Annotated in this window: 53 protein-coding genes and 1 pseudogene (2 of these 54 running past the window's edge); 9 read left to right on the top strand and 45 right to left on the bottom strand. The window is 35.4% G+C overall.

The window, feature by feature from the left end; all coding sequences use genetic code 11:
* Together H3U49_RS05535 and H3U49_RS05530 are read left to right on the top strand one after the other, a co-directional pair.
* Positions 1 to 238: the 3' portion of a hypothetical protein gene (locus H3U49_RS05535; RefSeq protein ID WP_198180307.1), read on the top strand. It extends 164 nt beyond the left edge of the window; only the last 238 of its 402 coding nucleotides appear in the window; the start codon falls outside the window, past its left edge; its stop codon occupies positions 236 to 238.
* A gap of 15 nt (positions 239 to 253) precedes the next feature.
* On the top strand, positions 254 to 478 hold the full coding sequence (locus tag H3U49_RS05530) for a hypothetical protein (RefSeq protein ID WP_223896702.1): 225 nt from the start codon (positions 254 to 256) through the stop codon (positions 476 to 478).
* A gap of 481 nt (positions 479 to 959) precedes the next feature.
* On the opposite strand, the gene H3U49_RS05525 is transcribed toward H3U49_RS05530, so the two are convergent.
* From H3U49_RS05525 to coaA, 5 genes are all read right to left on the bottom strand, one after another.
* Positions 960 to 2993 carry an FAD-binding protein gene (locus H3U49_RS05525; RefSeq protein WP_198180305.1) on the bottom strand — a complete coding sequence of 678 codons (2034 nt, stop codon included), beginning with the start codon at positions 2991 to 2993 and terminating at the stop codon, positions 960 to 962.
* A gap of 101 nt (positions 2994 to 3094) precedes the next feature.
* Positions 3095 to 3631, bottom strand: a complete 537-nt coding sequence (locus tag H3U49_RS05520; RefSeq protein ID WP_198180303.1) for a TetR/AcrR family transcriptional regulator — start codon at positions 3629 to 3631, stop codon at positions 3095 to 3097.
* A gap of 307 nt (positions 3632 to 3938) precedes the next feature.
* Positions 3939 to 4511, bottom strand: coding sequence for an elongation factor P (gene efp / locus H3U49_RS05515; RefSeq protein ID WP_198180302.1), 573 nt, complete (start codon positions 4509 to 4511; stop codon positions 3939 to 3941).
* Positions 4512 to 4709: 198 nt separating this feature from the next.
* On the bottom strand, positions 4710 to 5699 hold the full coding sequence (locus H3U49_RS05510; protein ID WP_198180301.1) for an ornithine cyclodeaminase family protein: 990 nt from the start codon (positions 5697 to 5699) through the stop codon (positions 4710 to 4712).
* 73 nt (positions 5700 to 5772) lie between these two features.
* On the bottom strand, positions 5773 to 6687 hold the full coding sequence (coaA, locus tag H3U49_RS05505; protein ID WP_198180300.1) for a type I pantothenate kinase: 915 nt from the start codon (positions 6685 to 6687) through the stop codon (positions 5773 to 5775).
* Positions 6688 to 6781: 94 nt separating this feature from the next.
* Between coaA and H3U49_RS05500 the strand changes: the two genes are divergently transcribed.
* On the top strand, positions 6782 to 7354 hold the full coding sequence (locus H3U49_RS05500) for an SGNH/GDSL hydrolase family protein (protein WP_198180299.1): 573 nt from the start codon (positions 6782 to 6784) through the stop codon (positions 7352 to 7354).
* 15 nt (positions 7355 to 7369) lie between these two features.
* Here H3U49_RS05500 and H3U49_RS05495 read toward each other — a convergent pair whose 3' ends face one another.
* Entirely contained in the window at positions 7370 to 7819 is a 450-nt protein-coding gene (locus H3U49_RS05495; RefSeq protein ID WP_198180298.1) for a GNAT family N-acetyltransferase, read from the bottom strand.
* A gap of 9 nt (positions 7820 to 7828) precedes the next feature.
* Complete coding sequence (gene helD, locus H3U49_RS05490; protein ID WP_198180297.1) at positions 7829 to 10123, bottom strand: RNA polymerase recycling motor HelD; 2295 nt, start codon at positions 10121 to 10123, stop codon at positions 7829 to 7831.
* A gap of 202 nt (positions 10124 to 10325) precedes the next feature.
* Here helD and H3U49_RS05485 point away from each other — a divergent pair, with 202 nt between their 5' ends.
* Together H3U49_RS05485 and H3U49_RS05480 are read left to right on the top strand one after the other, a co-directional pair.
* Positions 10326 to 10994: a M57 family metalloprotease gene (locus tag H3U49_RS05485; protein WP_198180296.1), complete on the top strand. Its 669-nt coding sequence runs from the start codon at positions 10326 to 10328 to the stop codon at positions 10992 to 10994.
* Between the two features lie 24 nt (positions 10995 to 11018).
* Positions 11019 to 11663: a histidine phosphatase family protein gene (locus H3U49_RS05480; RefSeq protein WP_198180294.1), complete on the top strand. Its 645-nt coding sequence runs from the start codon at positions 11019 to 11021 to the stop codon at positions 11661 to 11663.
* A gap of 94 nt (positions 11664 to 11757) precedes the next feature.
* Here the strand turns inward: H3U49_RS05480 and H3U49_RS05475 are convergent, their stop codons facing one another.
* The 14 genes from H3U49_RS05475 to H3U49_RS05410 form a co-directional block, all read right to left on the bottom strand.
* Entirely contained in the window at positions 11758 to 12960 is a 1203-nt protein-coding gene (locus H3U49_RS05475; protein WP_370466835.1) for an ABC transporter substrate-binding protein, read from the bottom strand.
* 358 nt (positions 12961 to 13318) lie between these two features.
* Complete coding sequence (locus H3U49_RS05470) at positions 13319 to 14029, bottom strand: ABC transporter ATP-binding protein (protein ID WP_034979002.1); 711 nt, start codon at positions 14027 to 14029, stop codon at positions 13319 to 13321.
* The gene (locus tag H3U49_RS05465) at positions 14030 to 14812 is read right to left on the bottom strand and encodes an ABC transporter ATP-binding protein (RefSeq protein ID WP_046331508.1); all 783 of its coding nucleotides are present in this window, start codon (positions 14810 to 14812) and stop codon (positions 14030 to 14032) included. It abuts the gene before it with no gap.
* 3 nt (positions 14813 to 14815) lie between these two features.
* Positions 14816 to 15772, bottom strand: coding sequence for a branched-chain amino acid ABC transporter permease (locus H3U49_RS05460; RefSeq protein ID WP_034979007.1), 957 nt, complete (start codon positions 15770 to 15772; stop codon positions 14816 to 14818).
* 8 nt (positions 15773 to 15780) lie between these two features.
* The gene (locus H3U49_RS05455; protein WP_034979008.1) at positions 15781 to 16659 is read right to left on the bottom strand and encodes a branched-chain amino acid ABC transporter permease; all 879 of its coding nucleotides are present in this window, start codon (positions 16657 to 16659) and stop codon (positions 15781 to 15783) included.
* 27 nt (positions 16660 to 16686) lie between these two features.
* Positions 16687 to 17892, bottom strand: a complete 1206-nt coding sequence (locus H3U49_RS05450) for an ABC transporter substrate-binding protein (protein ID WP_370520796.1) — start codon at positions 17890 to 17892, stop codon at positions 16687 to 16689.
* Positions 17893 to 18304: 412 nt separating this feature from the next.
* A complete protein-coding gene (locus H3U49_RS05445; protein WP_198180290.1) occupies positions 18305 to 19792 on the bottom strand; it encodes a hypothetical protein in 1488 nt (495 codons plus the stop codon).
* 507 nt (positions 19793 to 20299) lie between these two features.
* Positions 20300 to 21148 (bottom strand): helix-turn-helix domain-containing protein, encoded by an 849-nt coding sequence (locus H3U49_RS05440; RefSeq protein WP_198180288.1) that lies wholly within the window; start codon positions 21146 to 21148, stop codon positions 20300 to 20302.
* A gap of 139 nt (positions 21149 to 21287) precedes the next feature.
* Positions 21288 to 22880, bottom strand: a complete 1593-nt coding sequence (locus H3U49_RS05435) for an ABC transporter ATP-binding protein (protein ID WP_046331504.1) — start codon at positions 22878 to 22880, stop codon at positions 21288 to 21290.
* Positions 22881 to 23257: 377 nt separating this feature from the next.
* A complete protein-coding gene (locus tag H3U49_RS05430; protein ID WP_198180286.1) occupies positions 23258 to 24190 on the bottom strand; it encodes an SLAP domain-containing protein in 933 nt (310 codons plus the stop codon).
* A 1341-nt stretch (positions 24191 to 25531) separates the two neighbouring features.
* Positions 25532 to 26260, bottom strand: coding sequence for a hypothetical protein (locus H3U49_RS05425; RefSeq protein ID WP_198180284.1), 729 nt, complete (start codon positions 26258 to 26260; stop codon positions 25532 to 25534).
* Positions 26261 to 26918: 658 nt separating this feature from the next.
* Entirely contained in the window at positions 26919 to 27560 is a 642-nt protein-coding gene (locus H3U49_RS05420; protein WP_198180282.1) for a hypothetical protein, read from the bottom strand.
* 311 nt (positions 27561 to 27871) lie between these two features.
* A complete protein-coding gene (locus H3U49_RS05415; protein WP_198180280.1) occupies positions 27872 to 28879 on the bottom strand; it encodes an SLAP domain-containing protein in 1008 nt (335 codons plus the stop codon).
* A 227-nt stretch (positions 28880 to 29106) separates the two neighbouring features.
* Entirely contained in the window at positions 29107 to 29955 is an 849-nt protein-coding gene (locus tag H3U49_RS05410; protein WP_198180279.1) for a helix-turn-helix domain-containing protein, read from the bottom strand.
* A gap of 100 nt (positions 29956 to 30055) precedes the next feature.
* On the opposite strand from H3U49_RS05410, the pseudogene H3U49_RS05405 reads away from it, so the two are divergent.
* Positions 30056 to 31306 (top strand): annotated as a pseudogene (locus tag H3U49_RS05405) (MFS transporter).
* A gap of 321 nt (positions 31307 to 31627) precedes the next feature.
* Here the strand turns inward: H3U49_RS05405 and H3U49_RS05400 are convergent.
* The 5 genes from H3U49_RS05400 to H3U49_RS05380 form a co-directional block, all read right to left on the bottom strand.
* Complete coding sequence (locus H3U49_RS05400) at positions 31628 to 33442, bottom strand: FtsX-like permease family protein (protein WP_198180278.1); 1815 nt, start codon at positions 33440 to 33442, stop codon at positions 31628 to 31630.
* Between the two features lie 51 nt (positions 33443 to 33493).
* Positions 33494 to 35299, bottom strand: coding sequence for an FtsX-like permease family protein (locus tag H3U49_RS05395; RefSeq protein ID WP_198180277.1), 1806 nt, complete (start codon positions 35297 to 35299; stop codon positions 33494 to 33496).
* A gap of 11 nt (positions 35300 to 35310) precedes the next feature.
* Complete coding sequence (locus tag H3U49_RS05390) at positions 35311 to 36060, bottom strand: ABC transporter ATP-binding protein (RefSeq protein WP_198180276.1); 750 nt, start codon at positions 36058 to 36060, stop codon at positions 35311 to 35313.
* 180 nt (positions 36061 to 36240) lie between these two features.
* Complete coding sequence (locus tag H3U49_RS05385) at positions 36241 to 36855, bottom strand: ECF transporter S component (protein WP_198180275.1); 615 nt, start codon at positions 36853 to 36855, stop codon at positions 36241 to 36243.
* Positions 36856 to 36963: 108 nt separating this feature from the next.
* Positions 36964 to 37773, bottom strand: a complete 810-nt coding sequence (locus tag H3U49_RS05380) for a DUF4931 domain-containing protein (RefSeq protein ID WP_198180274.1) — start codon at positions 37771 to 37773, stop codon at positions 36964 to 36966.
* A 112-nt stretch (positions 37774 to 37885) separates the two neighbouring features.
* Between H3U49_RS05380 and H3U49_RS05375 the strand changes: the two genes are divergently transcribed.
* Positions 37886 to 39097: a L,D-transpeptidase family protein gene (locus H3U49_RS05375; protein WP_198180272.1), complete on the top strand. Its 1212-nt coding sequence runs from the start codon at positions 37886 to 37888 to the stop codon at positions 39095 to 39097.
* A gap of 141 nt (positions 39098 to 39238) precedes the next feature.
* Here H3U49_RS05375 and H3U49_RS05370 read toward each other — a convergent pair whose 3' ends face one another.
* Positions 39239 to 41770, bottom strand: a complete 2532-nt coding sequence (locus H3U49_RS05370; RefSeq protein WP_198180271.1) for a M1 family metallopeptidase — start codon at positions 41768 to 41770, stop codon at positions 39239 to 39241.
* Between the two features lie 231 nt (positions 41771 to 42001).
* On the opposite strand from H3U49_RS05370, the gene H3U49_RS05365 reads away from it, so the two are divergent.
* A complete protein-coding gene (locus tag H3U49_RS05365; RefSeq protein ID WP_034980791.1) occupies positions 42002 to 42367 on the top strand; it encodes a hypothetical protein in 366 nt (121 codons plus the stop codon).
* A gap of 97 nt (positions 42368 to 42464) precedes the next feature.
* On the opposite strand, the gene H3U49_RS05360 is transcribed toward H3U49_RS05365, so the two are convergent.
* From H3U49_RS05360 to H3U49_RS05310, 11 genes are all read right to left on the bottom strand, one after another.
* A complete protein-coding gene (locus H3U49_RS05360) occupies positions 42465 to 43349 on the bottom strand; it encodes an SDR family NAD(P)-dependent oxidoreductase (protein WP_198180270.1) in 885 nt (294 codons plus the stop codon).
* A gap of 138 nt (positions 43350 to 43487) precedes the next feature.
* Complete coding sequence (locus H3U49_RS05355) at positions 43488 to 44075, bottom strand: TetR-like C-terminal domain-containing protein (RefSeq protein ID WP_198180269.1); 588 nt, start codon at positions 44073 to 44075, stop codon at positions 43488 to 43490.
* Positions 44076 to 44118: 43 nt separating this feature from the next.
* A complete protein-coding gene (locus tag H3U49_RS05350; RefSeq protein ID WP_198180268.1) occupies positions 44119 to 44649 on the bottom strand; it encodes a hypothetical protein in 531 nt (176 codons plus the stop codon).
* Positions 44650 to 44968: 319 nt separating this feature from the next.
* Complete coding sequence (locus tag H3U49_RS05345; RefSeq protein WP_198180267.1) at positions 44969 to 45853, bottom strand: aldose 1-epimerase family protein; 885 nt, start codon at positions 45851 to 45853, stop codon at positions 44969 to 44971.
* 17 nt (positions 45854 to 45870) lie between these two features.
* A complete protein-coding gene (locus tag H3U49_RS05340; protein ID WP_198180266.1) occupies positions 45871 to 46338 on the bottom strand; it encodes a PTS sugar transporter subunit IIA in 468 nt (155 codons plus the stop codon).
* 22 nt (positions 46339 to 46360) lie between these two features.
* Positions 46361 to 46957 carry a class II aldolase/adducin family protein gene (locus tag H3U49_RS05335; protein ID WP_198180265.1) on the bottom strand — a complete coding sequence of 199 codons (597 nt, stop codon included), beginning with the start codon at positions 46955 to 46957 and terminating at the stop codon, positions 46361 to 46363.
* Between the two features lie 21 nt (positions 46958 to 46978).
* Positions 46979 to 48013, bottom strand: coding sequence for a galactitol-1-phosphate 5-dehydrogenase (locus H3U49_RS05330; protein ID WP_198180263.1), 1035 nt, complete (start codon positions 48011 to 48013; stop codon positions 46979 to 46981).
* Positions 48014 to 48028: 15 nt separating this feature from the next.
* Positions 48029 to 48970: a 1-phosphofructokinase family hexose kinase gene (locus H3U49_RS05325; RefSeq protein ID WP_198180254.1), complete on the bottom strand. Its 942-nt coding sequence runs from the start codon at positions 48968 to 48970 to the stop codon at positions 48029 to 48031.
* Between the two features lie 19 nt (positions 48971 to 48989).
* Positions 48990 to 50261: a PTS galactitol transporter subunit IIC gene (locus H3U49_RS05320; RefSeq protein WP_198180253.1), complete on the bottom strand. Its 1272-nt coding sequence runs from the start codon at positions 50259 to 50261 to the stop codon at positions 48990 to 48992.
* Positions 50262 to 50277: 16 nt separating this feature from the next.
* Positions 50278 to 50571 carry a PTS galactitol transporter subunit IIB gene (locus H3U49_RS05315; protein ID WP_198180252.1) on the bottom strand — a complete coding sequence of 98 codons (294 nt, stop codon included), beginning with the start codon at positions 50569 to 50571 and terminating at the stop codon, positions 50278 to 50280.
* 41 nt (positions 50572 to 50612) lie between these two features.
* Positions 50613 to 51011 carry a hypothetical protein gene (locus tag H3U49_RS05310; protein ID WP_198180250.1) on the bottom strand — a complete coding sequence of 133 codons (399 nt, stop codon included), beginning with the start codon at positions 51009 to 51011 and terminating at the stop codon, positions 50613 to 50615.
* A gap of 193 nt (positions 51012 to 51204) precedes the next feature.
* On the opposite strand from H3U49_RS05310, the gene H3U49_RS05305 reads away from it, so the two are divergent.
* Positions 51205 to 51960: a DeoR/GlpR family DNA-binding transcription regulator gene (locus H3U49_RS05305; RefSeq protein WP_198180248.1), complete on the top strand. Its 756-nt coding sequence runs from the start codon at positions 51205 to 51207 to the stop codon at positions 51958 to 51960.
* A 126-nt stretch (positions 51961 to 52086) separates the two neighbouring features.
* Here H3U49_RS05305 and H3U49_RS05300 read toward each other — a convergent pair whose 3' ends face one another.
* The 7 genes from H3U49_RS05300 to H3U49_RS05270 form a co-directional block, all read right to left on the bottom strand.
* Positions 52087 to 52335: a hypothetical protein gene (locus H3U49_RS05300; protein ID WP_052726843.1), complete on the bottom strand. Its 249-nt coding sequence runs from the start codon at positions 52333 to 52335 to the stop codon at positions 52087 to 52089.
* A gap of 191 nt (positions 52336 to 52526) precedes the next feature.
* The gene (locus H3U49_RS05295; protein WP_198180246.1) at positions 52527 to 53345 is read right to left on the bottom strand and encodes an alpha/beta hydrolase; all 819 of its coding nucleotides are present in this window, start codon (positions 53343 to 53345) and stop codon (positions 52527 to 52529) included.
* Positions 53332 to 54102 carry a YibE/F family protein gene (locus H3U49_RS05290; protein ID WP_198180244.1) on the bottom strand — a complete coding sequence of 257 codons (771 nt, stop codon included), beginning with the start codon at positions 54100 to 54102 and terminating at the stop codon, positions 53332 to 53334. Before H3U49_RS05290 ends, H3U49_RS05295 begins: the two co-directional genes overlap by 14 nt.
* Positions 54099 to 55214 carry a YibE/F family protein gene (locus H3U49_RS05285; RefSeq protein ID WP_198180242.1) on the bottom strand — a complete coding sequence of 372 codons (1116 nt, stop codon included), beginning with the start codon at positions 55212 to 55214 and terminating at the stop codon, positions 54099 to 54101. The genes H3U49_RS05290 and H3U49_RS05285 overlap by 4 nt, the downstream gene beginning before the upstream one ends.
* Before the next feature lie 133 nt (positions 55215 to 55347).
* Positions 55348 to 56127 (bottom strand): MerR family transcriptional regulator, encoded by a 780-nt coding sequence (locus tag H3U49_RS05280; RefSeq protein ID WP_198180240.1) that lies wholly within the window; start codon positions 56125 to 56127, stop codon positions 55348 to 55350.
* Between the two features lie 26 nt (positions 56128 to 56153).
* Entirely contained in the window at positions 56154 to 57239 is a 1086-nt protein-coding gene (locus H3U49_RS05275; RefSeq protein ID WP_198180238.1) for a D-alanine--D-alanine ligase family protein, read from the bottom strand.
* Between the two features lie 153 nt (positions 57240 to 57392).
* Positions 57393 to 57671, bottom strand: partial view of a helveticin J family class III bacteriocin gene (locus tag H3U49_RS05270; RefSeq protein ID WP_198180236.1) — the end only. 759 nt of this gene lie beyond the right edge of the window; the window shows 279 of its 1038 coding nt (coding positions 760–1038); the start codon falls outside the window, past its right edge; it ends in the stop codon at positions 57393 to 57395.

The raw sequence follows: 57671 nt of genomic DNA, 5'->3' as shown, positions 1-57671 counted from the left end.
AGTTACTGAAAAAGTAACTGTTAAAAGAAGAAAAGTTACTCGCAAAAGAAAGCAAAAAAGACGCAAAGGTATCGCCAAACGTAATGTACGTAAAGTCTATATAGCTCCTAATTCGGGGAGAAGATACCATTTTAATCCGAATTGCCGTGGTCTGCGAAGAGCACACAGAAACATAACCAAAATGTCGTTAAAAAGGGCTATTAGCCAGGGTTACACCTTATGTAAATGGGAAGATTAAGGAGAAGAATAAATAATGATTAAAATCGGTTTTAGAAAGCCTAGTTTAAGAAGGTCTATTTCTGCCAGAACAAAGGGAAGAGCAACAAGGGCTATAAAAAGAGCCATTATTCCCAACTATGGTAAGCGTGGTATGGGTTGGGCTCATCCAAAAAGAAAGTTATATAATACAATTTACCATAAGACTACCTTTGATACTCGTAAATTATTTATTCATGACAGTTCTAGAAAAAACAAATAAACATTAAAAGAGCCAATTAATTCCAAAAAAGTTAACAATAGTTTCTCTGAAATGAACAAAAAAGCATAGTAAAATACTTCTAACGCATTAGCTAAGATTGCTATACACAAAAAGACTGATAAATCAGCGTTTCACAAACGAAATTTGTCAGTCTTTTTTATTATATTAAAGTTTCCAAATCCACTATTACCACAATCATTGCATTATGTTTACCATTGCTTTTTAGTATAAGATGTTGTTTCTTCTATTGAAGTGAATAATCATGAAATAGTGACATCAAAGTTAACGTGAGAATTGTAAGTTAATTAGTTAGCTTTAACTATGAATGCAGACCATAATATTTGAGCATTTGAATAATTTCCTGGTCAACCTGAGTCGTGGTTTCTTTCACTGGTTTACGCGCTGGACCCACATTTGCAATATTGGCTAATTCTACTGATCGCTTTAAAACTGCCGGTACTGTCCTTTAAAAAATATAATCTTACTTCTGCGCTAATTGATAACCGAGTACCCAACCTAAGGTCATGGCCATGCCAAGGGTCAACCCTTGCATTGGAGTAGAATATTCGATTGCGAATCTTTCACCGGCATTGTTACCACAAGCGTATAAATTGTCGATTGGATTCCAGTTAGAGTCAACTACTCGTTGCTCAGAATCTGTGTTAACTCCGTTTAAGGTAACTATTCCAGTCATTGGCTTATCTTCAACAAAGTACATGCCAAAGAATGGACCTTTATTAATCGGCAATAGGAGTTTTGGATCCCTACCGAAGTCTGTATCCTCACCTTGTTCACAGAAATGATTATATTTAGTAATTTCTGCTTTAATATTTTCTTTTTGTTTTTCATTCAAATGCATATATGTAAGCAAAGTGTCCAAATCTTGAGCACCCCAACATGAAACTGTTTCGCCAGGGTTGGTCTTTGCACCTTTAGCGCCCCGATCGAGCCACGATTGGAATTCTTGATACAAATCAACTTCTTCATCACCGCCTGTTGGTACAGAAAAGTGCTCTGGAATTGATCTGCGCATTAATTCTGGCCACTGACTATCCCAAATTGCAAAATATCTACCCGGTTTCGACCTTTCGACACGCTCTCTCATTCCAAATACACCGAGAACAGTTTCATCAGTAAATCTCTTACCATTGCTATCAAAGTAAACAAATGGTGACCCCCAAGGATTAAACCGTGATGCGCCTATTTCAGGTGCAGGCTGTCCTGAAAAGCTTGAGCCCCAGCGTAAAACATTGGTTGCATATTTATCAGAATTTAAAATAACCTGAGGATCAACCGCACAACGCGGACCCGGATCCATTGTGGCTCCAGCCCATAAAGCCATTTTTATGCCACTGCCATCTCTGCCAAAACTTGGACAGTGTAATTCTTCTGTGTCCAAGCCATGAGCTTCATATACATTTCTTTTCTCGTCTTGTAAAGCTTCATACATTTGAGGATTACCACCATAATCCCCGCCAGTTAGAACAACCGCATCATTAGCCAAAAACTCTATAAATTGACCATTTTTATCTTTTGCAATAACTCCCGTAACTTTTTGATGAGGCACTTTTTTACTAAAGAAACTCACTTCACCATTTTCAGAAGTTTTTTCATCTTGCTCTTCAACTGAATATGATTCATGAATTAGTTTAACCCCCTTAGTTTCCCAATACCATTTTGCTCCTTGCTTTTCAGCATCAGCTATTAATTTGGGGGCAGCAGCATTATAGTTAATTTGCACAGCACCAGTCCAACTGGTAAACTTATTTATTTCCCTGCCTTGAGGTAAATAATCATGTTTAGAAGTAACATTTAACAAACATGCTTTGTTAACAACTTCAGGAGCAGCATGATCCATTAGCCAATCTATCATAGCACCACTATTATCTACAAACTGCTTGACTAGCATAGGATCAGTCCGATTATGAGTTCTTCGTTGATACTCAGCAATAAATTCGCTCTTTTTAATCTTAGGCGCACCATTTTCTAGTTGAAAATTAGAATTAACAGCTGCAATATCATGCATACCGTAATAATAGACATTATCTTCCGCTTGGGCTTCAATTACAGCAACTTTTTTGTGCTTTTCACTGGCAGCAAAGGCGCACATTGTTCCAGCATTGCCACCACCAACTATTACAATATCAGCATGAATAACCTTCTTTATTTCTTCAGAATCAATTTGAGGCTCATTTCCGAGCCAGTCAGGAGCCTTTTTTATGCTTTTACTTTGAGCTGGCTTTCCACTGGCTTCATTTATGATTTCCTGAATATCTTTCTTAATTGCATTTGAAGTGACACTCGCACCACTAATTACATCAACGTCTGCACTTTGTGCTGCTAAAATTTTAGCCTGCATTTTGGGTGCTGCTAACTGTCCAATATTTTTAGTCTCTTTACTAGCGTCAATCAGTAATTCAACGATTTTATTATTTTTGATTTTTGCATCTACTTTTACCAAATCATGCATTCCTTGATTTTCTGCATGATAATTGCCATCTTTATAACTTGCCATTTTAATTCCTCCAATCTAGCATGTTACTGTCTTCACATACTAGATTAGATTATTTAGCCAATCTATCAATTTACAGATTCGTGATTTTGTTAACATAAGAGTTAATTTTGAGGAATAAAATCTGGCAGAGCATAAATTAAAGCTTTAGTTACTTCTTTAGGATCATCTTGCATTTTATCCCTTATCCATTTAGAAGTAGCCGAGGCTTGCATATAAATGCAGTACTTTAGAATTACTTTTTCTTTTTCCGTTAAATATATGCCTTTTTGATAAAATTTCTGTTTAATAATTTTTAATACATTTTCATAACCTTGTTCTGGAAATGGTGTGATCCCCTTCTCACTGTTTTGAAATAATTCCTTATGCTTTAACATCACAGAAAAGAATTTTAACAGGCCATCATACCATCCATATTGAACATAAATATTATTCATGCAGTCCGCCAAATAATATTTCCATAACCATTGGTGAATGTCGTATATGTCCTGAAAATATTTATAAAAAGTAGTACGAGAGACATTACTTTTTTGACAAAGTTCAACTACAGAAACTCGTTCAATGTCCTTTTCTTTTAGCAATTCATTTAACATGCTGGCTATTCTTATTTTTGTTTCATTAGCTTTAACTTTTTGTGCCATTTTAGCTATACCCTTTATTCAGTCTCCAAGTATGAACGGTTTATTTAATTTTATTATATACTCATATCTAAAGTGCAAAAACTTCAGTCAAAGTAAAATGACAAGCTTTTTTGTCCTTGATACCAAAATCACATTTTAAATCTATTGAATTATGTCTACAAACTAAACTAGCTAATTGCAGCTTTAAGTTAATTTTCCATGTTGCTTTACGTTCATAATAAGAAATGCTATAGGCGAAATTTTATATCAAAAAAGACGTAACTTTTACGGTTACGTCAATTAATTATTCAGCTAATTATAAATAAAATTACTTGCCACCTTCGGCTCTTGACTTATAGGCTCCTTCTGCCGTATTGATAACCAGTTCTTCACCTTCCTTAATGAAGTCTGGGACCTGAACTACCAAGCCTGTTTCCATAGTAGCTGGTTTGCCGGAACCGGTAACAGTTGCACCTTTAATGCCCGGTTCAGTATGAGCTACTTTCATTGTGACAGTTGATGGTAATTCCACACCAAGCAACTTGCTGTCATTAGCAAACTCCAATTGAACTTCGATATTAGGCATCAGGTAAAGTTTGTCATCACCTAGTTGTTCTGCTGAAACCTCATATTGCTCATAGGTTTCAGTATCCATGAAAGTATAAATATCACCTTCATTATAAAGATACTGCACATTTTTCTTGGTAATTTCGACTAAATCTACTTTCTCGGTTGGACGCATAGTTTTATGAACAACAGCACCACTTTCCACATTACGCAAATCCATTTGCATAACAGTGTTGCCTTTTCCCGGCTTATGATGATTGGCCTTTAAAACACGAATTAGTTTGCCATCTTGACTAAAAACCATACCTTTTTTTAAGTTAATTGCTTGTACCATTTTTTACTCCTTTAAATCTTTTTCTAAATTAATTACTGATTTTAAGAAAACCACGCTGGAGGTAAAGCAAATTTTTTAATTAATAGTAAAAAAATCTTGCTCATAATGATTAGTATAACAAAATTTGGACTTTATCAACACCACTAAATCAGTGATTAATGATTTTAATGTAGACCAAATAGTGATTTGTTAATAAAATTACATATTAACTTTAGTGCCTACCTTTTGCTTTGCGGCTTTATCATAAATTGACTTCGTTGCCATCAGGTCTTGAGCGGCAATGCCAACAGTTTCAAAGAAAATTATTTCGTCATCGTTTTCACGCCCTATTAAGTCGCCACTGACGACTTGACCAATCTCACCGGTAAAACTATTATTTGTAACCATGCCCTTATTTAACGGGGTAATTATATCGCCAGATTCTGCCAAAACAGCATCTTTAGAATCAAAGTAAATTTTATTTGCTTTAGTGACTAGTTCAGCCGGGGTTTCTTCCATTTGTGGTTGGTAAGCACCAACGCCGCAAATAGTTGCCCCTTTTTTAATAAATTGAGCATCATAAACCGGTTTAGTTGACGGTGTAACAGATATAATCACATCTGCATCCTTCACGGCTTCATTTCCTGTCTTAACTGCAGTGATTTTGGTATGGTATTGCGCTAATTGCTCTTGCATTTTCCCAGCAAACTCTTGGGCACGTTCAAAATCGAGATCACTAACTGCAACTTCATCTAGGTCACGTACAATCAGCATTGCTTCAAGCTGTGTAGCAGCTTGTCCTCCCGTACCAATTAACGCACCCTTTTTGCAATTCTTTTTTGCCAAATATTTCAACGCTACACCAGAAGCAGAGCCAGTACGCAATTGGGTAACATAATTACCATCCAAAATCGCATTCACTATGCCAGTTTTGGTATCAATATTTAATACCTGAGCATTAATTGAAGGCAAGCCTTGATTAATATTTTCAGGAAACATGTTCAACACTTTCACACAAGCAGCATCATATTCTTCACAAAAAGCTGGCATACACAAGAAGGTATCTTTACCATTTTGCTTAAGAATCTGAGTTCTTAGTGGCACGTCTACTTTACCTGCAGAAAAATATTTAAAGGCATCGGCCACTGCATCAATGCAATCTTCTAAGGAATAACATTTTTCAATATCACTTCTGTTTAACAGTAACATTTGTTCCTCCTGTATTACTCTTAACTTCACACTTTCAAAGCCTATTATAAATTACTCTTTGTAAAGGCACACATTAGATTTGTTTAAGATAAATTTGGTCGATAACATGACCTGCAGTTTTATGCAAAATCAAGCTGGCGCGTTGCTTTGTTGGAGCAATATACTCACGTAAGTTGACCAAGTTCACCATTTGCCAAGTTTCCTCTGCAAACTTTAAGGCTTCATCCCTGGGACCATTAGCCATCTCATAATAAAAATTATGCGGATTATTTTTATTTAGTTCCATTACCCTAACGAAACGCTGCATAAACCACTTTTCAATCAGATCCTCAGGAGCATCAATATAAATTGAAAAATCAAAAAAGTCACTTGTCACAATTTGGCCATTGGTAGGCAATTGCAGCGTATTAATGCCCTCAATAATTAAAATATCGGGTTCACACACGTGGCCATATTCCCCAGGCACAATATCACTCAATTCCTGAGAATAAAGTGGATAAACAATATCTTTTTTGCCACTCAATACATCTTGGAGAAAATCAGTAAGCAATTTCATATTATAACTTTCAGGAAAACCCTTGCGGTCAGTCAGATTGCGTCTTGCCAACTCCTGGTTAGAATAAATGAAACCGTCTGTGGTCATCAAGTGTACTTTCAAGCCTGGGTATGTCCGGCTAAGCAATACTTGTAAAAGTCTGGCAGTGGTAGATTTACCCACTGCTACTGAACCAGAAATACCAATAATAAAAGGTGCGCTAGCAACTTTCTGCTGCAAAAACTCGCTTTGCTTTTGTTGCAGAGACCGTTTATCCTGATAAACTAAATAAAGATACTCAATTAAACTGCTGTAAACTTCTTGTACGTCAGTTAAATTGATAATATCTCCCAAAGATTTTATCTTTGCCAGTTCTTCTTTAGTAATCTTAACCGATTCAGTGGCAGAAAAAGACTGCCATTTTTCCCTGTTAAATTGTAAATAATTTTTCATCCTAATGTCCTTAAATTTTATGTTTATCAATATAGTAAAATAGAAGTATAATGTTTCCTAATTAATTTTTCTAAGTAAAAAGAAAGGCAAAACTATGAAAAAGATAATTCTTTTTGGCGATTCTATATTTAATGGCTACCATGCTGGTCATGATACCAATGTCATAACTGCAGGTGTGCAAAAAAACCTAGACGCAGATGCACAAATTATAAACTTATCCTTAAGTGGTGCTACTACTGCTGAAGGCAAGAAACGCCTAAATTTAATTCCCCAAGATGCTGACATAGTAGTACTTGAATACGGTACAAACGACATGTCAAGTGATTGGGGGATTAGCAGCACTGCTTATGCTCAGAACCTGGATCACATGGTTGAAACTATCGGTAGCGCTAAAATGATTATTGCAGGTCCATCTTATGAAGATCCTAATAACAAGGACATCATGCAATACTATAACCTTGAAGATATGAAAGTATACAATCAAATTGCCGCAGATTGTGCACGCAAGTATCATATTCCTTTTATTAACTTGATCGCCAATTTTTGCCAGTTAGAAAATTTATCTTCGTACTATCAAGAAGATGGGCAACATCTTACTGCTGCGGGAAATCAAATTTTAATTGATTTGGTTGTGGCAGCAATTAAAGAAAAACTTGCACAAATGTAGTGCAAGTTATCATTTTTATAAGTCTTTATACATCATAACATGCTTAATGTCAGCCTCTACAAATGGCTCGCCTTCAGTGTGATAGCCTAAAAAATCATAGAAGGGCTTGGCCTGCCATTGTGCATGACAATAAAGCCGGTCGATCCCCTGATCACGCAGGTATTCATGAACCTGTTTCATCATTTTGGTTCCCAGCTTTTGCCCGCGGGATGTTGCAGCTACTGCTACTCTGCCTAGCATCCACTTACCATTTTCTGGAAAAATACGGCAAACGGCCAAGGCATTTGTTTTTTCTGCATTAAGCAAATAGACCTGAATTGAGTCTAAATCTTGATCGTCAAGTTCTGGTACTGTTATTTCCTGCTCGGTTACAAACGTATCTATTCGTAAACGAGCTACACAAAACATTTCGCGACCTGTCATTTGCACAACCCGCTTGAAGGTAAATTTTTCACTGTCAGTCATAAAATCTTCCTACTTTTCTATATAAGTTTTTCGGTCTACTTCCAGAAGTGGACTCTTTTCGTTAGTATAAATAATATCAAGCTTGTACATCGCCCGAGAAGTTATTGTGTATACAAGTTGCGTTTCATCAATGCGATGATAATTTTCTTTTGAGGCAGCCCACATAATAACGGCATCAAACTCCAAGCCTTTAGCTAAATAGGATGGAATAACTAAAGTGCCCTCAACTAAGCGCTGATTGGCAGTAGCAATCAATGTTGCTTTCACTTTATCTTCTTGGAGCTTTTCTGCCACAATTTTAGCGCTGGCCAAGTCCTTGGTAATAATTGCAGTTGTCATGTTAGCCTGATTATTTTCATCTAGTATTTCTTCCAGTACCTTGATTGCAGCAACATCATCGCAGCGTTGCCAAAGAGCGGGCTTAGGCCCCTGACGGTCAAATGATTCAATTTTTTCACCTTGCCGCAGGATTTGCTTAGTAAATTCAGTCAACTGTTTTGTTGAACGATAAGATTTAGTTAACTGGACGACATCAGTTTTTTCAGGATCAAATAAACCACTGATCTGCTTAAGCAGACTTCTACTTTCATCTTTGGTAAAAATAGCCTGGTTTAAATCGCCCAACATCGTAAATTTAGCACGAGGGAAATTATATTTCAGGTAGCAAAGTTGAAACGGCGTATAATCCTGAATCTCGTCAATAAAAGCATAACGCATTTCATAATCTACATGACGACCTGTGATTAGATCATAAAGATACAAGTAGGCTGAAACATCATTCATATGAATATAATGCTTCATAAAGCTTTGCTTAACTTCTTCGATGTGTTTTTGCCAATCTACTTCTGCAATTTGCCATTTACTTAGGTCAGTCATTTTAGGCACAGCACGTAAAAAGTTCAAATATTGGGCACGCATATTAATAAAATTATTCCGTCTAATTTGCTGGAAAACTTTATCAAGTGCCTTCACGACAATTTTACGGCTGAGGAATTTTTCTTCTTTTTCCTCTGATTCAAACTCTTGGTCTGGACGATCATATAAAGCATTGAGCTGCTCTTGACTAAGATTTTGGATGGCATCAGACACCCAGGCCTTTTTAGTTTCACTGTTAATCTTGCGATTGAGCGATTTTATTAATCCTTCGCGTGTAGCATCAATTCTATTGCTCAAATTATAATTGGAATTAAATGAATAATAGAGTTCACTGATTTTTTCTTTCGTAAAAAATGGTTTCTTTTTATTACGGAAGTAAATATTTTTAAAAATTACGCCGCGTTTATTGAGGTGTTTAGCATAATGATGCAGTAAATTAAAGAAATTTGTTGAATCCTTAAATTGACTAATTGCAGAATCAGCCCTGCTATCCTCAAATTGATCAAACAAATTTTCAACGGTCATTCCCGGTAGTCTTCTAGCTACAAACTGCCAGTAAGTCATTTGCACCATGTTTTGTTCACCCATCTCGGGCAAAACATTCTTGATATAATCGTTGAATAATTGATTAGGGCTAAACATGATGACGTCACTACTGGTAAGGTTGCCGCGATAGCGATATAGCAGATAGGCAATTCTCTGTAAAATTGCAGAGGTTTTACCCGAACCAGCTGCTCCTTGAACAAACAATAGGTCAGCACTGGTATTTCTAATGATTTTGTTCTGCTCACGCTGAATAGTCGTGACAATCGATTTCATCTGCGTGCCGGATTTTTCACCTAAGACTTCCAGCAACATTTGGTCACCAATAGACTCATTGGTGTCAAACATGTTGACAATCTTGCCGTTTTCAATCATAAACTGCCGTTTTTTGGTCATATCAACGGTAATTTCACCTTCAGGTGACATGTAAGAGACTTTGCCAATCTTACCATCATAATAAATTGATGAAATTGGGGCGCGCCAATCATAAATCAAAAAGTGATTATTTTTGTCCGCAAAAGAACCTAGACCAATATAAATAGTTTCCGGATTTTCATTTGCTTCTTTAAAGTCTACTCTGGCAAAATATGGCTTTTGTTCTAATTTTTGGATAGTACTTAGTTGTTTTGCTGCATGCTGCCAGGCATTTTGACGTTCATCAAGCAGTTGCTGTTGCTGGTGAATAGACAACGCAGTCTCCATAGATGTTGAATAGCCGTCATAATCTAATTTTACATCATCAAAAAAGTGTGAATTAAGATCTTGGGCTTCTCCTTCAGCCGACTTAATTGACGATGACAACTCGGCTTTTTTAGCCCGTATCATTTTTAAAATCTTGTCGAGATGCTTTTGCTCAAATTCTTTATCATCCATCGCTTTTGTCATAAACTCACCTAATTTTCCAAAACTTGCATTCTATTTTACCATGAAATCGGTTTATATTAAAATCTTGGATTTGTTTTTAGCTAAACAGTAAAATCTGCATAAATTTCCTGATAATGATTATAATTTATGCGTTAAAATCAGTAAATTATGAAACTTTTACTATTTTTCCTATATAATGTAAGGTAATGGAGTTGATTAAGGTATGAAAAAATATGGTCATTTTTTATCTAAATTAGCGTGTGCGCTAGTTGTAATTTTTACAATTGGAAGTGCAATTGCTCCGATTGCTGATAATTCGTTATCTAGTTGGCCTTCTCAGACCGTTTATGCCAAGAAAGTTGCTAAAAAGGCAAAAAAAGTTAAAAAGAAAACAAAGAAAAGTAAAAAGGCCAAGAAAAAACGTACAGCTGCTGTAGCTTCTTCTTGGCACTGGAAAAAGCCTAAAGCTTCTATTTATATAGATCTTGATAATAATGAAGAATTAATTTCTGCTACTAAAGATGCAATTGATGAATGGAATGATACTAAAGCCTTTACTTTTACCGTAGCCAAAAGCAGGAAAAAAGCTAATATTGTAGTTGAACAGGTTTATAGTCCCAATACCAATTATGCGGGGTATACTACTTTTCATTATTATGTCAAAACTGGAATCATGTATTCTGCAGTTACCAGGTTAAATATTTATTACTTACAGAATTTTTCACCATACAGTTATACTTACCAACGTATTTTAAATACTGTAGAACATGAATTGGGACATGCAATCGGACTAAAACATAATAATGGGGTGTCTGTAATGTATCCTACAGGTTCTTTATACCCAATTGAACCGGTCGATGTTGAAAATGTTCAAAAGTTATACAAAAAATAAGATATTAAATTTGCGAGGAGTAAAATGAAAAGAATATATATAGTGCGTCACGGTGAAACTTTTATTAACCGCTATAACAAAATGCAAGGCTGGTGTGATACGCCACTAACAGAAAAAGGAATAGCAGGCGCTGACCAAGTTGGTGAAGCTTTAAAAGATGTGCCTTTTGACATTGCATTATCAAGTGATATGAAAAGAGCAAGCGACACTTGTGACATCATCATTAAACACAATGTTAACCGTGATGAAATTCAACATATCGCAACTCCTTTTTTCCGTGAACATTTTTACGGCTATTTTGAAGGTATGGATTCAGATGCTGCTTGGCAAATGATTAGTGGTCCCCACGGTTATAAAAGCCATGCTGAAATGCTTAAAAATGAATCATTAGACACTGTTAAAGACTGGATTAAAGAGGCCGATCCTTTTCATGATGCAGAAAATGCTAAAGAGTATTGGGATAGAATAAACAAGGGGTTCAAATTAATCAATCAATTAGATGGGGCTGAAAATATTTTGCTCGTTACTCACGGTTTTACAATTCACAGTATTGCCGATCGTTACAGCGATTTTGATATTAAAGAACGCCCTCGTAACGCTTCAATTACAGTGATGAATATGACAGAGCAAGAGAAAAAAGTTGTTTCATATGATAAATTAAAGCTCTGATGCCCCCAATTAACAGGAGAATATTTTATACAATCAAAAAAGTTAGCTATTCTTTCTTAGAAAAGCTAACTTTTTTATTGTTTAAAAATAAGTCTTATTCAATTTTAAAAGTTTTACCCACTTTGCCATTAATTAATTCTTCTACAGCAATTGGTTTTTCAGGATTATGATCTTTATCTACTGTGATTTTCCCAGTTACGCCAGTAAAATCTTTAATTTGTTCCAGACCCTTCGTGATTTTTGCAGAATCATCGGATTTTTCATTTTCGATTGCTTCTTTAATCATATATACCGCATCATAAGCTAAAGCAGAAAAAGTTGGTGCTTCTTCATGGTAGCGGTTCTTGAAATCACTCATAAATTTAGAAGCAGTTGGATCCTTGGCAGCTACCTGTGTTGAAAATGGCGTAGTATAGTAGATTTTACTTGCATTTTTAGCACCAGCAATTTGTACCAGCTTCGGATCAGCCATACCATCACTACCGACAATTGGTGCCTTAATTCCAATTTGACGCGCTTGCTTAATTATTAAGCCAACTTCCGTGTAGTAGCCAGGAACGTAAATAGCATCGACTTTCTTAGCTTTAAACGAAGTTAATACAGCGTTAAAATCTTTGTCACCTTCTGAAAATGTCTGACTATCAACTATCTTGCCTTTATAAGTTTTCTTAAATGCTTTAGCAAGACCGTTACCATAGTCACTTGAATTGTCAGTATAGACAGCCACTCTCTTTGCCTTAATGTTATTCATTACGAATTTGGCTGCACTACCACCTTGAAAATTATTTTGGTAACATGCCCTAAAAACAAATGGCTGCACTTTACCATTCTTTTGTAAAGTGTAATTTGGATCTGTCGCCGAAGGACTGACACTTGGTACCTTAGCCTTAGTAATATTAGGAATTTCAGCTGTGCCAGCATTAGTAGTTGCCGGTCCTACAATTGCTGCTACCTTTTCTTTTGTAGCTAATTGGGCAGCAACTGAAGCAGAAGTAGAAATAGCAGTTTTATTATCACGCATGATCAGTTTGATTTTTTTCTTATGACCATTAACATCAATGCCGCCTTTTTTATTAATTTCACTAACTGCTAATTGAATACCTTGCTTTTGAGCGTTGCCATAACCGGCTGCAGCTCCAGACAACTCCATGTTAACGCCAATTTTGACTGAATCTTTATCTTGCTTAGTTCCATCCCCACTACTGCTTTTAGCAACAGTACAGCCTGCCAGCATAAAAGCAGCCATGCCAGTGATTACAACATTCATTATCTTCTTAATACCGCTAATATTATCCATCATCTTGTTCCTTCTAACTATTCTTTCTATTCTTTAACTAAAATTGACCACAAAAAAGCCTCATTCAAATCAATGAATGAGGCTTAAATTATCAATTAGTTAAACCCCAATCATTGACACGCAAACTAGGGCTTAACTACTATAAATTACATCACGTAATTCATGTATGTTAAGTCCTGCGCTCCAACAACAAGGCAACTAAATCCTGAGTTTGAAAGATATTCATATTACTTTTTTGTTTAAAATATTTCGTTTCCATCACAATTACCTCCTCAGAATTTTATGTAAACTCTATAGTTTTCACTATCTGACTTAACAATGAATTAACATCATTGTCATTACAACAACTTGATTACCACTAACCACCAAAATATACTTTCTGTACTTCCGGGTTAGCCAACAATTCTTGACCAGTACCACTTAATTGCACTACTCCTGTTGCCAATACATAACCACGATCGGCAATAGATAGAGCTTGTTTAGCATTTTGTTCTATCAACAAAATAGTGGTACCTTTTTCGTTTAGTTCTTTAATAATTTTAAATATTTCTTGAATATACAGGGGTGATAAACCCATTGATGGTTCATCAAGCAGCAACAATTTTGGCTTTGCCATTAAGGCACGACCCATGGCCAACATTTGCTGCTCACCACCAGACAGGGTAGCTGCATCCTGATTACGCCTTTTCTGCAAAATTGGAAAGCGTTCAAAAATGTCTTTGTAGGTTTTTGAAACTTCATCATGATTCTTTTGCAAAAAAGCACCCATCTGCAGATTCTCCATTACGGTCATTCCAGCAAAAATATGCCGACCTTCTGCTACTTGAGAGATACCCGCGCTCACAATTTGCGGAGCACTTTTGTGATCTATTTCTTCGCCAAGGTAGAAAATTTGACCACTTTTGGGTTTTAACAAGCCAGAAATTGTCTTAACAATAGTTGACTTACCAGCTCCATTAGCTCCAATTAGGGTTACGATTTCACCTTGGTTAATTTCAAAACTGACATTCTTAACAGCTTGAATAACACCATAATTTACAGACAAGTCACGAACTTCTAACATTGCCATCTAGTCATCACCCTCTCCTAGATATGCTTCAACAACTTTAGGATTGGCCTTAATTTCTTCAGGCGATCCGGTAGCCAATATCTCGCCTTGATCAAGTACATAGATTCTTTCAGCCAGGTTCATAACTAAAGACATGTCATGCTCAATTAACAAAACCGTGATCTGAAATTCCTTCTGAATATATTTAATAAGATTAGTCAAATCCGCTGTTTCTTCTGGGTTCATACCAGCAGCAGGTTCATCCAGGAAAAGAATCTGCGGGTGAGTAGCCAAAGCACGTACTATTTCCAAGCGTCTTTGCGTTCCATAAGGCAAGTTCTTAGCCAAAGTTTGTTCATTATCCGTTAAATCAAAGATTGCTAATAACTTTTGCGCAGCTTCCTTCATTTCCTTTTCCGTTTTATAAAAACTGGGTAAACGAAAAACTGTTGTTAAAAAGTTTTCTTTGTATTCATTTGTCATTGCAGTTAGAACATTATCCATAACAGTTAAGTCTTTAAATAAGCGAATATTTTGAAATGTACGGGATAAACCTAAGTCTGCAATTTGCACAGCACTTTTATGCGTTAAATCATAATTTTGATCATCAACTTGCAAGTTGATCTTTCCACTAGTAACTTGCACCATTCCAGTTAGCAAGTTAAACAAAGTGGTTTTACCTGCACCATTAGGACCAATCAAGGCAACTAGTTCGTGCTTATCCAGATGAAGTGAGACATCATTAACTGCAGTTAACCCACCAAACTTGCGCACTACGTGGTCAACATCTAATAAGTGTGGCATATACTAGCTCCTTTCCTTTTTGCCAAAATGGCGTGTCAAATTTTTAAGAGAGAATTCCCAGTTACCCAAAAGTCCTGATGGTTTGAAAATCATGATTAGTATCAGAACTATTGCATAGATAACCATTCTTAACGCACCGAAACTTTGTAAAACTGTATCTAAAACGCCTAAAACGATTGCTGCAACAAACGTGCCAGTCATACTGCCAACACCACCCAAAACAACAATAACTAAGATAGAGATAGATTCCATGATACCAAAGTTTGAAGGAGATATTGTTTGCAAGAATGAAGCATGGAGACTGCCAGCTATTGCAGCAGTTGCGCCACCTAAAACGAAAGCAGCCAATTTCCATTTAGTAGTATTAATTCCCATTGCTTCAGCAGCAATTTCGTCTTCACGAACAGCTTTAATTGCCCGACCGTCTTTTGAGCGAATAAAGTTTGTCAAAATGATTGTGGTCACACAAACCAAGATATAAACAGTTGGCCATGAGCATAACTGAGGAATATTGTATAACCCTGCCGCTCCACCAGTAATTTTCAAATTATTAATGACATTGCGGATAATTTCAGCTGCTCCTAGAGTTGCGATTGCTAAATAATCACCCTTTAAGCGAATGAAAGTTGCCGTACCAATAACCGCAGCAATTACAATTGCTATCAGGACACCTACTAGCATTGAAATTAAAAAGCCAGCTTCGCTACTCATGCGTTGAGTAATAATCGCGGTAGCGTATGCTCCAATTGCCATAAAACCCGCATGGCCCAGAGAAAATTGACCACTAAAACCGATAATCAGGTTTAAACCGGTAGCTAAAATAATATTTATTCCAATCGTGACCAGCATGTTTTCAATAAAATCATCTATCACGCCGACCATAATCAACGCATTGATTAAGTAAAAGCCGCCTACCATTAATAACAGCCACGACAAAATGTATTTCCAATTCGATTTCATTTTGCCACCTACACCTTCTCTTTAGCATTTTTGCCAAAAATACCAGCAGGTAAGAAAAGCAAAATGACTATTAATACTAGATAAACAACTGAGTCTTTATATGCCGACAAACCGATAGACTGGAAAAATGTTTCCAAGATACCGATTAAGAAGCCACCAATAGAAGCCCCTGGCACTGAGCCGATTCCACCAAGTACGGCAGCAACAAAGGCTTTAATTCCTGGTGTCATCCCCATTAAAGGATCGATTTGGTTGTAGTACATTCCAATTAAGATACCTGCAGCACCAGCTAAAGCCGACCCTAAAGCAAAGGTAAATGAAATCGTATGATTAACATTAACACCAACTAGTTCGGCGGCAGCAGGATCTACGGATACTGCACGCATAGCCCGACCCATTTTGGTCTTTTGAATAATGACCTGCAAGGAAACCATCAAGATTAAAGCAGTAGCCAAAATCAAAATCTGAACATTTGAAATTTGCACTCCACCGATATTGTAATTAACCTGTTCAATTACTTGGGGGAAACTGCGAGCATTTGATCCTACAAAATATGACATACCGTTTTCCAGTAAAAACGATACACCGATAGCCGTGATCAGTACAGCTATACGAGGTGACTTACGTAGTGGCCGGTATGCAAAATACTCAATCACCACGCCTGAGACTGCACCAATAATCATTGCAGAAAGCAGTGCTGTAATAAAGTTAAAATGCCAAGCATTAATAACATAGTAGGCAAAGAATGCACCTAGCATATAAATATCGCCGTGGGCAAAGTTAATTAAATTAATAATGCCATAAACCATGCTGTAGCCTAAAGCCAGCAGGGCATAAATCGAGCCCAGCGACAAGGCGTTAATGATTTGCTGTAAAACTGTTTGCAAATTTAAGCACTCCTTTCATTTTCTTATTTACTCAACACGGAATGAGTCGCTTACTTTACCGTTAGTCAATTTTTCAATAGCAATTGGCATTTCTGGATTGTGGAATTTGTCCATGGTAATTCTGCCAGTAACACCGTCAAAGTCTTTAATCTTAGCTAGACCTTCAGTAATTTTAACCGAATCATCTGATTTTTGTTCTTCAATAGCAGTTTTTACTAAGTAAACTGCATCATATGCTAAAGCTGAAAATGTAGGTGCATCTGCATGGTAACGAGCTTTATATGCTTTGATAAACTTAGCAGCTTTTGAATCTGGATTCTTGGCAGCTACATTAGTTGAAAATGGTGTAGTGTAGTAAATATCAGTTGCGTTTTTAGCACCTGATATTTGAACGAGTTTAGGATCACACATACCGTCACCACCAACGATTGGAGCTTTAATACCCATTTGCCGTGCCTGTTTGATGATCAAACCTAACTCTGTGTAGTAACCCGGTACATAAATAGCATCGATTTTCTTAGATTTAAATGAAGTTAAAACAGCATTGAAATCTTTATCACCTGCAGAATATGTTTGACTATCAACTATCTTGCCTTTATAAGTATCTTTGAAGGCCTTTGCTAAACCAGTACCATAATCACTGGAGTTATCAGCATAAACTGCTACTCGTTTAGCTTTCAATTTATCGGTGACAAATTTAGCAGCGCTCTTTCCTTGGAAAGTATCTTGAAAGCAAGCTCTAAAGACATAAGGCTGAACCTTGCCATTTTTTTGTCTGGTATAGTTTGGATCCGTTGCAGATGGACTGATACCGGGAACAGAAGCCTTGGTAATATTAGGAATTTCAGCGGTACCACAATTAGTAGTAGCCGGCCCTATAACTGCTGCCACTTTATCTTTAGTTGCCAGTTGTGCAGCAACCGAAGCCGAAGTAGCTATTGAGGATTTATTATCACGGATAAGCAATTTAAGCTTCTTTTTATGCCCGTTGACGTTAATTCCACCGGCTTTATTAATTTCAGAAGCTGCTAACACTATGCCTTGCTTTTCAGCACTACCATATCCAGCAGCAGTACCAGACAGCTCAATGTTAATACCAACCTTGACAACATCTTTATCTTGGTGTGTACCCTTACCGCCCCCGCTTTTTGCAACGGAACAACCAGCTAGTGCCAAGCCGGCCATTCCCACCGTTAAAACACGCAACAATCTTTTTGAAAATTTACTCATCATTTTCTCCTTTTCAAATAGCCTGGTAACTAAAAACCTCATTCATTTAATGAATGAGGCTTAGATCAGTTATTAGATAAGCCCCATTCATTAAGACGCAAACAAGGGCTTTTCATGTAAAATCACTAAAAGTAATTTAATCATGCTAAGTCCTAGACGACAACAACAAGGCAATTAAACTCTGGGCAATAATATTTTTAATGTTGGTTCGTTTATTTAAATATTTAGCTTTCATTAAAATCGCCTCCCAAAATTTAATTTAATACTTAGAATTATAAAAAAAGAACATTAGCATGTCAAGAAGTTTTTGTAATTATTTTTATCAAAGTTCTCAGTATTTTTTATTAATTCTATTGTTTTCACAGGCAAAACAAACGCACGCTGTTAAAGCGTGCGTTTTACTTACCAGACTTTTTTAAAATACTGCTTTTTTCCGCCAAAATACAACCATGATGCATAAAACAAAATAGCTTAAAATCATGAGCATTATTGGTAACCATATTTCATAATATGCTGTTGGCAGAACCTGATTAAAGATTTTTAGACCAAACAAAGCATCAAAGACACCAAATACCGCTGGAACTAAGAGCAACAGTCCCGTTCCATAAGTGCTGCTTTCCTGCGATACTTTTTGAGTCTTTAATTTTTGATCAGCATCCCGGTTTTTCTTAGCAAATTTTATTACCTCTATTATCAAAATAGCAAACAGAGTTGCACCAAACACAAATGCCATTGAGAAGCCCAAAATCTTCATTTCTCTGGTCATCCCCAGTGCCAGCTGATAAAGAGCGGCTTTGGAACTGCTGTAGAGTCGACTATAGGTAAGACTACTTTGAGCCTGTTTATGTTCAATTTTTAGTAAAAACGGCCAATCTCTATCAAAACTGTTTAGCTGTACCAAAGTCAGATATTTAGTATTGCCTTTAACCTTATTTAATTCTGCAGCTGAACAAAGTGCAATTGTTTTATCTTTTTGACTGCTATTAGGAACGAGTTCGCGAAAGCTGTTGCCTGCCAGAGAATTTTTATTCAATTGGTCTAACTTAATTAATTTGACTTGAAAATTGCGCTTGCCGGTGCTTTTGACGTACTTAACTGGATTATCTACCAATTCATTACGAACAAAATAAAAGTGCCCTTTTGTATCTTTATAATGGTATGTTTGTTGCTTTTTAATTTTTAGTTGCGCCACATCGTTTTTAATATTGGCGGTATTGCTGACAATTACGCCATCATAATAAGTTCCCCTCTTAATATCTTGAGAAAAGGCATTAAAGTCATGACTTAAAGCCAGAGCGCCCATAGTCAAGGCAAAGAGTATGGAAATGATAGTAAAAACACTGGCATAATGATGAAGTCCCAGCTGCGTTTTTCCTTTAGCTAACTTAATTTTGCTAAACCAAGTTGCAGGTACCAAGCTTAATAACGAGTGGCAAAGTAAATAAGTACCTGACACAATTGTGACAAAGGCTGCCAATAAAGTATTAAACAGATTTTGACTAGGCAAATTTAGTATAAAATAGCCGGTTACTACTAGTACCAATCCTAAAACCATTTCAATTATTCTTAGTCCTGAATGTTTTTGAAAAATTGTAGATGCGTCTTCTTTTGCAGCTACACTTTTTAAAATTGTTCTGGTTAGGTTATAAGTTACTATTATACCGCCAATCATTATTACAGCGGTCAGCAGCATTATCGCTTGTACGCCCCAACTTACCTGCAGAAAATCTTTTATGAAATTAAAATTTACCGCAGGTGGTTTTAGTAAGCCACTAAACAGCTTAATAATGAGGGAAGCAAGATTAAGACCCAAAATAATACCGGTTACTATCATCAAACCGCTAATAATGAGTGTCGCACAAAGTTCTATTAGCCCAATGCGCATATTTTTTAATTTTTGCATCAAGATCACCAAACTTTCTGTTTAGCTCCTTCAAGCAGACCACCTTTTAACTTAATTATAGTTAGCGCTGTCATTTTTCAAATGACCTGAACAGTTTCTTGAACATATTTTAATATTTGCTTTTTAAGCCATTATTCTTTTTTAAATATTGTTTTTTGTTAGTGTCGATTCTCTCCAGCTTGATTGCCATTTTTAAAACATTTTTCCTATCATCTTTCTTTATAATTTTTTCCTGGTCTAAACTTTATAAATAATCCATCTACAAATGCTTCATAAATATGATCATCTACTTTAGACCTAATTTTTAAATCTTCGCTTAACTTATCAAACATCTTTTCTATGTTTCTTATTAATCTAATTTGATCCCAATTGGAATTAATTCACGTAATAATTTTGCTCCTTTTTCTTTACTCCTTTCTAATTATTCTTTGCTTATTAAGATTTTATATAAGCATATAAAAAACGTCATATTTAACTCTTACTGGCTTAATATGACGTTTTTAAATTTTATTTATTAGTAATCATTAGTTCTTCAAGTTCTTTACCATAACTGGGCATACCAGCAATTTTCACACTTGCAGTTATTGTTTGTACTTTATCAAGACACTTGGGATCTTGGTCATAATGATATTTGATTATATTCTCATAAGCTGGAGCAATAGTCTTATAAAAAAATATATCTGGTTTTGTTTTGATTTGTTTTTCACTACTAACATAAAATTCTGTTTCTTCAAATCTTTTGTTACGAATACACAAAATCATCATATTAATAATTATAGACAAAACTAACTTTTGAATATCAATGCTACTCGAGCCAATAAACTGACGTATTACTCTTTTTGAAATCAATAAATTACTATCTAAATCATAAAAACTCATAAGGTTGCAGTACAGTCTTAAACTATCAGAATTAAAATGAGAAACATCAAACGTTCTTTCTTTCAATCTATCTATAACGCCACTATCAATACTGGAAAGATTTTTGTTAATTATTGCAATAAAGATATCAATTATATCTAATTTATCTTCTTTATTTGGAAAATCACTTTCCGCAACAAAATTTCGTATTTGCTGCAGATCATGCACAGAATTTTGATAATACGCTTCATTAACCATTCTATCAATCTCTAGGTTCTCGTCATGTACGGTCTTCGCCTGGTGGTTTAACTTACCAAAAAAATCAGTTAATGAAATTTTGTTAATGTTTAATAACTCAATTAAATTATCTGCTGAAATGCTGCTTAAATTTTTTTCAACTTTTGCATAAAATGACGGGCTTACCACATCATTAACCCATTGCCTTTGTGTTTTCTTTTGCTGAATGCGATAGTCTTTTAGTAATTCACCAATTGTCATTTAAATTTCCTCAACTATTTGATTAACTATCAAATATTACACTTTTTAATTTTATTATAATCAAAAAATATAAAAGTATCATAAAATTAAAAATAAAGATTATATAATGCTGAGGTAAATTGGGTTATTATCTATCTGACTACGACAGGCTCTTATCGTTAAATTGGTATTGATTAAAATCAACAACTACATCATACTTTTGCAGTTCTTCTGGATCGTAATGATGAATAACTTCAACAAAAGTAAAGTTTGAATCAAAAATATATTGGTGAATTGCCTTTGATGAAGTTTTATCAAGTGAAGCATTAATTTCATCCAGTAATAAAATTGGTCGATTGGCTAAAATAGCCCGTGCCACCTCAATTCTGGACAATTGGCCACCAGATAGTTGATCTGCATTGTCACCTAATTGATAATCAAATCCCTTTTCTTTAATTAATTGTCCTAACTGTAGTCCTTGACATACCTCAAGAACTTTTTCTTTAGCTATATTGGCTCCTAGAGTTAGATTAAACCAAAGCGTATCAGAAAAAATAACTGCACTCTGGCTGGAATAGGCAAACAACTTAGTAAACGATCCTGCCGCTACTTCGTTATGATCAAGTATAATTTTTTTAGATTTACCATACTTACCATACATTAGAAACTGTAACATCGTAGATTTCCCTGATCCTGAGGGTCCGATGACCGCAACTTTTTGGCCAGACTTAATATCAAGATTAATATGTTGTGCTAATACCTTATCCTGACGCATTAAATCTAGGTCTTGCACTTGTAGTTCATTAAATGTAGGATCATTGGTTTGTTCACGCTCCACATTATCTGCTTTTTGTATATATTGCTTTATCTTTCGAACAATTGGCTTTGTAGTAGACAAATTATTTCGTTCTTGCAAAATTTGTAAAATTGGATTTACAAATGAATTAGATAATTGCGTTATTGCAAAAAGAGCACCTAAAGTAGTTTGACCTTTAATTACTAATGCAATACCAATTGCAAACGGCAATAAATAAGTACCCATAATTGCAATTGCATTAAGAAAAGCACTGGTATTAGTATTAAGCACATTCATCTTGGCTAATTTTTCTTCTAATTGGTTAACTTTATACTGATTTTGTTTAACTGCATTATCCTGCTTATCATATAAATTAAAGGTAGCAGTACCAGATAACAAATTTTTAGTTTGATTAACATATTTATCATTAGCATTTGTCCAAGCTTCTGCAGCATTTTGAATAGGCTTTTGGAAAAAGGTGGAAACAATTGTTGGTATAACCGAACCAATAAAAAATATTATTGTAAGCTGCCAATTTAGATACAAAGCGAATACCATAGCAAATACGACGGTGTATGAATAAATCAGAATTCCTATTTCAGCATCATAGCGATTTGTTTCCAAAAGTTTAAAATCATTAGTTAAAAAACCTAAATTAGAAGCATCTTCTTGCTCATCCGAGAGCATACCCCTCATCACTTTAAGCCTTAACTTAGTATTGACCTGCTTAGCAGCGTCTGCTTTAAGATAATCAAAAATTAAAGTGGCGACTAAAATTAAGATCAATAACAAAATATTTTTACCAAAAAAGACTGGAATAGCTGCAAAATTTTTAGCTGTTGCCAAATTAATTAACGAACCAACAATGTATGCTGTAACAATATTCTGCATACTGGAAATTAATCCAAAAATATTTAAACAAAAAAACTTAAAGTGCGAGTAGTATTTGTAAACCATGATTTTCTCCTTAATTTGCTTTAATCTCACTTTGCATGTAATGGAAAAATACCTAAATACTTCCCAATAAGTTTCTTTTCCATTACTACATGTAGAGTATTTACCTTCATATCTCGACCATGCTGTATGTTGATATAAATAATATAATTGCCTTTTTATTTTTATTAATAAAACTGTCATATTTGACATAAATAAGTTGGATATGACAAATCCAAAAACTAACAGAATTTATTTCCTATCCACTTTCACCTGTACCAAAGCAACTTAACATAATGCCATTATTATTAGCATCGTGTCTACATATGAATTAAGCAAGCAAAAAGGCAAGAAATTTTCATGAAATTTCTTGCCTTTTATTAAAAGTTAAAACTTTAAAACTATTTATTCGGCTCCGATAATTTAGGCCCAGCTAGATACTTGATATCTGACGCTTTAAAGAAACATCTAGGATTATCTGCCTGCTGATAATATAGCTCCTCTTTTTTGCTATCTGGATTAATTATTTTAATAGCCGTACTTACTGATACGCTTGTTCCCTTTCGAAGGAGTGTACCTGTAAATGCTTTGCCATCTTTATCATAATATTTTGCATCGTTTACAGCATATACTTGTGTAAAAACACTATAAAAAGGTAATAGCTGTCTTGGAGTGGTCTTAATATAGACATTACCAATAAATTCATCTGTACCCTTAATCCGGTATAATTTTTGTATAGCAGGTGGGGTATTAATACGTTTTGGACCAAACTCTTCTGAATTAGTTTCTTTATCTAGAACTATCTTTTGTCCACCACTTAAATATTTATCAAGCTGTTTACCTTGATTATCGTAAAGAGGTATTTTAGTTTGTGTTGACCAGAGCTTAGTAGTCACAGAAGCCTCATTAGTATATAAATCATTGCCATTTATTTTTGCAACATTGACAACTTTGATATAACCACCATGACCGATATTATAATACTCTTTACCTTTAATTGTTACATAAGGTAAATAAAACCAATTCCAGTTAATATCATGAAATGAATAACGTTCAGCCATTGCATCAGTTGTCGTTTGAACCTTACCAGCATACTGAATTGAGCTACCTTTTTGTAATAAACCGTTAGCTCGAAGGTAAGAATATACTTTTTTGCCTTTTTTGTTATAAATTCGTGTACGATGATTTAGTGTCAGTACTTCTTGATTTTCATCTTCATCTTGGTTAGTAGTTTGTGCTGCATGAGCTTGGTATCCATCTATTGCTACAGTAGATATAGAAGTCGCTGCCAATATTCCGGCTGCTATGCTAATAAATAATTTCTTTTTTCTCATTTTAATTACCTCTCTGTTAAAATTTTAATAGTTATTTTCTTTAATGTCTACTAATTCCCATTTATTTCAACATATATTATTCTTTTACAATTTATCCATTATTACGTTTAGTTTGAAGATCAAAAATAGCAATCATCCCTAACTAAGTTAGAAAAGACTGCTATAAAACTAGTAATTATAATTTAATCTAGCTTGTTTTGCGATCTTTAAAGATATAGAAAACGCCAAGCAACATAAACACTACTAGTAGTGTAATAAATGGTGGGAATAAGCGGCCAAATCCCTGTACTATTCCAAATCCTAAGAGGACTATTACAGAATACGAAAGCAAGAGTATCCCACGATTCTGTTTCACGAATTTAAAGAAGGGCTTGTCCTTATAGATCTTTGCAAGACAAAATGTTGCTATTAGAAAAGCTGTGTTCCCTATTATTTTAGACATAATTTCATCACTTTCTGTTAATCATGATTAAAGAACTGCTATGATATAAATTCCAGTAAGGTTGACATCCATATTAAAGATAATTGTGTAGATGTGTATCATCATATAGTCCAAATCATTTCTGACTTTCATAAAACAGGCTGAGCCAATGGCACTAGTTGTTCCTGTCTATTCGTTTATGCATTTAGTATATATTAAAATAATAAAAAAATAAAACGTTTAAAATAAAAAATTAATGTTTTAAATTTAATTTTTAACGTTTTAAAATAAAAAGTTAAAAATTCAGCTAGATCAATCGCTAATTTACATAATGTACATTAAGAGAAGTTGCTACGAAGCATAGTGCTACAAGGCTTAAAACTGCAGCAAATAATTGTTTGTGAAATTGAAGCAGTATAGCAAAAGGGAAGACTGTGAGTTCAATCTTTCCTTTTTTCATTTTTTCGTTATCTGGTAATTCACAATCAGACCAATTATAAATTCAAACTTTTACCATTTAATATAACTATACCTAATATTCAAAACAACTACTATATTTATTAATCATTATCAACTTTTATATTTTCATAAAAAACTTTTCTACCTTTTTACGATACTTTAGCATACCAATTAAAGCTAAGTTATTAATTATTATCTTGATGTTGTTCAAGTAGCAATCTTCTGGTTGACAATGATAATCAATCATATTTATGAGTAATGCTAATTCTTATAAAATACTGGTTTAGGCTCAGTTTCAATTTGTTCAGTAGTTTTAGACCAGCTACCATACTAAGAGGAATTCGTAAATTTGAAGCAAAAAAAGCAATAAAGAGGATATGACCGCCAAATTTAGGATAAATTTGGCGGTCACTTCATTTTAACTCCTTGCTTTTTATTTGCTTTCAAATTTTTCAAACTAATTATTGAGTACTGGTAGCTTTGATAAAATCTCCTCCTCCAGCTGCAACTTTATAAAATAATTCTGCTTTATTATTATCAGAACTAGTCATCTTTAAAGCCTTTGATATTCTGATTTCATCTCCTTTTTGACCAGGATGTCTCATTACTTTACCATCTTTATCATAATATGGAGTATCTCTTAAAATATATGCCAAACTATAGATGCTATACGTAGGCAATTCTTGTCTTACCTTTCCTTTAATATCATATTCTGTGATAAACTCATTAGTTCCCTTAATATGATAAAAATATCGTACACCTGGCAAAGTATCTATATCTACTTGTGCTCCAAAATCTGGTCTAGTGGCTTTTTCATCAACAATTATTTTCTGCCCAGATCTGATTGTTTTTTTAAGTGTTTTTCCATGACCATTATAAAGTGGAATTTTACCATTCGATTTCCCTGACCAAGCCTTAGTAGTTACAGTAGCGTTATTTACATACAGCCAATTTCCATCAACAGAATTAACATTTACAGCTTTTATATAGCCACCATGACCTATATTATAATATTGCTTGCCTTTTTTGTTATAGACACGAGTCTTATGATTCAAATACAATTTACCTTGCTTAGATTCTACACAAGAATCAATAGTTTGAGCTTGACTATTAGTTATAACAGTTATTACTAATGTTATTGTTAATATTACAACTATTAAACTAATAAATAATTTTTTGATATTCTTCATTGCAATTACCTCTCCCTGCTCAAATTCTAGTAGCTATCTTTCTGATTGTCTATTAAGGGCTACCTTTACTGTATCAAGTCAATTTAAGCATCATGTCTACATATGAATTAAGCAAGCAAAAAGTTAAAACTTTAAACTATTTATTCGGCTCCGATAATTTTGGCCCAGCTAGATACTTGATATCTGAGGCTTTAAAGAAACATCTAGGATTATCTGCCTGCTGATAATATAGCTCCTCTTTTTTGCTATCTGAATTAATTATTTTAATAGCCGTACTTACTGATACGCTTGGACCTTTTTGAAGGAGTGTACCTGTAAATGCTTTGCCATCTTTATCATAATATTTTGCATCGTTTACAGCATATACTTGTGTAAAAACACTATAGAAAGGTAACAGCTATCTTGGTTGCTACGAAACCTAAAGCTACACGGCTTAAAACTGCAACAAATAATTGTTTATGAAATTGAAGCCGTATAGCAAAAGGGAAGGCTGATTTAACAGCCTTCCCTTTTTTCGTTACCTGGTAATTTCACAATTAGACCAATTAGCCTATTTGCTACTTTTAATCCTTTAACTTTAAGCTGCTCCATGTGCTTCGTAAATTAATAAGAAAATCACTTTGATAGCAGCAGTAAATTAAAAACTTGTTTACTTGTCTTACAGGCTACCAATTAGAAGAACAGGAATATTAGCAAAAACTTCATTATCAATCCATTGCTTCAATTGAGTAATTGATTCTTGAGCCAATTTTTTATCTGAACCCTTTAATTTATTAGCCAATTTTTCGGCAGTGACTAGCTTTTTTGCTATTTTCTCTTTAGAAGTATTAGTGATCATTTCTACTTCGGTTTTTATTAATGGTTTAAGAGATTTTTTATGACCATTTACATTGTATGTCCCGGTTAAAAAATTAGTCCAAAACTTATATTTGCCATTTTGCGACACAATATGAACTAAAGAACCATTTTCTACTGATATAGCGCGATCTATTTTGAATAACATGTTTTTAGCGAAAACTTTTTTAGCATGCTTCAAACTATATTTTTTAAGTAAGCCATTTTTTCTTTGATACAATCCGCCATCAGTAGTAGCTATATTTTTAGCTAACTTGAAAACATAGCCAGCTTTAGTCAGTTTGTTAGACCATGTTTTATCAGACACACCCTGATTATTGACTACAGTATTTGTATCGCTTACGTCAGCTGCTTTAACAGGCACATAATTACTGCTTGTTGCACTAAATATCAAGCTTGCACCAAAAACAGCTGCAATTGCTGCTATACTAAGTGATTTTTTCATTTTTACCAACCTACTTTGATTTAATATATCATTTCTTAATAAATTAATATTTTAATAACAAAATTATATATCTTTAATTAATTTTGCTCAATCATTTACACCTATAAAAATAGCCTAAGACAAAATCTTAGGCCTCACTTTTGTACTATTAAGTAGTTCGTTAAGAATACCATTTACGATATTCAACACATCTCGAATTGTGGTAATTACAAGATACAAAAGAATTAGAATTAGAACATCAGACACGTCTTTTCACCACCTTTACGAGAAGTCAGTCAACTTCTCAAGATAGTGCACTAAACGCGGTAAGATTATTTTACGTCTTTTTCTATGTTGGCTAGTGTGACATCAGCTACTGTATTCACGGGCTCTAAATGATTGCCAAAAGTATATTTAGCAGTCGAAGCTTTCACAAAATTACAGTTTGACATCGATGAAGGTGAATCTAAAACTTCATAAAATAGTTCTGCTTTTTTATCTGCTGGAACCCATATATATCTTAATCCTGTAACCGAAACCGTATCACCTGAACTAAACCATGAATCGTCCGCAAATTCTCCTTTTATATTATAAAGATATGCGTCATTCACAAATCTTACATGCATGATATTAGTATACGGTATTAGTTGCTGACGAGGCTGCGTTTTAAGGTCGTCTCTTAAAACAAACAATTTTTTATTGTTTTTTATGCGGAATACTTCTAGAACTCCATTATCAAGCATATCAATTTTAGTCGTCCCTGCTAGTTCTTCTCTATTACTGCGACGATCAACCACTAGTTTCGTACCCTTTTTGACATATTTATTGGTAAATTCACCTTTATTATTAACAAGATTTGCTTTTGTAAAATCTTTATCAGAAGAAAATGGCGATGATGCTATTGTAACAGTAGCATAATTAGTAAATAACTTATTTCCATTGATACTATCAACATTTATAGCTTTAATATAACCGCCATGACCGATGTTGTAGTATTGTTTACCTTTAATTGTTTTATATGGTAGATAATACCAGTTCATATCTTTGTCATTAAAGGAATAACGCTTGGTATCTGGATCAGATAGGGCTTTAATTTTGCCAACATATCTTACTAAAGCACCCTTTTTTAGCAGCCCATTCGTTTTAAGATAAGAATACTTTTTCTTACCCTTTTTGTTATAAACACGAGTCTTATGATTCAAGGTTAGCTTGCCTTGCTCAGAATTTACATTTGACGTAGTAGTTTGAGCTTGATCAATATTAGTTGTAGTAACTGCTAATGATGTTGTTGTCAATATTCCAGCTAATAAGCTAATAAACAATTTTTTGTTAATTTTCATTGTAATTACTCCTTTATCCTTAAATTCTAATAGCAGTTATTGCATGTATTTATGAGTGGATAATATTCTTTAGAAATGCCAAAAAATCAGCAAAAGCAAACTAATTAGCTGTGCCAAAGATGACAGATCTCAATTTTATCTTGTTTAGATAATTTAGACATAAAAATACCCCCAAATTTGTCCTAAATTTTGAGGTCACTTCAAAATCAAATATGACAATTTTAAGTTTATTTATTTGCAACTAAAAGCTCTTCTAACTCCTTACCATAATCTGGCATTCCCGCTAATTTGATACTTTTAATTATTATTTCTGTTTCATCCAGATATTTTTTATCATGATTATCTTGATATTTAACTATATTATAAAATGCCGGTATCAGCAGCTTATAAAAGAAAACCTCCGGTTTTGTTTTTATTTGATCCGCATAATTAACAAATACCTCAGTTTCTTCAAATCGCTTATTTCTAATGCAAAAAATCAGCATATTGATAATGATAGCCAAAATTTTGTCTTGTATTCTGACACTGCTTGATCCAACAAGCTGTTTTATTATCCTTTTAGATAGCAATAAGTTGCTATTCAAATCATAAAAGCTCATGAAATTACAGTACATAATTAATCCATCTTCATCAAAATTAGAAATATTAAAAACTTTTTCTTTCATTCTGTCTATAACTTCTTTATCTAGCATTGTAAGGTCTTTACTAATTACCGCAATATAGGCATCAATAAGAAGTAATTCATCATTTTTATTAGGCAATTCACCTTCAGCAACTACATCTCGTATTTGTTGCAACTCTTTTTTTGAATTTTGGTAATATGCTTCATTAATAAGTCGATTTATTTCTAATTCTTGTTGATTAATCGACTTATCTTTTTGATTTAATTTACTGAAAAAATCAATCACTGGAATTTGATTAGAATGTAGCAATTCAATTAAATCTTCGGCAGAGATCCGACTTAAATTTTTCTCTACTTTCGCATAGAATGAAGGGCTTATCACATCTTTTGCCCATTGTTTCTGAGTCTTTTTTTGACTTATCCGATAATCTTTTAACAACTCCCCAATTGTCATTTTTATTCCTTCTAACTTTAAACTGTCAAATATGACATTCCTCTCTTTTTCATTATAACCAAAATATACTAAATATATATTTAAGAAAAGAGGTAAAAACATGAACATCTTTTTAAAGAATAAAAACTACAGAAAATTTACTCTTGCCAGCTGGTTATCCGGCGCAGGCAACATCCTGTTCTAACTGGCCCTCATGACTTATGCCAGCAAATTAAAAAATTATTCTCTAGCATTATCTTTGATTGCGATTACCGAATCGCTTCCAGACCTTATTCAAAGTCTCAGTGGCTACCTGGCGGACCGGACACACAATAAGTATCGCGTAATTGTCTGGCTGGCAGTTATTCGCTTTGCGTTATACATGCTGGTGGGTCTGCTCTTTGCCACCAATATTGCTGGCTGGAACCTGGTCTTAATGGTTATCGGACTCAACTTTGTATCTGATCTTTCCGGCATGTACTCTGGCGGTTTACAAACGCCGCTAATCGTTGGCCTCGTCGGTGAAAACGAAATGGCCGAAGCTCAGGGTTTTACGAGCGGCGTATCACAACTAATTACGCTAGTTGCACAATTTGTTGTCTCCGGGCTCCTGCTCTTCATGTCATACTCAGAACTGGCCATTGTCAACGCACTAACCTTCTTAGCAGCAGGCTTACTTTATGCCAACATTGGGACGAACGTTCATAAGCAACAGCCTGAACAGACGGAAGAGGTCAATGACCAAAACTTCTTTGCCACAATTGGTTCATCATTGAGACAAGTAAGGCAAGCCCACGGACTCTTAACGATTGTTTTAGTTGTAGCCATGCTTAATGGTTTGCTCAGTTCTGTCCAGCCATTAATTTCTATCGTTATTGCTGGTAACAAAAGCATGCTTATTGGCAGTTATAGTTTCACCATCGCACTTCTAGGAGCCGCTGCCGCAATTGGTTTAGCTCTTGGCAGTGCAGTCGGCACCAAACTCCTTAAAAACACGTCGCTTTTCCAGCTATCTTTATTATCTACTATTAGTAGTGCCATTATGGCTACTGTCATCCTAAATAAGAATATAGTGTTCTGCCTTATTCTAATGACCACTCTTGGTTTCTTAGCTGGTACGAGCAGCCCTAAGCTAATGCAATGGTTGGTTGTCTCCGTAGATCGCAAAATTTTAGCTTCTTCAGCAGGGCTTTTAAACACTATCTTGGCAATCGCTGGTCCATTAATGACGACATTATTTACCACCATAGCTGGTACAATCAACGTTAGTTATGCCCTGTACGGTGTCTTGGGATTTAGTGCAATCGTCTTCACTGTTACTTTAACTGTAATGATAAAAGTCAACAAAACAAAACAAGCTGAAATTGCATAAAAGTTTATCGATGTTTTTACCCAAAAAATCCAGACCAATCCAACATAAATTATTGGAAGCCATACCAATTTTTTGCATACTAGGGATAAAAGCGTTCTCCAATTAAGATTTTGTGAAATTAAAGTCTTTTTACCGGGTAATTTTGCACAATTTGAACAATTAAAAAATCGTATCCAAAAGGACACGACTAGACGAAAAAAATAAGCATTAGTCTAAGCGACTTCTGCTTATTTTTTCATGAGATGTTGCGTGAATTCCCACCAATTAAAGAGTTACTATTTTGATTTTGAAAATTTATTTCAAAATCCGGTCTTTTTATAATTATTTATTTGTGAGTACAATTTTTTCATATAATGTAACTGTTAACAAATAATAACCCAGATAAAGCACAATAAAAATTGTAAATGGAATCCAGATATTATGGTATGGAGATATCAGCAATGTTTTAAACAGTTGTAAGCCACAAAGAACATCTACTATGCCTAAAATTGCAGGCATGGTGAACAAAGTACCAATCTCTTTTCTGATTGAACTACGCAATAATTGTGGTCTAGCTCCAATTTCATGTAGCATCTGGTAGCGCACCTTGTCACTGGCAGCACCGCTTAAAACTTTAAACATTAGCGTCGAAGCGAGCATAGTCAGAAATGCTAAACCTAAGAAAAAGCCCATAAATTCAAACGCACTGGTAAAGCCAATCATATTGTTATAGTTATATGATTTTGAAGAAAGGTAAATATCTTTATAGTTGCGATTTTCCTTCAGTTGCTCTTTTTGAATTTGTTTAATCACTGGAAAATCATGGGCAAAGTCTTTGACATTAATATAACTGACGAATTTTTTCTGACCATTAAGTGTATTCCATCTTTGCTGTGAAACTAGCTTAATTTTCTTAGGAATGCCATTAGGCACCATTTGGCTAAAAATGCTGTTGGCAGCTGTTTCCGGTTTATCCAGTTTGGCAGTAACCAGTGTTTTCACTTTATATGTAGGTAAATTGTCTTGATTGTTATGAAAATAGATTTCTATTTCTTTCAGCGGCTGTTTTTCAAATTCCGTGCGGTTAAAGTAGAGGTGCATCCCCTTTTCTTTGTAGTGATAAGTCTGTTTGTTAGTAATGGTTAACTTTGCTTCTGCTTTTTTAACTGCTGGCATCTGACTGATAATTGTAGCATCATAATAAATGCTTTTTTGCGTTTCATCCTTCATGGAACCAAAATTAAGTCCCACGGTAATTGCACCTAAAGCCAAGGCAAACAGAATTGAAATCATAGTTAATATCTTGGTGTAGCTTTGCAAACGAAATTTCAACTGACCAAGAGTAAATTCATTAATGCCACGATATGAAAAAGACTTTTTATTAAGTAAATAATTAATAATAGCCGTAAAGACGCCATTAAAGACGAAGAAAGAGCCAGCAATAATTGTTACTAAGGCGGTGGGAATAAGAAAGTAAATATATCTGGTGGACAGAGTCATTACATAGTAACCGACTGCCAGCAAAAGCACACCGCAAATTGCTTCAATTCCCCGCAAAAGTGGATGATGATTAAGATTAATGGGAGTTTGATCTTCGTGTAAAAGATCAATTACCGGAGTATGTGTAAGTTTGTGCACATTGCTCAGTGCACCCAAGAGAAAAATAATAACAAAGAAAAGCAGTGTCCCTATTATTGCGCTGGGTAATATTGCCTTATAGTGCGTAATTTCGAGCCCTAATTTACCTACCAGCACCTTGGTAACTATAGTGGTCAACCCAAGCCCCAGTATTATTCCCAGCAGAACTGCTAAAAAGCCGGTTAGCAGAGTTTCAGAAAAAATTAGTAAACCAATCCGCGTGCTTTTGGCTCCAAGCATCATATACATGCCATAGTCATGCTTACGCATACTTAACAAAAACGAATTGGCATAAACAAGATAAACCGATGCAATGATTACTAACAAAATAATGCCAAAGGTAAAAATATAAGTTAGGTATGCTGTTCTACCGTAGACATCTTTACTAATAAATACAGGGTTAGTAGCAATTGACAAGAACATGTAGAAAATCATGCTGGCAACAATTAAACCAGAAAATAATACCAGATAATCTTTTAGCCTATTCTTAATCCCCGTCACAGACAGTTTCCAAATCATTACTGCTCCTTTCTTTAATTAAAAACAAGAATCTATTTACTGCTCCCAATTTTACTCACATTCCAGGACGATTTTTTCATATAGTTTTACGGTTAATAAGTAATAAATCAGGTATAGCACGATAAAAATTGTAAAAGGAATCCATAAGTTCTGGTATGGGTGTGGCAAGAGCAATTTAAACAGCCTCAACCCAAAGAGCACATCGATTACGCCTAATACGCCGGGCAGAATAAACAGCACTCCAATCTCATTTTTAATAGATTGACGCAAAACTTTTGCCCTTGTGCCAATTTCAAATAACATTTGGTAACGCACCTTGTCACTAGCTGCGCCACTTAAGACCTTGAACATTAAAGTTGAAGCCAGCATGGTCAGGAAAGCGAAGCCTAAAAAGAAGCCCATAAATTCAAAACCGCTGCTGAAATTCTTGATTAACTGGAAACTGCCCGCCTTGCTGGAAGTATAAATATAAGAATAAGCAGGATTTTCCTTCAGTTGTTGTTTCTGCAATTTTAAGATGGTGGGGAAATCCTGATCAAAGTTTTTCACTTTTACAAAGCTGACAAACTTGTCTTGTCCTTTTTTCTCGGTCCATTTTTTTGGTGAAACCAGGCGAATGATTTTAGCAATACCATCAGGAACCATAGCACCAAAGGCATTGTTAGCGTATGTCGCTGGGACGTCCAATTTCTCAGTGGGCAAATTGACCTTCTTGTATGCCGGTTTACCATTTTTCATGTAAAACTTGACGTTTTTTACCGGGTTATTGTTAAATTCACTGCGGTTAAAATACAAATATTTACCCTGTTCTTTATAATGATAGGTTTGCTCACGAGTAATCGTCAGTTTATTTTTAGCCTGCTCAACTTTGGGAGAGTCACTGATAATAGTAGTGTCATAATAAAAATTGTCTTCAAGCTGCTCACTGAGCGTGCTGAAGTTAAGCCCCACAGTAATAGCTCCAAGTGCCAAGGCAAAAAGCAATGAAACAACTGTCAAAATTCGCGTATAATCATGCAATCGAAATTTCAACTGGCCTAAAGTAAATACCCGGATGCCATGATAAGAAAAGCTTCTGCGGTTAAGCAAAAATCCGATTAAGGTGCTGAAAAAAGCGTTAAATGTGAAATAGGAGCCAGCGACTATTGTCACCAGCGCTGCTGGAATAATAAATAAAATAGCACCGCCTGGAAGACCCAAAATAAAGTAGCCTGCAGCTAAAAGTAACAGACCCAGTATTCCTTGAATCCAGTGCAAGACCGGCCGGTGTTTGTAAGCAACTGGCTTTTGGTCATCGCGCAATAGTTCAATTACTGGCGTCTTGGTCAATTTACGGACATTTTTCAAAGCTCCGAATAAGAACATGATAATGAAGAAGATAATCGTCCAAATGATAGCGTTTGGTAAAACAACCGCAAAATGTTTCACTGTCAACCCTAAGCGAGATATCAACAGCTGTGACACTATTGCAGTCAGGCCAAACCCGAGCACAATACCCACTAGTGTAGCTAAAATGCCAGTTATTAAAGTTTCCAAAAAAATTAGTAACCCAATTTTGGTACTCTTAGCTCCCAGCATCATATACATACCGTAATCGTGTTTACGCATGCTCAACAAAAAAGAATTGGCATAAACCAGGTAAACCATAGTAATGATTATCAGCAAGATAATACCAAAGGCAAAAGTGAACCGAACATAGTTACTTGGTGCTGAAATATCATTTTTGATAAAAGTAGGATTAATTGTGATTGTAAGGAACATGTAAAAGATCATGCTGGCAACAACCAAGCCGGAAAATAAAACCGCATAATCTTTAAAACGACTTTTGATTCCCGTTAAGGACAACTTCCAAACCATTTTAGTTCTCCTTATTCGTCAGTATCTAAGTGATCGATTAATAGATGGTAAAATTCTTGTCTGGACTGACCTTTTTTCAACATTTGCTCACCAATCTTGCCGTCTTTAATAAATAAAATACGACTGGCAAAACTGGCAGCAAACGGGTCGTGAGTAACCATCAGAGTGGTGATGCCATCGTTTTGATTCAAATCTGCCATAGTATAGAGCAATTCACGGGCGCTCTTTGAATCTAAGGCACCCGTCGGCTCATCGGCAAGCAGAATTGCAGGTTCATGTACTAACGCCCTGGCAGCTGCTACCCTCTGCTTTTGCCCACCCGAGACCTCAGCAGGATACTTGGGCAGAATTTCTTTAATGCCCAGTCTAGTTGCGATTTTGTCAACCAGCGGATCAATTTTTCTTGGAGAAATACCCCTTAAACTTAAAGGCAAGGCAATATTTTCACGATTAGTTAAATTTTCCAGCAAATTAAAATCTTGAAAAATAAAGCCGATTTGCTTACTTCTAAAGTCAGCTAATTGATTGGCATTTAAAGTGCTGTTATCCTCATGGTTAATAAAAACATTGCCTGTTGTCGGTTTGTCCAAAGTTGACAAAATGTTAAGCAAAGTTGTTTTACCGGAACCAGAGGCGCCCATAATGGCTACAAATTCACCTGAATTAACCGCAAAATTAATGCCCTTGAGAGCCTGGTATTGCTTTTCGCCCCGCTTGCCATATGTCTTAGTAACTTGATCTACTCGTAAAATTTCAGTCATTTGTAAAATCCTCGTTGCAATACTTCTGTACTATTTATCTAATACACTAATTGTATTTCTAACTTTTGTCAATAGAAAAATAAGCCTTTCCAATTTAGAAAGACTTATCTGAATACTTTTTCCTTATTTTTAACGGTCAATTAAGAATATTAAGTTTTTCTTAAAAAAACTTCAATTCTCTTAGCCCACTCTGCGCAGCACCTTGTTGAGTGGCGTCACAATAATTGGTGTCACAATTGCAGTAAATACTGCCTCAACCAGGCCGTTCAAACCTAAAGCAATTATTAACGCTGTAATTAAAGGCGTCCCCTGAGTGAAGCTGCCCAAATGGCCTAGCAGTTTGGCAGAGTTGCCCATGAAAACCAGACTGGTTAATAGAATTACAAAAACAGTGTTAGTTAAAGAAGTCACTGCTCCCGCAACCGTGTAGCTTACTTCTTTAATGCTATTTTTCTTTTTAGCAGTTAATTTTCCAATCAGTCCTGGAAAAAGACCCGCCAAAACACTAGGAATTACGGCAATCGCAAAGTTTTGAAAGAGCATTAAGCTGACAATATCGCCTGGTTGCGTATATGCCTGCACCATACGGGCAATACCCCAGAAAATACCAAAAAATGTGCCGGCAATTGGTCCCATAAGCAAAGAATAAATGGAAACAGTCAAAGGAATAGTAGTTATAGCCGGCAAAGTTGGCAATATGCGAATATAACCGATATTAGGAATGAAAGTTTGCAATAAAAAGATTGCGACAAATATGGCAGTAATAGCCAGGTTCTTAGTTTCTTTTCTGCGCATTTGCGTCCTCCTTAAAAAAACACCTTGCTATTATATTGCTTAGAATTATTTGTCGCAAATATTATCTCTGCTAAGTATTAGTTTTAACAATAATTACTTCAATAAAAGCTATATTTTAAATCCTTTCTCTAAAACTGATCCAGACTCAAAAAAGCGCTTGAATTTTTCAGCTTCCGTAAGTAATTTTTCCCGATTATCTACCTGTGAAAGCTTATAGCCGACAAAATATGGCGAAGCTGTGTAGCGCAAAATCAATTTCGCACAAATCCCCTGATCAAAACGCGGATAAAAGAACAAATTGTAGGAGTCACAGCGACCATTGGACAAAACTTCCAGCATGTATTTAGCTCCGCTTTGAATCCAGTCGGACCAGTCATCAATACTTTTTTCATCAAGCAGGTTGAAATCTAATTCGATATAGCCTTGAATCGGATGGGTGCCAACGTTAACCTCTAGCCCGTTGTTGTTAAAAATACTAATGCCTTCAAAATTGTTGGGCTGCAGATACTTATAGCCGTTCATCTTTTTCAAGCCAACGATTTGCATGTGCGGGTGCTCAAGTGAACCTCCAGAATTTTTGCCAAAATTCTTGTACCACAATACCGATCCGAACTCAGGTGAATCATTCATTTGCTTAAAACATGACAGTGAAAAGCGCATCAAAGCCCGATTATATTCAGGTGAATAGGTAGTGATATCTCCCGTATGTTTATTGGATTCAATCAAAACTGTCTGAACAGTATCCAGCAATGTCGGATATTTGTTATCCAGCCAGATCATCCCTCCCTGCCTTTTTATAATATTAGTCAGTTCCGCCACATTACAAAAGGGACAACCAGAATTATTTTTCACTTTACGGTAAGAATTAGGCTTTTCTTTAGCTATGTTAACATCAAACACTAATGGGTCATTTTCCATTGGGCAATCCCTCCTAAAAAATTTTCTTAAATCTTGCATTTTACTAGAGCCGCAATAGATGGTAAACTGTAACCGCAATTATTTTTTAAAAAATTCCAACGGTGGTAGAACTATGCAATCAAAAAGAAATTTAAAAAAACACAATAACCGCAATAACTTATTTCTGATTATTATCGGAATTGTTCTGATTTTAGCAGTTATATTTGGCGTGGTTCTATATAATAATCACGTTGAATCGCAAAAGCAGGCTAAAGCATTCGCTATTAATCATTTTAACCCTAATGTTAATATTTATGGAGTCGAAGTTGGAAACTTAACAATTAATAAAGCAACAGCCAAGATTAATCGGAAAGCCAACAATATTGTTTCCCTAGAAAATGGTAAAGTTGCAATTGAACGCGATCCCAGCATTGATACGATTAAGAAAAAGGAAGTTGCCAATTACTTCAAAAAACAGCATACAACGATGCCAGACAAGCAAAATTATGAATACCGCAATACTGACTTAGATGCTGCCAATAAAAAAATGCACGCAGTCAGTCATGCTGTAGTCAATTACCATGTTGCCGGCAAAGATTATCAGCTTAAAGCTCAAAGTCTGATTAATCAGGCAATTTACAAAAAAGGCAAATATTCATTTCTTAACTCGGAAAATTTAACAGCAAAACTCAATAAAATTGATCAGGAAGTTGCAACTATTCACCAAAGTTACAAGTTCACTGTGCCAAAGGGCAACAAAGTTGCAGGAAACAAAATTACCGTCAAAAACCAAAGCTATGGTTGGGGTGTTCATGTCAAAAGGGCTCAAGCAGCTGTCGAGCAAGCATTTTTAAACGGGACTAAAAATCTTGATGGTAAAGATTACATCTATGGCCTGGGTTATAGCACTTATGGCTTAGGCTATGGCAAAAACAATCACGGTATAGGGAATAACTATATTGTTGTTTCACTTAAAAAGCAGGAAATGTGGATTGTAAAAAATGGCAAATTAGTCGTACACTTGAATGATATTGTCACTGGTACGAGAGATGGCGTTAAGGGTAACAGTACCCCTCAAGGAGTTTGGTATATTCACTATAAGCAAGGTCATGCTGTATTGCGCGGACGCAATAACGACGGCTCTAAATATGCTTCACCAGTCAGATACTGGATGCCATTTACTTTAAGTGGCTGCGGTTTCCATGATGCCAGTTGGCGCGGCGATTGGAGTAAAAAAGCTTATTTACGTGGGGGTTCTCATGGCTGCGTTAATATCAAGCCTAGAGAAATAAAACAAGTCTGGCATAATGTAAGCAAGCATGAACCGGTAATTATATACGATTAAGTAATTTAGTAAGCAAAATAAAGAACAAGAATTTAAAAACTTGTTCTTTTTTGTTATACAAAAAACCTGTTAACTTAATATCAAGTTCACACTCGCTTTAGTTAACAGGCTTTGCAATTTTAAATATTAAATAACTTTTACTTATAAAGCTTCCTTAACAGCCTGATTGACAGCATCCTTTTCAGCATTAATCACGTCAACCTTGGACTCGATATTCTTGGTATCCATTCTGATCTCACGACCAAGACCCGGCTGATCAACCTTTGGCTCAAAGAATTCTTTGAATTCTTCCAATCTCTTTTCAGTATGGAAAATGTTTGAAGCCACAGTAATATAAGTGGTAAATTCCATATCACCCCCGACTGTCTTTTCCAGCCATGACCATTGGTCCCGTAACCAGTCCCAAGCAAATTGTTCGCCTTTTGGATTAGCTAAGACATTCGCAAACCAAGAGCGCAAATCTTGAGGCTTAACAACTGCAGCATTCTCAAAATTCTCAATAAGTTTCTTGATTTCAGCGGGATTCTTGGTGTTGGTAATAGCATCAGTAAGATCATCCTTATAGTTAGGATCGATGGCAGCTTGATATTCTTTCAGCAAACGATCAACTAATCCTGGTTCATTATAATTCCTAACTTCATTCATTAAAACATACGGTCGAACTGAAGCATCAATTTCGTTTAAGTTTTGATCGTGCTCAACAAAAATTTGGTGACCAGCTTTTATCACAGCAGGATTTTCGGCATATAAGGCTAAGGCTATTTCTAGTGGTCGAATTCTCTTATCATCATCTGTATCAGAATCTTTTGCTTGCCAACCTAAACGTTCAACTTGCTTTTGGGCTAATTTATTAACAAATGCCTTCAAATCTTTTTCTTGAGCTGAATCAGGTGTAACAAATTTAAATAATGAACGGATACTAGATAACAAGGCACTAATGACAATGTATGATTTGGAATCCGCAAATTTCGGCAGCAACGGTACAATTTCAGCGTATGAGATTTGCTTGCCTTCTGCTAAAAGTCCTAAATCTTGCAATAATTGCAATTGATCTACCGGTTTAAGCTGATTAAATTCAGCCATAATATCGTTCATCAAGGTTTCATCATAATTGACAATGAAGTGTGAACTATTGCCTACGTTTACACGCAAAGCGTGACCAGCTGCACTGCGTAATTCTTGGTAATCTCCCAGATCCAGTTCACGTTCAGACATAATCTGCGGTGCCGTAAAGTTTGCGTTCAAAGGGATAGCCCACTTGCGTCCAACTTCTTTGCCTTCACCGACGAAGAACTGCTTTTGGCTCAAAATCAAGTGACCAGCTGAGTTTACTTTAGCGGAAACAACAGGGTAACCCGGTTGATCAAGCCAAGTATGCATGATTTTACCAATATCTAAATCGGTGGCAGTCGAAAGAGCACTCCACAAGTCGTCACCCGTAGCGTTGCCATATTGGTGCTGCTCAAAGTAATACTTAAGTCCCTTACGCAAAGCATCGTCCCCTAAGAGTGCCCGTACCATAACCAGCATCCTCGAACCTTTAGCGTAAACAATTGCACTATCAAAAATCGAGTCAATATCAGCTGGATGCTCCACATTAACGTGAACGGATTGGACACCATCAGTGGCATCACGTTTTAAAGCTGCTGGCACCTCAGAAATTTGGTAAAGATTATCCCATACATGCCAACTCGGCTCCAAAGCATCAACTGAAACATATTCCATCATGTTGGCAAAACTTTCATTGAGCCATAAGTCATCCCACCACTTCATGGTAACTAGATCGCCAAACCATTGGTGCGCCAATTCATGAGTGATAACCGTTGCCACATACGCCTTTTGATAAGGAGTAGCATTATCAGGATCAAGTAAAATTGCGACTTCACGATATGTGACTAAGCCCCAGTTTTCCATTGCTCCGGCAGAAAAGTCGGGCAGCGCCAATTGCCAAGAATGTGGCAGCGGGTACTTGGTTTGGTAAAATTCTTCGTAAAATTCAATTGCCCGTTTTGCGATATCCAAAGCAAAGTCTAATTCCTTTGCTTGATGTGCTTTAGTCGCAAAAACTCCTACTTTAACGCCGTCTTTGGTTTCGATGATCTTTGATTGTAATTCACCAAAAGCAAAGGCAATCAAGTAGCTGGACATTCTAACCGTTTGTTCGAAGTAGTGCACGCCATCTTCAACTTTAACTTCCGGCATGTTGGCAATTGTAGTTTCACCTTCATGCTCATCATACTTAAGTGCTAAAGAAAAAGTAGCTTTGGCTTCCGGCTCATCAACACATGGGAAAGCCTGACGTGCAGCTGTTGTTTCAAATTGAGTACCGATAATCTGCTTTTGAACACCATCAACTTGATAGTATGACGGATAAATTCCCATCATAGAATCAGTCAGCGGTGCCGAATACTTAATCTCAACTGTGACTTTGCCAGTTTGACCCAGTTCAATAGCAATTGCTTCTTTGTCCTCATTGACAGTGAACGGTACATCCTTGCCTGCACTGGTAACAGAAGCAATTTTCATATACTTCTGATTAATTAAAATAGTATTTTCAAGTGCCTCACCTGTTATTGTTGAAGTACCGTTAATAGTTTTCTGTGCCCGATTAATGTCTATGAACAAGTCATAGTGTTCAGGGTGAAAAGTTTCATAAAAATGTTTAGCAGCCATATTTACCTCCTAAAATAATAGTTATTATCAATTTTAACAGACATATATGGAAATAACATGATTTTTCATAGCAATGGATATTTGCTCTGCTTTTATTTTTCAATAGTGGCAAAATTATTAAATTTTTAAAAAATATTGTAAGAGTTGCGTGTTCTTTCTGTAACAACAATGACACATTGACTGTGTATTATTATCCGTAGAATTAATACAGTTAATTGTGGGGATTGAAATATATTGAAGAACAGTAAAAGTTTAATACTTAAGTTAATTACAGCACTGGCGCTTTCATTTAGTTTTGTCACTGCTATAAATATAGAAACAAACAATAATAACTCGTGTACACAAACAGTACAAGCCGCTCGTAAGAAGTCAAAAGCTGAACGCGCAGCTAAGAGATGGATTGCCATGCGTGAATCAGGTGGCAATTATTACGCACGCAACGGTGTTTGTTATGGTAAATACCAACTTAACATTGCTTACCTAAACGGTAATTACTCTAAAAAGAACCAAGAAAGAACGGCTGACACATATGTTTACGGTCGTTATGGTTCATGGGTTAACGCCAAGAACTTTTGGTTAGCCCACCACTGGTATTAGAAAATACTCTTTAATACAAATATCCCATTATAAAAAATAGCCCAACTAATTGTTAGGCTATTTTTTATATGAATTTAGATGTTAAAACAAAAGGAATTTAATTTTCTTCATTATGAGTCTTTGACAAGAACGGTGCCAAGGTCTTCAAATTTGGTCCCTTACCGCTGGGAATATTTTCTGCACGAGAGACAATAATTGGATTAAGTCCTGTGTGAGTCAAAATGTAGAATTTATTTTCTTCTAATGCCTTGAACACAATTCCAGGTATTTTATCTATTGGCATGCCTGTTACGATATCTTGTTTAGCACGTTCTTGGCCTTCCTTAAATGCTTCACTTGAATAGTAAGGATCATTCTTATCAGTGTATTTAGCTGGTCTGTGATTTTCAGTATGATATAAGTCTGTCTGGACAAAGGCAGGACAAAAGACGTGCATGCTAATGTTAGCTTTTGCAACCTGCATATCATATTCCACTGCCTCAGTCAGTCCCACAGATGCGAACTTAGAAGCAAAGTATGATGGCATTGAAGGACTGGCAACTAGTCCAGCAATTGAAGCTACATTAATAATGTCACAATGATCTTTTTGTTTACGCATAATTGGTATTACGCGTTTTAATGCCCAAACCTGACTCATTAAGTCAGCATGCAAAATCCATTCCCAATCACGAGTAGGAAGTTCACAAATACCACCAGGTACCGCAATCCCAGCTGAATTAATCAATAAATCAATTTCATGATATTCAGCTACTGTCTTTTTGACCATGGCGTCAACTTCATCTTCATCGGTTACATCAGTAGGAATGCTAATAACATCCGCGCCTAAATCTTTAATATCAGTTTCTGTCTTGCTCAACGCTTCATTATCTATATCAGCAACGGCAAGTTTCATCCCTCTTTTTGCTGCTTCTAATGACAGTGCTCGTCCAAATCCGTGCGCTGCACCAGTAATTAATGCAACTTTGTCTTTAAATTCTTTCATAATGCAAGCCTTTCTATTTGATTGTTCAATGCTGAACTAACTTACATTATTAATATTAAACGCTTACTGTATAAATAAAAATATATAATATTTATAGTTTGTTAGATATTTAACAATTGTGCATATCTATTAGGCAAATTAGCTTTTATGTCTTTGATTAGCCATCTTTAAACAATGAACTATTACATCTTTTTGCGTTCTGCGAAACATATCTCTCATTTCCTCTGGAGTCTCTTTTTGTCCATTATTAAGCCAGTCAATAATTATTTCTGTAAATCCACCAGTAAAGAAACGGGCTATAAAATCACGGTCTTTCTGACTCACATGTAATTTATCTTTGCTGATTACTTCATCAATATAGCCTAGAAGTATACGATTTTGTGGTTCCCTAAAAATTGCATTAAATTGTTTAATATCTAAATTTTCATAAATGGCTCGTCCCAAGGTTGGATTAACAGCAAAATATTGAAAAATTTGATATAAATCGTCGTACCATTTTTCATATCCTTTTGACTGCTCTAATAAATTAATTATCTCATCCTGGACAGTCCACTTGATTAAATCAGGTACATCCCTAAAGTGATAATAAAAAGTAGGTCTGCTTTTATTAGTTAAAGTAAGTAATTCACAAACAGTAATTTTGTTTAAAGGCTCTTTTTTGAGCAACTTCTTTAATGCCCGCGCAAATTCTCTTTTTGTATTTAGTGAAATCTCTTTATTTTTCATTTTATTTGCCAAACTGTAACCCAATAAGAAAAATTTCCAGCAATTATTTGTTGCTTGCCACTATTTTCTTAATTTTTGCATACCGCTCATCCCACTCGTTAACAATTAAATCATCAAATTCTTGCATTAATAAAAAGTCGAGCAGGTCTTTTTTATCAGGCCGGTCTAAAAACAGGTAGCTTTGCGGAATAACAATCTGGGGCAAAACAGTGCGCAACTGGTTAAGTGAAATCTTTTTAACAGCACAAGATTTTAAAATTGGAATAATACAACCATCATCTTTAGGCATAAAATAGTCATAAATTTCGTCATAATCATCATTTTGAATTTCCCGGCCTATCTGAGCTAATGCCTTCGCATTGTTGCGAATCAAAGGAGCGCACTTGATAAATAACTGAATTCCGCCATTATTGCCTGTAGTATAAACAAAGGCTTGAAAACTATCTTTAAAAAATCTCTTGCGGTATTCAATTATTTTTTGACCCGTTAAAATTTCTTTGACATACTCCTCATGCAGAGAAATTAGTAAAGTAGGTAAAAACGGATCGTAAACTTCATCTTCTATCTGACACATTAATTATTTTCCTTTTCTTTGTTCTTAATTGTGCAAATACTTATGTTTATCATAAATATCTTCGATTAAACAAGCAACTGAATATTTAAAGACTCTATGCAGAAAGTGAAACACGCTTTTTTATAATCTGCATAACTAATTTCTGCCAAAACTGTTCGTTGAAGCCTAATTATGAAATCTAAAATTGCTTTCAGAATGTAACAGGATTTTTAAAAAAAAAGCACTAAGTTATCTACTACTAACTTAGTGCTAAAGATATTACTAAACCTTATCAACTGATTTCAACAAAATTCAAACTTAGCTGTTTTATTTTTAACAATTACATAGTTTCAAAGGGTTCAATTAAAGTGGCAAAACATTTGATTTCCCCTGGGCTAAGCAAGGTATTACCCAATTTTTGATACCAATTACTTGTTTTTCCAGCTTCATCTGGCAAACCTGCAAATGGCTCAATACAAATAAACGGGGCATTCTTACCTTCTGGACTCCATAAAGTTAAATATGGAAAATCCTTGATATCAATTTTCAAGATCCTAGTATCAGGTTTACGTTTCAATAATACAGAATTAGCCTTATGAACATCTAGAATTACCAAACCCTGATCTAGTAAACTATGACTAAGCGGAATTTTTTGAAAATTTGCTTGTTTTAAAGGAAAAATGGTGCCATTACGAAAAGGTACAGGTCCTACACCATAAACTGAAATTGGAGTATCGCTATCTTTGAGTTCTATACTATATTCTTCAAGAAAGCCTCTAATATTCCATCCCGGATGAAAACCTAATGCAAAAGGCATTATAGTTTGATTAGGATTTTCGACAATAAAATTAATTTTCAAGCCCTCGTTAACTAACTCATACTTGGCGTGTAACACATAATCAAAAGGAAAATTCTTCATGGTTGCAGATGTCGCATGTTGTACTAACTCTACTTTAGAATTACCATATTTCTTAATTTCATCGAATTGATAATCACGCGCAAAGCCATGTTGTTTCATACTATAATATTTATTATTTAGTAAATACTTGTTACCATTTGAGCGGCCAATAGCTGGGAAAAGGATAGGTGCATGGCGCTTCCATATTGAGCCATCCGGATCGTTCCAAATCAAGTCATGATTAACATCTTTAAGTACAAAATGAGTTAATTCTGCACCAATCTCGTTTATCACTACTTGATATTTATCATTTTCTATCTTTATCAATTTATTTATGCACTTTCCTAATCGTCTTCCAGATGTTGAATCACACTAGAATATATTTCTTTGGAGGTAGTTGCTGCTAAAAAGTCTTTAGCAAATGCATCATTCACAAATAAATTCATGAGGGCTGCTAAAACATTAACCTGTTTTTGACCATCTTTAATTCCCAAGATAAAAACATCTTTAACCTTAATCTTTTCCTTATCAGCCATTTGCTTCACAGTAATTGGTTTAGTCAAACGCAGAATATAAATAAATGGTGAATTTATATTTTCTGGATTCGCATGTGGAATTGCAATATTAAAGTTTTTAGTCATGAGACCGGTAGGAAATTCTTCCTCTCTTTTTGCTAAAGCTGCCGCATAACCTGTTTTAACCAAACTTTTTTCTAATAACTTTTTAGACGCATAATTAAACAGTTCAATTTCATCATTAACAGTAATGTTTACATCTATTAAATCAGTTTTAAAAACATCTTTAAAGCTCATTGGCTTACTCTCTTTCCAATCCTTAAGAAAGCTTTTGATAAACAAAGCTTTCTTTGGCTATTTTAGCATTCCATTCCAATCTTTCGGCCATATCATAGGCTTTTTCAAGTGTAGGTCCTGTTACTAAAATACCGTGCCGATTAAGTAGATATGCCTTAGTAGCCTGTTGGTCAGCACGAACTTGTGCTCGCACAGTATTGGCAAGGTCCATTGTCATTGCCTTATGATATTTGAAACATTTAATAGTTCCAATTTTTTGAGTAGCTTCAGTCAGGTTAGGCATATCAATACCTAGAGTTGAAAAGGTCATTGATTCAAGAGCATGGGCATGTACAACGGCACCAATTTCTGGATTTTCTTCATAGCAAGCCATATGCATGTTTACTTCTCGCGTTACCTGACCGTCTCCTTCAATAACGTTCTCGTCTTTATCTAAAACCAGAATTTGGTCTGGACGTAAATTGCAGTGAAAGTCTTCTGACATAAGTCTAGGTGTCATAATGTAGTGATTTTCATCTACTTTCACGCTGACATTCCCACCAGCAGAATTTGTTACTTTTCGTTCATACATATTTTTTACAAATTTGACTAACTTTTCACGTTCACTTTGATATAACATAATGTTTTATTTTCTCCCTGTTTAGCTAATTTTATACATTACCTTTATTGCACCCGAATTTTTATCACTAAGTACAGCAAAAGGTTTATCTTTATCTTCTAATTTATAAGTTCCGGTAATAAGTCTTTGAGTGTTGATTCTACCTGATGACAGGTAATCAATCGCTGCATGCCATTCATATCCTGGAAACGGTGCTGAGAACGATAACCAAGAGCCTGTAATCTCAAGTTCTTTGCGCAAAATCTGCTCAAATTCCTGATACTGAAAGGTTGTAGGCCTAGTAGTCTTACCGATAAAAACTACTTTGGCATGCTTGCCAGCATATTTGATTGCTTGAACCTGAGTAATTGGGTTTCCTGCAGTTTCAAAAACTGCGTCAAATAAGCTATGAGTTTTAAAATATTCGCTCAAATTAATTTTGGCAGAATTTATTACTATATCTGCACCACATTCTTGTGCAACTTTTAAACTAGAATCTTTAATATCAACAACAGTAATTTTTCCTGCACCTCTAGCTTTAAGTGCCATCACTGCCAGTAAGCCAACTGAGCCTACACCCAAAACAAGTACATTTGCTCCCGCTTTGATATTGACCCGCTCAATGCCATGAATCGCTACCGTAAGTGGTTCCACAGTTGCTGCTTCTTTTAAAGAGACATTATCTGGTAAGACTAGACAATTTTGTGCTGGAACAGCCACATATTCAGCTAATGCTCCCGGAACACTTGATCCAATGAAAGTATAATTTGTACACATAGATGGGAATCCCGCTTTACATTCATCACATTTTCCACATGGTATAAGTGGGGCTACACTAACTTTATCACCAATATTTAGCCCTTTAACATCACTGCCTATTTTTTCTACAGTGCCTGAAAATTCATGTCCTGGAATTTGAGGAAAATGATGAACCTTGCCTTCGTAATAACGTGGCAGGTCTGATCCACAAATTCCTGCATATGCTACATGAATTAATACTTGGTCATTTTTAAGTTCTGGAACAGGAATATCCTGTAACTCCATTTTATTTTTTGCAGTAATTACTAATGCTTTCATTACTTGGTATTTCTCCTATACTAAATCTTTTATTTGTATTTTTTCTGTTACCTTTTCTAATTGCTTTTGAGTAACTTCAGGGAACCAATTTTCAACATTACTAGTTGAAAAAGCTAACGCTTCCTGTAAAGTAGATCTTGCTGATTCTTTCTGCGCTAATCCATGCATGAATCTTCCTAAGAAAAAGTCACCGCAGGCATTAGGATTTTTAACTTCTACCGGTTCTGAATAACCATAAAGGTATTTATTACCAATTCTACCAATTGCCCCTTTTCCTCCCAAAGTGATAATAAAATTAGTAATTGTGGGATTAACTTCAAATTGTAAAAGATGAAGATAGTCCTGAATGGTTTCTAATTTCTTATCTGGGAAAATGTCTAATATTTCTTCGTTGTTAATCTTAATCATATAAGGAGCTAATTTATACGCCTGTCTTAGAGGGGCACCACTAGTATCAACTACTAATTTTGCTTTAATCCCTCTTTGCAGAAGTTCCTCATATACGTCGCTTATATAAGTTTCTGGCATGCCCTTCATCAAAGAACCAGAAAATACCACATAATCGCCAGTTTTAACATTGTCAAGAAGTGTATTAGTAAAGCTGTTAAATAGTCGTTTATTTAGTTTGAAGCCATATTCTTGCGATAAAACTAATGATCTATCACTTTCATCTACCAAAATATGGCACAGCCTAGTATTAGTATCAACCGCTGTTTTAACTATTGGGTAATGATAGTAATCAGCTAACTCAATAAAGTGTTCACCATATTTACCACCAAGAACTGTATGAATTTTAAAGTTCACATCGTTATTAAAACTCAGCGCATACGCTACATTAAAGCCTTTTCCACCTGGTACCTCTTTCAATTTGATTGGTCGATTAGGTTTATCCCGTACTATTTTTTCAAAAAGTAAAGTCCGGTCAATTGCTGGATTAGGGCAAATTAAATGAATCATAATTATTTTTACCTCTTATCTAAAAAATTCCGGCTAACAATTTAAGTAAATAATATGTTATCCATGAATACCACTGTGTACCAATTGCCAAGGAAGTTATTTGTGTTATTCCAGATGGTACATGATAGCCTATTGAAGATGCTAAATTAGTTAATAGAGGTGCAGCAAAACTAGACATATAAAGCGTAATGCTACAAATAAATATAGAAATGATTATCCCACGGAATAAATTACCTTTTGATGGTACAATAGCAAAGATCACGTAAAACGGTAGCGCGGTAAGATCTGCAAGTGGCATTGCTTTATTACCCGGAAGTATAAAAGCTAAAACCATCGTAATTGGTACCATTATTAAGCCCAAAGTTAAAACATATGGATTACCAATTCCTAAAGCTGCATCCATACCAATGTAGAGCTTTTTACCATTAAACCTTTTCTGCATAAATTCCTGTGCAGCTTCAGAAATTGTTGACAATCCATCCATTAAGATAGCAACCATTCTGGGAATAAGAACTAAACTGGCTGAAATTGCCACAGCTGTGGTTAATATTTTAGCAACAGACATTCTTGCAACTGCAGCCATAACTCCACCAATAATTAAGCCCATCATCATTGGCTCACCAAAAATACCTAGGTGTTGTTGCAGCTTTTCTGGTGTCCAGCTTATTTTCTTGATACCTGGTATTTGGTCAAGCAGCCAATTTAATGGATAACCTATAACTGCCCAGTTCGTAGTTTGCAGTCCTGGAAACGAAACTCCTTCCAGACCTAAGTTTTCTTCCACATCCTTTTGCGTATAATCTGCCAATTTGAATATAATAGCCATATTAATTACTGCACTCAATACTGCTATAAACATATTTTTCGTAGTTAAATAAAGTGCACTAGCTGTAAACAAGGGTTGCCAATAATTCCAGATATCAATATCCATCGTTTTTGTCCAATTAAACGCAATCATAATAACATTAGTCAAAATAATTGCTAAGAAAACAAATGGTACCACCGGTGTGCCCCAAGCTATTGATGAAGCCACAGGCCACCCAGTATCAGTTGCTATTAGATGAAAGTGATACTGCTTCACGAGGGCTTTGACTACTGGCGAAATTGAGTCCATCATCATTCCAGACATTACATTAATTCCGACAAATCCAATTCCGACAGTTAATCCTGCTTTAAAAGCTACTCCAATTTTTTTACCAAAAATGAGACCTAACACTGTAATTATTATTGGCATCATGACACTAACACCTAAATTTACGATATATTGGAAAAAATTGAGAATTAGTTCCATAATGTACTTCCCCGCTTTAATCTTTTAGTATTTCTTGTATTTTAGAAATTGTCTTTTCCTTACCAATGCCAGTTAAAAGTGATTGACCTAAGATTACAGGTACATTTCCTATATCAGCGGAAATCATCGTGGAAGATACTATCAGGTCTGGCTTTCTACTAGCTACTTTTGCTGGTATATCAGCAACGGTACATTGAACTATTTCAAATGGCACTTTCAATGCTGAGACTATTTCAGTTACTTTTTTGTTTAAGATCGTTGATGTGGCAATTCCTGTACCACAACAGACATATAATAATTTTTTATTCATATTGTTCTCCCCAGTATTTCTTTGGCTAAAAATTTACTTTATTAAAGTTTCTGATAAATAGTAGTTAATAAATCATATTCAGAGTGGTAACTATTATTTTTGTTATAAAATAAAACGTCATAACTACCGTTTGAGGAGTTAAGTTTTTGTACCCAAAGCTCATTTTTAGTTGGTACTAATAACCAAAAACCCATTGCTTTTTTGTGTTTTAGCCACAATTCATAAATTTGTCCAAGAGGCAAATTTCTATTTTTTAATACAATCTTTTCAATCTCCTTAGGAACATAAAAAAGATAAATAATGCGAGCATACATCAGTAGAAAGCCATAAATTAAAAAGCCAATCATATAAACTATCATGTTTGTTGAAATATTATGGATGATTCCTTTGCCGAAATTGCCCAAAAAAAGTTTATTAAGCGCTTTTACAAAATTTATCAATTTTCTTTTCCTTTCATTAACGTTAATTTTTCTATATAATCTTTCTAGAAACCGGTTTCAAATTTAATTGTAAAATCAATATTCTGTATAAGCAATACGTTTCATTCATTATGAATTTTGTTCACTTTTTTCCTTAATTTTATTCATACTTAGTCACAAAAATTGTAAATTAGTTATAAAGGGAGGATATATTTTGTATAAGGATAGTAGATTACAGCAAATTATGAACATTTTAAATTCTGTTGGAAAAATCAAAACATCAGAGTTAGCTACTAAGGTTTACGTCAGTCAGTCAACATTGCGGCGAGATTTAGTGCTATTAGAAAAGCAAAATATGATTAGCAGAAAGTTTGGCTATGTCAGCTTATTAGGAAAAGCAAACTTAGAGTTTCCTTATTCAGTGCGTGAACAAGAAAATGTGAAAGGAAAAAAGTACATTTGTGAAAAAGCAGCTTCTTTTATTACCAACAATATGGCTGTATTTTTGGATTCAAGTTCTACCACCAGCTTTATTCCAGATTATTTATTTAGAAAAAACAAATTAGTATTTATTACAAATGGCCTTTTGCATGCCTATAAATTAAGCAAATTAGAAAATGTTACATTATATACTTTAGGCGGGCATAACCCCAGAAACTTTGGCGGCACTGTTGGCAGTGACACAATCGCTCAAATTAATAACTACAATACGAATTTAGCAATTGTCTCTTTTGGAAGCTTATTAAATGACAGCGTTTATATAACCGACAAAGAGCAAGCAAACTTTCGTTTAGCAATGATTGCTAATGCAAAAGAAAGCATACTTTTAATGGACAGCAGTAAGTTTGAACAGAGTGACTTTATTAAAGCTAGTAATCTAAAAATTTTTAAAGCGATTATCTCTGATAAGAAACCGCCAAAAGATACGATCAAATACTGTAACAAAAACCAAATTAAAGTCATCTGGTAAGTTTCAACCAGTATGTTAGAAACTGCGTCTTTAAAATATCAGATTAGCAAAACTGAATTATTCTAAACACAAAAAAGCTGGGCTGCACTTCAACCATTGAAGTGCAGTCCAGCTTTTCTAATCATCTTACGCTCTGTGTCTTAATAAATGAGCCTTTGCGGGTTCACCTTTTAACCAAGTAGCAAAGAATGCATAGCCGAAGACCATCAAAGCAACTACAGCTGCCAAAATAATCATATTATTATCGTTCAGCGAAATTGTCTGTTCCTCTTCCAGCAGATTCTTTGACTCATTAACTTGATTGCATAATCCAAAGAATAACATGATTAGACTGCTTAGAGTTAGTAAGCCATTAACTGCCGTTAAAATTTTCATTTTCGTTAACTTCAAAAAATCATGTCCTTTCTTTCGATTTAAATACCAGCATTATATACCCTTTAAAAATAAATGCAAGGCCTTTGCTTAAAATAATTTAAATTTTTTGTTTCTAATATGAATATTATTATAATTTTATAATCAAATCTTCTAAAATCCGAACAAAAAGGAGTACAGCATCTGTACCCCTTTTATTGCCATTCACTTGCCAGCCATTCCTGTGCCAGTTCGAACCAGTGGGCAGCGTGTAGATTCTCTTGCCATTCTCTACCCTTAACCACCATATCTTTACGAGCTAAGGAAAAACCGTGACCACCACGATTGAATATATGGGCTTCACAGGGAACCTTCTTGTTATGCAAGGCCTCCACATATTCAAACGTATTGGTTACAAGTACAACTGGATCATCCCAGGCATGAAAAATAAAAGTTGCTGGAGTATTTGCAGTTACACCTAATGAACTATCCTTAATAAATTCATCTTGGGGTACTTTATCTTGTTCATCTTCTGGAATGTCAAAGCCAATTTTAGTCAGATTAATTAAGGGATAACCCAAAATAGTCTTATTAGGCAGAACTTCCGCACTCTTAAAACCAAACTCTTTTTGATATTTTGCAGAGTTAGCCATACTGTTGGCAAAACTGGCAACATGACCACCAGCAGAAAAGCCGATTGTGACTATTTTATCTGGATCAATCTGATAGTCTTGCGCATGCTCACGAAAGTATTTAACAGTGCTTAAGACATCAAGCCCGGCATCCGGATAAATGTCACCTTCGTCTTGCACGAGGTTGTATTCCATGACCACACTGTTAAAGCCGCAATTATTGAAAGCCAGGGCAACCGGCTCTCCCTCTCTTTTAGACAAATGGTCAAAACTGCCACCTGGAACTACTATCGCCAAAGGATGTTTTGGAGTTACCAATTCACCAATTGAACCCAAGGTGTATGTGTGCAGGTTGAACTTGCGCTGGTTAAAATTAGTTAACGTTAAATCATTTACTTTCATTTTCTTCCCCCACTTTTACCATGTTTTTTGCTAAAAATGTTGTTGCTAATGGTACTGTTAATAATACACCAATTAGAGAGTACATTATAATCAAAGCCTCATTGACAAACATTTTTTCGTTTAATACCTCACCTAACGTATAATTCAAACGAATGTACCATAAGAATAACGAAAGAAAGCTGCCGAACATCCCAAATAAAATTGTATTCATAGCTGTCCCCAATACGTCATTACCGATTTTAGCACCACTGGCCTTGAGCTCTTCATATGATATATCTGGATTATGCTTTTTGATTTCTAAAAGTCCTGAACTCATAGCAACAGCGGATTCTGCTACAGCACCCAGTGTGGAAAAGATAGCTACCGCAACTGCAATTAAAGGATAGCTTAACCCCGGCATCTGAGACAAGCCCACCAGAATTTCGCCTGCTTCAGGTCCAAGACCGGCAGCTTGCGCCAACCATTCAAAACCCAGAATTATAATGCTAGTTGCCAGGCACACAATTAGTGAAGAATAAAAAGAGTTTTTCGCAACTTGATAATCATGCGTTCCTAAGAAAATAATAGTCACCAGTTTTAACGGGACAAAAATTAAAATCAGAAGTGGAATATTAATCCCCCAGGAAATCAGAATGGCCACTAAAATTAATAAGAAAGTATTGATTAAAACACTAAAGAAACTGCGAATCCCTGTTTCACCGCCAACAACAGTCATTAAGATTGCAAGCACAATTAGTAAGGCAGTTAAGGTACTCATTTTCTGATCCCCGCTTTCTGTTTTTTCTCTTCTAAAAACAGCAGGCTGCAACCCGTGGCAAAGACCACCGTCAAAACAATACCAATTGCGGAAATGATACTTTGTGTAACGCCAAGAGAAAGGGTGAAGCCGAAAGTAGAACGCAAGCTGTTATTATCCCGCAAATAGATAATCGTCATCGGCAATTCTTCTGACATAAAGATTAATACCAAGACGTTAATCAGTGGCCCCATTATTTCCTGTCCCATTGTGCGTCCACTTTGAATTAACTGCTTGGCAGTTAAATCGACCTTAGTCTGGATCAATTCGTAAAGACTGGAAATAATATCGGTGGCTTCGTCCATCACGGCTCCTAAAATACCCAGTAATGTTTGTGCTAAAAAGATGCCACGAGGATCCTGAGTCGCATAATCTCCTGTTTCGTATTTAATTTCCGATTCTCCTGTCAAACGCATGATTAAGTAGCATAATGCAAAAGAAACAAAAGTGCCTAGAATTGTTGCCAACCAGGTTGCCAGCATCTTACGGTTAAAGCCTTGGACAACCAATAAACTAAAGAATGAAAAAATAATATCGGCTAGGCCAAACAGTAAAACGATATAAGAGCCATTTAGTTTAATATCCAGCATAATCACAAGGTAGAAAATTACCCAGCTGAGTATCATCGATGCAATTAAACTAAACGACTTTTTACCTGAGACTGCCACCATCAGCGTGGACATTACTGTCATTGCCAAAACCAAAACCCAGTCTCGTTTAGGATCCTGAATAACCGGTTCACCGTGTTTGACACTGACAAACAGGCGCTGACCTGCACGAAACTTTTGTGTGACTAACTGCGAGGGATAATACATATTGATAGTCTGAAAGGTTTGACCCTTGAATTTGCCAGACAAAACTTTTAAATGAAGAACTTGTTTTCTGGTTTCGTCTTTATTGCCATAAACATCTGTACTTTTTTCTTCCAAAGTATCCTTGATTTTACTGTCGGTGATCACAGCCACATCATTTTTAGAATAAATATCTGTTGCAAAATAGGTGCAGGTAGTTAAAATTAACCCCACAACTGCTATTAATACCGCAAATAAGTAGCGCTTTTTAATTTTTTTCAATCAAATCATTCCAATCGATTTATACTTACCTACTGTAACTTAAAAACAGTTATTAGACATTAATTTTAAGCTAAATTTGTAAAATTTAAATATTATAAAAACGACTTTTAACCAAAAGTCGTTCTTTATGTGCCTACATATCTAAAAACCGCTGCCACCAGTGAGTTTTCTCCGGTTCGATCTGCATATCTGCTAATGTGCGGTGGGCATTAGAGTTGGCACTTTTTTCAGCATTTTCCTTAGCTTTAGCCAAAATCTCTTCATGCATCTGCTCACTTGATTTTCCTTCATCCTGCGCCACCTGAGCCCGTTTTTCGGCCGCGGTTAGAGGCTTCGTCTCTGGCATTTCCTGCACATCAGTTATGTCATCACCGTTATCGGTAACAATTCCTGAAATATCCGGTAAAACACTAAAATCATCATCAGTACCAGCTGCTTTAATTTGCGGTTTTTCTAACTCTTTTTGCTTTTTCAGCAACTCTTTATTTTGCTTTTCAATTCGGTTCAACTGTTTCTGCAGGTCGCTTAGTGCAGTATTTTGCTGGCCAATAGTTTGTTGCAAAGCATTCAGTAATTTCACCATCTGGGAAGTAGACATTACCTCCTGCTTTTTGCCATTATCCATATGCTGAGGCTTGTCTTTTTTGTCAGTAACAGCAAAAACTTGCTGTGCGGCTTCTTGCAGGGTCAAGCCATTATCTTGCGCTAATTGGTGAAAGTCTTCGAGATCCTGCACATCCTGCTTACTGTATAAGCGCGCATTTTGCTTGGTCCGTGCATAGTAATCCGTTTTACCAGTAACTTTTTCTACAATTAAAGAATATTTACGTAAAGTTGCAACACTAATGTGCAATTTCTTAGCCGTCGCAGAAGGCGCGGTTAATTCTTCAAAATTATGCTTATCTTCGCTCATCAGATATACTCCCCAGCACAATCAAATTAACCAATTTTGTGTAACAAGTTTTTCTTATGGTCAAAACGCTCCTGCGCTTTGACAATCAAACGGGTTATTAATTCCGAATAAGGAATTCCTGCTTCTTCAAAAAGTTTAGGATACATACTAATATTGGTAAACCCGGGCAAGGCATTAACTTCCGTTAAGATTACCTTATGATCACTTTCACGCAAAGTGGAATCAACCCGAGCTAAGCCATTGCATTCTGTAACTTGATAAACTTTTAAGGCGTTCGCTCTAACCTTATCTACAATTTCTTGAGGTAATTTAGCAGGAATTTGCAAAGTAGTGGTGGAATCATCATCGTATTTATTTTCATAACTGTAAAAAGTACCCGCCGCATTAATAATTTGTCCTACACCGGAAACAATCGGCTTGTCATTGCCTAAAACAGCAGTTTCAACTTCTGTACCGTGAATGGTTTCTTCAATTAAGACCTTATCATCGTATCTAAAAGCATCAGCCAGAGCTTCAGCAAATTCTTCTTTATTGGTAACATGATGAACGCCAACTGAAGAACCTTGATTTGACGGCTTAACAAAAAGATCATTGCCCAGTTTAGCGCTCACTTTGTCATAATCACGTTTAGCATTATTAGCATCTTCATACTCAAACCGCTTAATTGCGATCCAGTCAGCTACAGGAACACCAACTCGCTGTGCTAAAATCTTGGTAAATTCCTTATCCATGGTCACTGCAGAAGCCAGGACGTCATCACCAACAAAAGGCTTGTTTAAAATTCTGAACAGTCCTTGCAAACAACCGTCTTCACCTAAATTGCCGTGCACAATCGGGAAGAAAACATCAATTTCCGGTAAATTCTTTAGTTGAATTAAATTTGAAATGTTGGCTACTTCATGCGGATTCTCAATAGTGTATTTAGGATCCTTTAAGACTTTAAAAGAGTCCTCCTCACTGGCTAAATAGCCGTCATTGGTAATCCAAATTGGGTGGACGTCAAACTTATTTTGATCGATGGCATTATAAATGTTGTGGCCAGACATAATTGAGACTTCGTATTCAGATGAATTACCGCCAAAAATTAAACCAACTTGTGTTTTCTTAGTCATTATTTTTACCTCTTAGTCATTGTTTCTAACTTTTAATTATACGGCAAGAAAAACCCGAAGAACTGTAAATTAGACAATTTTTTAGGAATATTTTTTATTATAAGCAAAAAGTCTTGCATAAGGCAAAATCATATCCGAAAAATTTATACTATATTAAAAATTGCTATTCGATTCCCAAGTGATTTCATAAAGTTGATTGATTTTGGTTGGATGTTTGCCCAAGGCGGTGGAATCAAAGGACTGATGATAGGCTACGGTTAAGTAAAGATCATTAACGCTAGCCAGTTGAATGCCCTCAAGCTCAGTATAATAGCCCGGAATTTCCAGTTTACTATCGTTAGCTAAATTTACCAACTCCCAAAATGCAGGATCAACTTCTCCCCAAGGAATTTTAACAATTTTTCTATTTTGACCGAGCCTGTCGTCCGCAAA

This window comes from Lactobacillus sp. W8174, assembly GCF_016100975.1.
GTDB classification, from domain to species: Bacteria; Bacillota; Bacilli; order Lactobacillales; family Lactobacillaceae; genus Lactobacillus; species Lactobacillus juensis.
This window is presented reverse-complemented; position numbering and strand designations above follow the sequence as displayed.

Excerpts from the sequence above, each read along its gene's own strand:
- H3U49_RS05530 (WP_223896702.1), top strand. The coding sequence starts at position 254 with ATGATTAAAATCGGTTTTAGAAAGCCTAGTTTAAGAAGGTCTATTTCT.
- H3U49_RS05525 (WP_198180305.1), bottom strand. The coding sequence starts at position 2,993 with ATGGCAAGTTATAAAGATGGCAATTATCATGCAGAAAATCAAGGAATG.
- H3U49_RS05520 (WP_198180303.1), bottom strand. The coding sequence starts at position 3,631 with ATGGCACAAAAAGTTAAAGCTAATGAAACAAAAATAAGAATAGCCAGC.
- efp (WP_198180302.1), bottom strand. The coding sequence starts at position 4,511 with ATGGTACAAGCAATTAACTTAAAAAAAGGTATGGTTTTTAGTCAAGAT.
- H3U49_RS05510 (WP_198180301.1), bottom strand. The coding sequence starts at position 5,699 with ATGTTACTGTTAAACAGAAGTGATATTGAAAAATGTTATTCCTTAGAA.
- coaA (WP_198180300.1), bottom strand. The coding sequence starts at position 6,687 with ATGAAAAATTATTTACAATTTAACAGGGAAAAATGGCAGTCTTTTTCT.
- H3U49_RS05500 (WP_198180299.1), top strand. The coding sequence starts at position 6,782 with ATGAAAAAGATAATTCTTTTTGGCGATTCTATATTTAATGGCTACCAT.
- H3U49_RS05495 (WP_198180298.1), bottom strand. The coding sequence starts at position 7,819 with ATGACTGACAGTGAAAAATTTACCTTCAAGCGGGTTGTGCAAATGACA.
- helD (WP_198180297.1), bottom strand. The coding sequence starts at position 10,123 with ATGACAAAAGCGATGGATGATAAAGAATTTGAGCAAAAGCATCTCGAC.
- H3U49_RS05485 (WP_198180296.1), top strand. The coding sequence starts at position 10,326 with ATGAAAAAATATGGTCATTTTTTATCTAAATTAGCGTGTGCGCTAGTT.
- H3U49_RS05480 (WP_198180294.1), top strand. The coding sequence starts at position 11,019 with ATGAAAAGAATATATATAGTGCGTCACGGTGAAACTTTTATTAACCGC.
- H3U49_RS05475 (WP_370466835.1), bottom strand. The coding sequence starts at position 12,960 with ATGGATAATATTAGCGGTATTAAGAAGATAATGAATGTTGTAATCACT.
- H3U49_RS05470 (WP_034979002.1), bottom strand. The coding sequence starts at position 14,029 with ATGGCAATGTTAGAAGTTCGTGACTTGTCTGTAAATTATGGTGTTATT.
- H3U49_RS05465 (WP_046331508.1), bottom strand. The coding sequence starts at position 14,812 with ATGCCACACTTATTAGATGTTGACCACGTAGTGCGCAAGTTTGGTGGG.
- H3U49_RS05460 (WP_034979007.1), bottom strand. The coding sequence starts at position 15,772 with ATGAAATCGAATTGGAAATACATTTTGTCGTGGCTGTTATTAATGGTA.
- H3U49_RS05450 (WP_370520796.1), bottom strand. The coding sequence starts at position 17,892 with ATGATGAGTAAATTTTCAAAAAGATTGTTGCGTGTTTTAACGGTGGGA.
- H3U49_RS05445 (WP_198180290.1), bottom strand. The coding sequence starts at position 19,792 with ATGCAAAAATTAAAAAATATGCGCATTGGGCTAATAGAACTTTGTGCG.
- H3U49_RS05440 (WP_198180288.1), bottom strand. The coding sequence starts at position 21,148 with ATGACAATTGGTGAATTACTAAAAGACTATCGCATTCAGCAAAAGAAA.
- H3U49_RS05435 (WP_046331504.1), bottom strand. The coding sequence starts at position 22,880 with ATGGTTTACAAATACTACTCGCACTTTAAGTTTTTTTGTTTAAATATT.
- H3U49_RS05430 (WP_198180286.1), bottom strand. The coding sequence starts at position 24,190 with ATGAGAAAAAAGAAATTATTTATTAGCATAGCAGCCGGAATATTGGCA.
- H3U49_RS05425 (WP_198180284.1), bottom strand. The coding sequence starts at position 26,260 with ATGAAGAATATCAAAAAATTATTTATTAGTTTAATAGTTGTAATATTA.
- H3U49_RS05420 (WP_198180282.1), bottom strand. The coding sequence starts at position 27,560 with ATGAAAAAATCACTTAGTATAGCAGCAATTGCAGCTGTTTTTGGTGCA.
- H3U49_RS05415 (WP_198180280.1), bottom strand. The coding sequence starts at position 28,879 with ATGAAAATTAACAAAAAATTGTTTATTAGCTTATTAGCTGGAATATTG.
- H3U49_RS05410 (WP_198180279.1), bottom strand. The coding sequence starts at position 29,955 with ATGACAATTGGGGAGTTGTTAAAAGATTATCGGATAAGTCAAAAAAAG.
- H3U49_RS05400 (WP_198180278.1), bottom strand. The coding sequence starts at position 33,442 with ATGATTTGGAAACTGTCTGTGACGGGGATTAAGAATAGGCTAAAAGAT.
- H3U49_RS05395 (WP_198180277.1), bottom strand. The coding sequence starts at position 35,299 with ATGGTTTGGAAGTTGTCCTTAACGGGAATCAAAAGTCGTTTTAAAGAT.
- H3U49_RS05390 (WP_198180276.1), bottom strand. The coding sequence starts at position 36,060 with ATGACTGAAATTTTACGAGTAGATCAAGTTACTAAGACATATGGCAAG.
- H3U49_RS05385 (WP_198180275.1), bottom strand. The coding sequence starts at position 36,855 with ATGCGCAGAAAAGAAACTAAGAACCTGGCTATTACTGCCATATTTGTC.
- H3U49_RS05380 (WP_198180274.1), bottom strand. The coding sequence starts at position 37,773 with ATGGAAAATGACCCATTAGTGTTTGATGTTAACATAGCTAAAGAAAAG.
- H3U49_RS05375 (WP_198180272.1), top strand. The coding sequence starts at position 37,886 with ATGCAATCAAAAAGAAATTTAAAAAAACACAATAACCGCAATAACTTA.
- H3U49_RS05370 (WP_198180271.1), bottom strand. The coding sequence starts at position 41,770 with ATGGCTGCTAAACATTTTTATGAAACTTTTCACCCTGAACACTATGAC.
- H3U49_RS05360 (WP_198180270.1), bottom strand. The coding sequence starts at position 43,349 with ATGAAAGAATTTAAAGACAAAGTTGCATTAATTACTGGTGCAGCGCAC.
- H3U49_RS05355 (WP_198180269.1), bottom strand. The coding sequence starts at position 44,075 with ATGAAAAATAAAGAGATTTCACTAAATACAAAAAGAGAATTTGCGCGG.
- H3U49_RS05350 (WP_198180268.1), bottom strand. The coding sequence starts at position 44,649 with ATGTGTCAGATAGAAGATGAAGTTTACGATCCGTTTTTACCTACTTTA.
- H3U49_RS05340 (WP_198180266.1), bottom strand. The coding sequence starts at position 46,338 with ATGAGCTTTAAAGATGTTTTTAAAACTGATTTAATAGATGTAAACATT.
- H3U49_RS05335 (WP_198180265.1), bottom strand. The coding sequence starts at position 46,957 with ATGTTATATCAAAGTGAACGTGAAAAGTTAGTCAAATTTGTAAAAAAT.
- H3U49_RS05330 (WP_198180263.1), bottom strand. The coding sequence starts at position 48,013 with ATGAAAGCATTAGTAATTACTGCAAAAAATAAAATGGAGTTACAGGAT.
- H3U49_RS05325 (WP_198180254.1), bottom strand. The coding sequence starts at position 48,970 with ATGATTCATTTAATTTGCCCTAATCCAGCAATTGACCGGACTTTACTT.
- H3U49_RS05320 (WP_198180253.1), bottom strand. The coding sequence starts at position 50,261 with ATGGAACTAATTCTCAATTTTTTCCAATATATCGTAAATTTAGGTGTT.
- H3U49_RS05315 (WP_198180252.1), bottom strand. The coding sequence starts at position 50,571 with ATGAATAAAAAATTATTATATGTCTGTTGTGGTACAGGAATTGCCACA.
- H3U49_RS05300 (WP_052726843.1), bottom strand. The coding sequence starts at position 52,335 with ATGAAAATTTTAACGGCAGTTAATGGCTTACTAACTCTAAGCAGTCTA.
- H3U49_RS05295 (WP_198180246.1), bottom strand. The coding sequence starts at position 53,345 with ATGAAAGTAAATGATTTAACGTTAACTAATTTTAACCAGCGCAAGTTC.
- H3U49_RS05290 (WP_198180244.1), bottom strand. The coding sequence starts at position 54,102 with ATGAGTACCTTAACTGCCTTACTAATTGTGCTTGCAATCTTAATGACT.
- H3U49_RS05280 (WP_198180240.1), bottom strand. The coding sequence starts at position 56,127 with ATGAGCGAAGATAAGCATAATTTTGAAGAATTAACCGCGCCTTCTGCG.
- H3U49_RS05275 (WP_198180238.1), bottom strand. The coding sequence starts at position 57,239 with ATGACTAAGAAAACACAAGTTGGTTTAATTTTTGGCGGTAATTCATCT.